This is a genomic window from Nonomuraea sp. NPDC050451, from assembly GCF_044458585.1.
In genome coordinates this window covers 1-54635 of sequence record NZ_JBITHZ010000049.1, presented here as the reverse complement: position 1 = coordinate 54635, position 54635 = coordinate 1, and the positions used below count along the sequence as shown (strand labels likewise).

Sequence of the window (54635 nt, the reverse complement as noted above, 5' to 3'; positions counted from 1 at the left end):
AGCGGATCTGCGCGCTGCTGTGGACGCGCTCGTACAGGACGGTTTCGATGTCACCGCGCAGGATGGTCATGGAACGGGGGCCCGTGGTGGCGGCGATCGTCTCGCGGGTCAGGGAGAACCGACGCCGGCCGTCGGGTCGGTGGTAGACGAGCTCCTCGGTGACGAAGGCCTTCGTCTCCAGGTCGGGCAGGATGCCCATCCGCTCGGCGGCGTCGTAGCCGATGCCGCCGAAAGTGACGGCGTAGCCGCCGCTGCGGCGCTGCGGAGCGCGTTCGACGATGAGACTGTCCCAGCCGATCTGGGACAACCGGAGAGCGGTGGCCAGGCCGGCGATGCCGGCTCCGATGATGACGGCGCGCATGAAGGTTCCTCGCTGAGGCTGGTGGGAGTCAGAGCTGGTCGAGGACGCGCCGCTCGGCGGCGGGGGTCGAGCCAGGTGTCGGGTGAAGGGGCGTCGGGGCGCGACTGTGGGTCGCCTTCGGCCTGCAGCCATGCCCACGTGGCGGCGAGTGTTTCCCGCAGCGGTCGGCAGGTCAGGCCGGCGGTGAAGGCGGCGCCGACGTCAGCGTCGTGGATGCCGGTGGGAGCCCAGTCGTGCGGGTAGCGGAGGCCGAACTCCATCCCCAGCGGGAAGCACTCTTCCTGGAGCAGTTCCGGCGGCGCCCACACGAGCCGGGCGTCGAACCCGGTCACCTCCAGCGCCGTCTGCAGCAGCTCGCCGATCGTGACCGCGCCGGGCCGCCCGGCCACGTTGAACGTGCCGCCCACGCCGTGCTCGGCCGAGGTCAGCATCCAGGCGGCCAGGTCCATGGCATCGATGTACTGCAACGGCGCATCGGCGGGTCCCGGCGCCACCACCGGGCCGCCTTTTTCCAGGCGACGCAGCCACCACGGGATGCGGCCGACGTCTTCGTACGGGCCGAGGATCATGCCGGCCCTGGCCAGCAGGGCACGCTCACCGAACGCCTCGAGGGCGGCCAGTTCCCCGCCTCGCTTGGCGGCCGCGTAGTCGGCGGCGTCCTCGCTCGCCGGGTCGCCGTCCACGAGCGGGGCGCTCTCGTCGGCGGCGGCTGGCCAGGGCCAGCGGTATACGCCGCGGCTGGAGACGTACCCGTAGTGATCGGCTCGGTCGGCCAGCAGGCGGGCGGTATCCCTGACCACGCGCGGTGCCCAGGCCCAGGTGTCGATGACGGCGTCCCATTCCTGCCGGCCCAGCGCGGCCCGGACCGTCTTGGGGTCGGTGCGGTCGGCGATCAACGCCCGGACGCCGGGCGCCGGCGCGCGGCTGAGGCCACGGTTGAGGGTGGTGACCTCGTCGCCGCGCTCCAGCGCGGTCTCCACGACGGCGCGGCCGACGTGGTGGGTTCCGCCGAGGACCAGCAGTTTCATGACGCTCCTGAGAAGACGGGAAGCCAGATGGCGGAGGGGCGGTCCGGGTCGTGGAAGATCTCGTGGCTGGATGGGCGCAGCTCGCGTGATGTGGCGAGGGGGTCGCCGGTGCCGGGGTTGCGGCCGAAGCGGGGATGGGCGCCGCTGGAGACCTGCAACCGGATCCGATGGCCACGTGCGAAGCGGTGGGCCAGCGGCCACAGGTCGATGTCAGCAGTCCGGACATCGCCGGGCCCGCTGAGGCGGACGATGCCGTCGCACAGGTTGGTCGAACGGCCACGCGGTGACACGTCACACAAGCGGGCGAAGTAGTCGACATGCGGGATGGACGAGCGGGTGTACAGGCGGGCTCTGACCGGGCCGATGACCTCGATGTCGTGCGGCAGCGGGTCGGAGGTGAAGGTGAGGACGTCCGGCCTGGCCTCGATGCGGCGGTTGTCCTTGCGGCCTGCGGACAGGCCGACCGCGGTGCCGCCGACCGTGGGAGTCGGGTCGCCGGGGTCGTAGCGATAGCGGCTGGGGTGTACGCCGTCCGCGGCGGGTTCATCGCTGAGCCGTCCGCCGGTGTGCAGGTGCCACGGGGTCGGCTCATGCGGGGGCGGCCATTCGGGCAGGTCGGCCCAGCGGTCCGCGCCCGTGACGAACAACCGCATCCCCGACGGCGGCCGCCCGCCCAGCAGCGCGGCGTCCAGCGCGGCCAGCGCGTCGCCCATGCCGTGACGGGTGTAGAGGCCCCTGCCGTGCCCCCATGGCCCGATCAGCAGCCGGACCTGGCGTCCCGCGGCCCGCAGCGCCGCGTAGTCGGACAGCATGCCGGGCAGGAAGAAGTCGTCCCAGCCGCCTTGCAGGTGCACGGCCGGCGGCATGCGGGCGACGTTCGCGCGGAGTAGCCGCCGGCGAACATCCGGTCCACGAGCTGGACCCAGCCCAGGGCGTTGCCCAGCGCGAAAGCCCCGCCCGGGTACATGAAGCGGTGCCCGAACTCGGCCGGGGCGTCCTGGATGACGGCGATCTTCCACTCGGGAATCTCGCGGGCGGCCAGTTCCCACTGCGTGAAGCCGAGGTAGCTGGCCCCCCAGGTGGCCAGCACGCCGCCGAACCACGGCTGGGCGCGTAGCCAGCTCAGCGTGCCGTCGCCGTCGGCCGGGTCGATGGTGAAGCCGTCGAAGCGGCCGCCGGAGCCGGCCGTGCCGCGCAGGCTCTGGTACAGCACCTGGTAGCCGCGCTCGGCCAGCAGCTTCGGCAGCTGGTCCAGCGCGTTGCCGCAGCCGTACGGGCTACGCAGCAGCACCAGAGGCGGCCGGTCCACATCGGCCGGGTAGTAGTGGCTGGCCAGCAGCCGTACCCCGTCGGCGGCGGGGATCTCGACGTCGCGCCGCAGGCGCACCGGGCGCCGGACGGCGGGACGCACACCGAACAGGCGGCTGAGCAGGGTCATCGCCGGTCATCTCCTCAATGGCGGAGCGGATGTCACATCGCCGACCAGGCTTCCCGGCACACCATCGGCGCTCCACACGGTGGAACCCGATACACGCAACATACCGAAGCTTCAGAAATTTCTGAAGTCCCATGTTGTTCGATATCCTGCCCTCGTGAGCGACAGACAAGACCGGTGGCAGGCCGCCGAACATCTCGCCCTGACCCTGGCCGACGGCGGACTGCAGCGCATGGCCGCGCGCACCCTGGCCGTCTTCCTCTTCGCCGACCAGCAGAGCGTCACCGCGGGCGAGATCGCCGAACGGCTCGACGCCAGCGCGGGCTCGGTCTCGGCGGCGGTGAAATCACTGCTGTCGGTCGGTCTGATCGAACGCCTGCCCGCCCCCGGCAGCCGCCGCGAGCACTACCGCCTCCGTGACGATGCCTGGGCCACCCTGTTCACCAGCCAGAACACCGTCATCCAGGTCATGCTCCAAGCAGCGCAGACCGGCATCGACACCACCCCGGCCGACGACCCTGCCCACCGGCGGCTGACCCAGATGCGCGACTTCTACCACTTCCTGCTGAGCGAGATTCCCGCCCTGCTCGAACGCTGGCAGCAACACCAGCAGAGCTCACCCCACTGATCATGCTCTCCCGCAGCCCGCGGACCGAACTCAGCTCTGACCTGGGAGAAGAGGCCAAGAACCCCAGATAACGATTGTGGCTTGGCCGTACGGCGTGGCCCGCCGGGTGCTGTCCAACCAGCGCTGTGGTGCCTCCCGCCGAGCTGTGCCGGCCGAGCGACTCCGTGAGGAACTGGCAGCCGAGCGGCTCCTGCGGACCTCGATCATGTGGGGGCGTGTTCGACCGCCTATCCCCGCGTGACCGTGAAGTGCTCACGCTGGCCTTCTGGGAAGGTGCTCGTCCGTCAGCTCAGGAATGGCTGGTTGATCCAGGGGAGATCCCGAGGTGATCAGGACCCGGGCAGCTCTGGGGCGGTCGTGGCGTTGTGGCGCTGGTAGTGGCGTGCGGCCCGGGCGCGGTTGCCGCATGACGGCTTGCACCACTCCTGCCGCCCGTGGCTCTTGACGAAGTAGCGTACGCAGCGCGGTGCGTTGCAGGCCCGCAACTGCTCACGCTGCGGACCGCTCAGGAAATCGATGGCGGCCCGCGCCAGGGCTGCGATCAGCCGGACGCTTGCATCGCGCTCGGTCGACAACACTCCCGTACGGGGTGTCCCACCGGTGGGCCAGTCAAGTTGCGGGACGATTGCTTCACGGCCGGCCGCCGCGTTGAGGTGCGCCAGCGCCTGCCCCACCGGCATCAGCCGGTGGGCGTCGGCCCGGCTTGGCGGCGCCGGGCTGACCGCTTGCGCGAACAGTGCCCGCACGGCCCTGCGTAGCCCGACGATCTCGCTCCTGAGCTCCTCGCCCATCGTGAGCTCTGCAACGTCGACGTGGCCGGCCAGCAACTCGGCCTGCTGATGGATCCAGCGGGTTGTGCTCTGCACCGTTGCCAGATCGTCGGCGACGCCGCCGTTGCCGTCGTGGCGGATCGTGCTCGCCAGTTCCAGGGCCGGCCAGCGTTCCACTCGAACCTCCCGGTTGCTTATGTCCTCTTCGTACCCTATGGTCCCTAACGCTAAATCTCATTTAACCATTAGACGAGTGATGGGGATCGCACAATGACGTTGCTGCTGGCCCAGATCAGCGACCTGCACCTTGACGGCACCGACAGGGCAACCCGGCGCGCCACCCACGTCATGGACTACCTGAGGGCACTGCCCCGCCCGGTCGACGCCCTGTTGGTCACCGGCGACATCGCCGACCACGGCGAGGAGGCCGAGTACGAGCAGGCCGCCCAGATCCTGGCCGCACCCTTCCCCGTGCTCACCTGCCCCGGCAATCACGACGCTCGCCCCGCATACCGCAAGGCACTGCTGCGGCAGCCACCCGGCCCCGGCCCTGTCAACCAGGTGCACCACATCGCCGGCACCGCCATCCTGATGTGCGACTCCACCATCCCCGGCCACGACGAGGGCCGCCTCGACTCCGAAACCCTCGCCTGGATGCACGCCACCCTCGACGGGCTCGCCCCGGACACGCCCGCGCTGATCGCCTTCCACCAGCCGCCCGTCGTACTCCACCACCCGTTGCCCGACTCCGGGCGGCTGGAGTCGCCCGGCGACCTGGCCGCGCTGCTCGACGCCCATCCGCAGGTCGTCGCCGTGCTCACCGGCCACGCTCACACCGCGGCCGCTTCCACCTTCGCCGGTCGTCCCTTGATCGTCGCACCGGCCGTCATCTGGACCCTGCGCCTGCCGTGGGAGGGCGACCAGCCCGCCGACCGCGACCAACCGGCCGGCCTCGCCTTCCACATCCTGGGCGACGACCACCGCCTCACCACCCACTACCGCGTCGTGCCCCAGGCATGACTCACACGTACGCGGTCACCGCGTTCCTCCTGGCGATCCTGCCCATCATCGCCACTCCGGGCGCCAGCCTGACCCTGCTCATCCAGCACGTCACGGCCGGCGATCGCCGACAGGCCCTCCCGATCATCCTCGGTACGGTCAGCGGCCTGTACGCCCACGCGACCCTGGCCATCGCCGGTCTGTCGGCCCTGGTCATGCACTCCAGCCAAGCCTTCACCATCGTCAAACTCCTCGGGGCGGCCTACCTCGTCGGCCTCGGCCTGTGGACCTGGCGCTCCACCACCCTGCCCCCGCCTCCCACACTGACGGATCAGCCGAAGCTCACCGGCTCCGTCTACACCCAAGCCCTGCTCGCGAACGTACTCAACCCCAAGGCGGCCTCCATCTACCTGACCCTGGTCCCGCAGTTCATCGTGCCCGGCCGTCCCCTTGGCGGGCAGATCCTCACCCTGGCCACCGCCCATGCCCTACTGATGGCGGTGTGGCTGCTGACCTGGACGGCCCTTATTCACCAAGGGGCGCACATCCTGCACAAGGCCCGCTTCAAGCGTGCAGTCGGCAAGGTGACGGCGGTGGTGCTCGTCGTCCTCGGCGTCCGGGCCGCCACGATGTAGGAGAGGTCGCATGCCCTCCGCCTGGCGCCACTCCTCATGATCGATTGTAGGGTGAGGCGTTCGCTCCCATCCCCTCCGAACCCTCAGGAAGCGTCCCGTGTTACGTCGTCACCGTTCAGCCCTGCTCGCCCTGCTCGTCACCGGTCTGTACGGCGCCGCGCTGACGGTCGCCACCGTCGTCGCCCTGATCTCTGGCGACCTCGGCCCGTTGTGGTGGCTGACGCTGTTCGCGACCGCGACCGAAGGCGTCGCGGCGACAGGGCAGAACCTGCTCCTCCTGGTCCTGGCCGGGCTGTCCTGGGCATGGGGGATCTGGCAGATCTTGCGCGGGCCGCTGGCGGGGCCGCCGTCCCAGCAGGACCGGAACATCCTGTGGTTGCGCGTGGCACTCTACGTCGCGACGGCTACGACGTGGCTGCTCCACGTCACCGCGTCAACCTGGGCAGATGCGACGGTGATCGACTCTGCGGCGATGTGGGTGGTCGTGCTGCTGTTCATGCGGGTGCTGGGCCGCGACCGGCAGTACATGCGGGGCGCGGGGGTGCTGGGGTACGGCGGTTTCACCATCATCGGCGTACTCGACCTCGTCGGCTGGCCCGTCCTGGATGGGGCAGAGCTGATCTGCGGCCTGGCCGGCCTGGCCTGGACGGCGCTGGTCCTGCGGGCCCAGGGGTACGACGACCGCTGGGGGATGGCGACCGTCGCGTACGGTATCGCCGCCCTGGTGGCGCCGATCTTTCTGGTGCTGGCGGCATTGCCGTTCCCAGACGAGGGAAGCGCCGTCGAGGCTCTCGGTGTGGTCTCGAGCGTCCTGATCATGATCTGGCTGGCCCGCTCCGCCCACGACCTTGCCGCCCCGCGCCACCAACCGACCGCCCAGACCACCGAACGCATGCGTAAGGCAGACCCTGGCTGAGAGACGGGATCAGCGGACCGAGCCCAAAAAAGGCAATGGGCTGGCGATTTAGAAGGTGTTCGGCACGGGTGAAGGGTAGGCACCAGCCATCCGGCCCAGGTGGAAGGCGGGAGGCGTCGGATTCTGCGTCCCGCCCACCAGGCCAGGAGCGGCGATCGGGCCGCTGAGTCGCGGCCCGGCCGTCATGCTACGGCGATGAGTGATGGCATGGCACGCAAAGTGATCTACAGGCAGTCCGGAAACCCCGCCGAGGTTCTGTCCGTCACGCAGGTCGACGCCCCTGAACCGCCTGGAGCAGGCCAGGTACTGGTTCGGGTGCACGCCACCCCATCCATATCGGCGACCTCCTCCCGATCCAGGGGTCTTACCCCTCGCAGACCGCGTACCTCACTCCCGGCCTCGAGGCCACCGGCGTCGTCGAGGCGGTAGGACCCGACACGCCGGTATCTCCCGGGGACACCGCCGGAGCGCGCGTGTCCTTCTTCCCTCACGCCGGCGCTTGGAGCGAATACGTTCTCGTCCCGGCGGAGTTCGTCGTCCCGGTGAGTGACGATGTTCCCGACAGCATCGGGTACACGAGCCAAGCAGCAGTTCGGGTGGCGCCCCAGCCAGCCCACCGTACTCGAGGAACTGGCCGCCCTCCCTGGGCTACATGGAGCTTGATCGGCATGGAGCCGCGGACCTCGCTCCGGCGATCGCTCGCACCGCTGGTTACGGCTACACGAAGCACGGGCCCTGGCGGCGCACACAGATCCGCGAGTGCGGCGACGATGCGGCGGCGGCTCGCGCACTGCTGCTGAAACTCGGTCCGATCCGAGACGATCACGGCGTCGGCCCGGCGCAGGCTGAGCGGACCGCCCGCTGATCACGTGAGCGCACGCCGCATCTCCGCCAGTATCCGTGCTCTGGCAGAATCCACAGTGTGAAACGGCCGGTGCAGCAGACGACACGCGACCTGCGTCGCCACAACCGCTCGACGCTGCTGTCGTCTCTGTACGTCCAGGGGCCGCTCAGCCGCCAAGACCTGATCAAGGAGTCGGGACTGAGCTCGGCGACCGTGAGCAACGTCGTCTCGGACCTGATCAACGACGGCGTCGTCGAGGAAGCCGGGCTGGTCGGCTCCGACGGCGGGCGGCCGCGCACGCTGATCCGCGTCCGCGGCGACTTCGGCCGGGTCGTCGGCGTGGACATAGGCGAGACGCACGTTCAGATCGGCCTTTTCGACTACACGCTGGACACGATCACGACGGCGACCTATCCCGTCGCCGGCACCGGCCTGGAGCCGGAGGCGGTGGCCCGGCTGGTCGTGGCCGGGATCGATCAGGTCACCTCCGAGGTGGGGCTGGACCCGGCCGAGCTGCTCGGCGTCGGCGTCGGCGTTCCCGGAGTGGCGGCGGCCGCCCACGAACTGGTCTACGCACCCACTCTCGGCTGGTCCGCCGCGCCACTCGGGGACCTGCTGCGCCGGGACGTCAGCGTCCCCCTCTACGTCGACAACTGCGCCCGCACGTTGGGCAAGGCCGAGATGTGGCGGGGCGCAGGGCGCGGGTCGAGCCGGGCGGTCGTCGCGCTGATCGGCGTGGGAGTGGGGGCCGCGTTCACGACGGCGGCCGATCCCCTCCGCGACGCCACCAGCATGACCAGCGAGTGGGGCCACACGGTCATCAACGTCGACGGCCGCCGGTGCCGGTGCGGCTCGCGGGGGTGCCTGGAGGCGTACGTCGGCGCGGAGGCGATTCTCGAGGACTACCAGACCCTGTCCGGGGCCCGGGCCTTCGAGTCCGCGGACACGGAGACGCGCCTGGCCGAGCTGGTCGCCCGGGCGGCGGCGCCCGGGCCGGAGGCCGAGATCCTCGACCGGATCGCGAAATATCTGGGCATCGGCATCGCGAATCTGGTGAACCTGCTCAGTCCCGATCTCGTGGTGCTGGCCGGCTGGGCGGGCGCGACGCTGGGGCCGGCGATCTTGCCCGCCATCCGCGACACTGCCAGCCGGCACGCACTCCCCTACCTCCGTGGCCAGGTGCGCATCAAGCTCGGTGAGCTCGGCCCGGAGGCGGTGGCCATGGGGGCGGCCACACTGCCGGTGATGCAAGTCCTCGCCAACGGCGGCTTCCCGCTCAAAGGAGCCCGCGACATACAGACCCATTGACCGAACCGCCGTAGGGACTTAACTTAAGTCATGGACTAAGTATCCATGACCGTGGCGCCGTGCGCCACAGGAGATCCCTCGGAGTGCAGATGACGTCTCGTCCAGCCGACAGCCGCCTCTACATCGACGGAGTCTGGCGGCCGTCGGCGTCCGGCAAGGTGGGCGATGTGGAGGAGAAGGCCACCGGCGCCCGCATCGGCGGCTACGCTCTCGGGGACCACCGGGACGTCGAGCAGGCGGTCGTCGCGGCGCGCGCGGCCCAGCCGGGATGGGCCGGCCTCGCCGCCCCCGAACGGGCCGCGTACCTGAAGAAGATGGCCGACTACCTGCGCGCGCACTACGAGGAGCTCGTCACGCTGAGCATGCGGGAGACGGGGGGCGTGCGGGCCAAGGGCGAGGATGAGGTGTCGACGGGCATCCGCCAGCTCGACATCTCCGCCGTCCAGGCGACCGAGAACGCGGGCGAGATCCTTCCGCCGTACAAGGCCGGGAAGCTGTCGCTGTCGCGGGTGGTTCCGCTCGGCGTGATCGGGTTGATCACGCCGTGGAACTACCCCCTCAACCTGGCGATGCGCGCGGTGGCTCCCGGGCTGGCCTTCGGCAACACGATCGTGCTCAAGCCCGCCGAGCTGTCGCCGATCATCGGCGGACAGGTCCTCGCCGAGGCGGCCGACCACGCGGGACTGCCGCCCGGCGTGTTCAACGTGGTGACCGGCGACGGCCCCGAGGCCGGATGGCCACTCGCCACCCACCCGGGTCTCGACCTGGTGGACTTCACCGGCTCGCGTTCGGTGGGCCTGGCCATCGCCGCCGCGGCCGCGCCCAGCCTGCGCCCGATCCGTGTGGAGCTCGGCGGCGACAACGCGTTCCTCGTCCTCGACGACGCCGACGTGGAGCTGGCCGCGTCGCACGCGATGATCGCCTCCCTGGAGTTCCAGGGGCAGACGTGCATCAGCTCCAGCCGCCACATCGTCGTCCGGGACGTCGCCGAGGCGTACGTCGCGGCCGTGACCCAGCGGGTCGAGGCCCTGCGGGTGGGCGACCCGATGAGCGGCGAGGTCGAGCTCGGGCCCCTGATCAGCACCGCGCAGCGGGACCGGGTGCACCGCGAGATCGTGGAACCCTCGGTCGCGATGGGGGCCGAGCTCGTCACGGGCGGCACGTACGAGGGCCTCTTCTACCGGCCGACCGTGCTGACCGGCGTCACACCGGAGATGCCGGCGTTCACCGAGGAGATCTTCGGACCCGTCATCCCCATCACCGTGGTGGACGACGAGGAGGAGGCCGTCGCCCTGACGAACGGCTACCCGATGCTGATGAACTCCGTCTTCACCGCCGACCTCATGCGCGGCATGCGGGTCGCGGAGCGGTTGCGGGCGGGCGAGGTGCATGTGAACGACGCGCACGCCCGGCACGGCGCCGAGAACCAGATGCCCGGCTTCACCCGCCGCCAGTGGATCGGCGTCCAGCGGACGCCGCTCGCCCTCCCTGCGTGGACCGCCGACCCGGCGGGCCGGGCGTGAGCGCCGCCGGGCGCAGGGCGCTCGTCGTCCGCGGCGGCTGGGAAGGGCACGCCCCGGTCGAGACGACCGAGTTGTTCCTGCCGGCGCTGACAGAGGCGGGCTTCGCGATCAGGATCAGCGAGGACCTGGACGTCTACCGGGACCGCGACCTGCTGGCGGCTACCGACCTGATCGTCCAGTGCTGGTCGATGGGCAGCCTGACCGAGGAGCAGTCGGCCGGCCTGGTGTCCGCGGTCCACGCCGGCACCGGATTCGCCGGGTGGCACGGCGGCGTCGTCGGCACGTTCAACGAGAGCCTCGCCTACCTCCGCATGGTCGGCGGCCTGTTCCTGCACCACCCGCCGGACTTCCTCGACTACCGGGTGACCATCGTCCCCGAGCAGGCCGCCCATCCGATCGTCGCGGGGCTGGGGGATTTCGACGTCACCTCCGAGCAGTACTGGATGCTCGCCGACTCCCTGAGCACGGTGCTGGCCCGCACCCGCATCGAGCCGGAGAACGGCGGCCATGGGGGCGAGCCCGTCGACATGCCCGTGGTCTGGACCCGCCGCTGGGGCGCGGGGAAGATTTTCTTCTCCGCCATCGGCCACCGACTCGCCGACCTGGCGGCACCCACCGTACACACACTCACCGAGCGCGGCCTGGTGTGGGCCGCCAGGTGAACGCCGGCCCGGGCGTGGTCCTCGCCATGTCCCCTCGCCTGCCGGCCCGGCTGTTTGCGGGAGAGTGCGGGGACCGGCTCCGCGCGGTGGCCGGGGGTGATCCCGGGCCGCCGCTCACCGGCTTCGCCACGGCCGAGGAGCGCGAACGCCTCGCCCGCGCCCGGGTCCTGCTGACGGGCTGGGGCAGCCCGGTGCTCGACGAGGCGGCACTGGCGGGCGCGCCGCATCTCGTCGCCGTGGTCCACGCCGCCGGCAGCGTCAAGGCCCACGTCACCCCGCCGTGTTCGAACGGGGGGTCGCCGTGAGCTCGGCGGCCGACGCCAACGCGGTGCCTGTCGCGGAGTACACCCTGGCCGTGATCCTGCTGGCGAACAAGGCAGTGCCGGCGCTGGCCAGGGAGTACCGCGCGGGGCGGGCGGCCATGGGCCTGATCGACCTGATCGAGGAGTTCCCCGGCATCGGCAACTACGGCAAGACCGTCGGCCTGGTCGGGGCGTCGAGGATCGGCCGCCGGGTGGCCGAGCTGCTCAGGCCGTTCGACCTGGAGGTGCTGGTCAGCGATCCATACCTGGACGAGACCGGGGCGGCGGCGCTGGGGGCCCGGCGGGTCGCCCTGGACGAGCTGTTCCGCGCGTGCGACGTCGTCTCACTGCACGCGCCCGCCACGCAGCAGACGCTCGGCATGGTGACCGCGGCCCACCTTGCCGCCATGCGCCCGGGGGCGACGCTGGTCAACACAGCACGCGGGTCGCTCGTCGACCAGGACGCGCTCGTGGCCGAGCTTCGTCGGGGGCGGATATGGGCGGTCCTCGACGTCACGGAGCCGGAGATCACTCCCCCGGGCTCGCCCCTGTGGGACCTGCCGAACGTCATCCTCACGCCGCATGTCGCAGGCTCCCTCGGCACCGAACTCGTACGGCTGGGATCACACGCCGTGGACGAGGTGGCCAGGGTCCTCGCCGGCATGCCCCTGCGCCATGCCGTCGACCCTGCGGCCTTGTCGGTCATAGCCTGAGGAAACGTGCACGCATCAGATGTTTCCGATGTATTGACGCGCGACGGATTAGAGACTTACCTTAAGTCTTAGATAAAGTCTCGGCGCTGACCTCGCGCCGCTCAGGGCGAATCCTCTCTTCGAGACGACGGCATCCCCGGTCCTTGTCCCAGGACCTTCAGGGTACTCGGTCCGGAGCACATGCAAGCAAAGGAATGGCGATGAAAGCTAGCCATGCAGGGTTCTCTGGAACGAGGCCCACCCCGACATCCACGTGACGCTCGCCAACCCAGCGGGTGGCGACGAACTCGTCAGCAAGATGATCACGGCGCACCAGGCCAAGAACGGCCCCGACCTCGCCAAGGTCGAGTATCAGTCACGATCCTCGGGGAGGATCGGATCGGATTTTGGCGCTACGCCGAAGGGGGCTGCATTCGGTACCTAGGAGACCCTGTGCTTGCTCGACTGCCTCTCCCTGGCAAAGATCCGGAGGGTGCTGACTGTCGACGCCGACTATCGCCCTGCGCTGCGCTGTCTACGCGGGAGCCGGAACGCGCGGACTCAGCCCGGGTGATGCCTGGCCGCTCGGGATCGAGGGCTCCCACAGTACAGACAGCGACACCGCGTTCTCGTCGAGGAGAGCCATCCGGGGAGCTCCGGGTGTCTCCTGGTGACTATGAGTTGTCCGCCGCCAACGAGCCGATATGCCATAAGCGAGCTCATCATGGATGAGTGCCGCGGATCTCACCGCCCGTGACGGCGACGCGGCAGCCCGACGCAACACCCTCCCTGTGCCCGAAGGAGAGCCATGACCGCCGCCCCGTGGTTGCGGACTTCGATCCGCACCGGCCCTACGACCGCAAGGGCGTCGCCCCGGTCCAGCCCGACAGCGGCGACTGGCTCGAGGCGGACAGCGGGATGGGCGAGGACTGCCTGAACCTGAACGTGTGGGCTCCCGAGCAGCCAGCCGACAAGGCGCTGCCGGTGACCGTGTACATCCACGGCGGCGGATTCGAGTACGGCGCGAACACGCAGATCACCTCGAACGCCGCCGGCCTCGCCGCGACGGGACGCGTGGTGGGCGTGTCGATCAACTACCGGCTCGGCGCCCTGGGCGCGCTCTCGCTCTCACAGTACGGCGGGCGGCTCGCCGAGGCCAGCAACCTCTGCCTGCAGGACGTCATCGCCGCGCTGACCTGGATCAAGCAGAACATCGCCCACTTCGGCGGCGACCCCGACAATGTCACCGTCTACGGCCACAGCGCCGGCGCCTTTTCCACCTTCGGCCTGCTCGGCGCCCCTGCCGCCAACGGCCTGTACCGGCGCCTGGCCGGATTCTCCGGAGGCCCCTCGCGTATCCAGCCGGCCTGGTGGGCCGAGGAACTCGCGCACCGGTTCGTCACCGAACTCGGTGTCGCGGACAACCCGGACAAGCTGCTCGACCTCGACACGGCCGCGCTGGTGACCGCCGTGCACAAGGTCACCCCGACAGACATCGGCGTCCGCGGTGGGATGTTGGGCACGAGCATCGGTGTCGTCCTGGACGCCGGACAGCCCGGAGCGGTGCTGCGTGCCCACCCCATGGACGTCCTGGCCTCCGGTACGCACCGGGACGTGGACGTCCTGCTGAGCGCGGCCAGTGACGAGATGGGCTGGTGGGTGGCGAACGACCTCGACCGGTTCGACCCGCACACCGTCGAGGCCGTCACCGACGAAGTCGCAGGGTGGCGCCTTCCCCGTTCCCGCGCCCAGAAGATCGTCGACGCCTACGACCGGGGAGGCCGCACTCCGGCCGAGGTCCGCGCCGCGTACCTGACGGACTACGCTTTCGCCCTGCCCGCCGCCCGCGGCGCCCTGGCCCACGCCGCTGCCGGCGGAAACGCCCACCTCCTCCTGATCGGGCCTTCCCAGGGCGCACCCGCCGTGCACGGCACCGAGATGTACGCCCTGGTCGGCCAGGAGCAGCCGGGCCGCAGCGCCGAACAGGCCGAGCGTGACACGCGTATCCGCGACATCGTGCTCGATTTCGCCACCGGCGAGCGGACCCGCCTGTGGCCGCCCGTCATCACCCGGCCCACCTCGGGAAGCGTCGGCAACCCGCCGTTCGAGGCCACCGCCCACTACCAGGCGGCCCTCGACCTGTTCGAGGACATCGACCGCCCCTGACGGTCCTCAGGAGATACGGAACCGCGCAAGGCCACCGCTGGCCGATCAAGGACCTTGCCATGAGCCAACCGACAGCAGCCGGTGACGCCGCACCTGCGACGATGCGGGCCGTCGTCGTCACCCGGCCCGGCGACCTCGACGCACTCGAGATCAAGGATGTGCCAGTGCCCGCACTCCGGCCCGGCTGGGTGCGGATCAAGGTGAAGGCGTTCGGCGTCAACGAGTCCGAGGTCACCACCCGAAAGGGCGAGTCGGACCCGGAGGTCACCTATCCGCGCGTCCCCGGCATCGAGTGCGTGGGGATGATCGACCAGGCCCCGGAGGACAGCGGGCTGCGCACCGGACAGCAAGTGGCGACCATGATGGGCAGTATGGGCCGCTCCTTCGACGGCTCGTACGCCCAGTACGTCACCGTCCCCGTAACTCAGGTCATCCCGTTCGAGACCAGCCTGCCGTGGGAGGTGGTCGGCGCGCTGCCGGAGATGTTCCAGACCGCGTACGGCTCTCTCACCACCGGCCTCGGTCTCAGGGCGGGGCAGACGCTGCTGATCCGCGGCGGCACCTCCACGGTCGGGCTGAGTGCGGCCACGATCGCGAAAGACCTCGGCGCCACGGTGCTGTCCAGCACCCGCAGCCCGAAGAGAGTCGCGGAACTGCGGGCTGTGGGTGTCGACCACCCCCTGGTCGACGACGGCACCATCGCCGACCAGGTGCGCGAGCTGATGCCGGACGGCGTCGACTCCGCACTGGAGCTGGTGGGCTGCTCGGTCCTCGCCGACACCCTGCGTACCGTCCGCCGCCACGGCACCGTCTGCTTTACCGGGGCCCTGGCGGGCCAGTGGACGATCCCCGACTTCACTCCGTTCATGATCCCGGGCGGAGTGCGGCTGACCGCCTACGCGGGCGAGGCCGCCGACCTGCCCGCCGAGGTGTTCCGGCACCAGCTGCAGGCCATCGCCGACGGACGGCTCAAGGCCCCGGTCGCGAAGGTCTACCGCGGCCTGGAGCAAGTTCGTGCCGCCCAGGCCGACGTCGAGTCCGGCACCACCCCGGGCAAGCACGTCGTCGTCCTGGACGACTGAGAAGCGAGCACTCGGGGCGCCGCACCCCGCTCACGGACCGGTCGTGGCGTCGCGGGCCGCGAACGCGGCCGGCGTGATGCCAGTGCGGTCGCGGAAGAAGCGGCCGAAGTTCGCGGGATCGGTGAAGCCGAGGTGGGCGGCCACAGTCCGGGCCTCCCACTGCGCATTTCCCAGCAGGCGCCGGGCTTCGAGCAGCCGCCGCTCGTCAATGAGCTCCCGCACCCCCTTGCCGGTGGCGTCCCGGGCGGCGCGGCTGAGGGTCCGGACCGAGCAGCCGAGCAGCTCGGCGTAGTCCGCGGCCCGGTGCAGCTCGCGGAAGTGCAGCTCCAGGGCGTCCACGAACCGTCTGTACGTGTCACCACGACCCGTGCTGGCCGTCGCCGCGCCGGTGGGGGTGATGCCGGGGGCGTTGGCGAGGCGCAGCAGCAGCGATTCGAGCAGGCTGCGCCGCAGGGCGTGGTGGACATCGAGAGAGCGGCGCCCGAGTGCGCGGTGTTCGTCAAGGAGCTGGAGGGCCGTCTGCTGCAGCCAGGCGGCGTCATCGGGGTGCGGGCTCAGCACGGCAGGGGCGTCGTGCGCGGTGAGCGGGGCCAGCAGGCGGGCGACGTCGGATCGCAGTACGTCCGGCTCGAACAGGATGAACGGGCCGCGGGCGGTGCCGGGCGGATGCCAGCACTGCGCGTGCCCTGGACGTACCCACAGCCACTGGCCGGGGGCGACGGTCCGCGTGACGTGGTCGACGTCGTGCCGCAACTCACCCTCGGTGACCAGGATGAGGTAGTGGAAGGTGGCGCGGCCCGGACGAGGCGGATTCCACGGCCAGTCGTCGTGCTGGGCGAAGAAATCCTCAACGGTACTCACCTCAAGCCCGTACGGAGTGCCGACCGGGGGCTGGAAACCGTACAGCGGAACCGCGGCTGGTCCGGCCTGGCCGCTCGGCCTGGAGTGTCGCTCGTCGACCATCACGTGTCCGCAGTCTACCGTCCTTTTTGTCGGCTTCGAGGGAAGGATGGGTTGTGCCGCCACAACGCGCGGCGCGCCCTGCGCGTCCATCGATGCCGCAGCCCGTCACCACCTGAGGAAGTCCACCGCCCATGAACGGATCGACCCTGCACAAGACCGCCGCCGACTGCGCCGAGGAACTTCCCGGAGCCCAGCTGGAGCATCCCTTCGGCCCCGACTGGGAGGTCTTCAAAGTGCGCGGCAAGGTGTTCATGCTGATGACCGAGGTCCCCGGGCGTCCCGTCGTGATCCTTAAGGCGGACCCCGGCGAGGCCCTCGCCCTGCGGGAACACAACAGCCATATCACCCCCGGCTACCACATGAACAAGAAGCACTGGATCACGCTGGAAGGCGGGGAAGGCGTCGACACGTCACTCGTCAGGGAACTCGTCACCGACTCCTACCGGCTCGTCGTCGCCGGCCTGCCCAAGGCCGAGCAGCCCATCGACCCGCGCACCTACGGCAGCGGCACGCGGGCGGCCCGGTGAGCACGGCCGGCGACCGGCTCCAGGACACCGCACGCCAGGCGGCCCTCACCCTCCCCGACGTCAGCCACGGACGCCCCTTCACCCCCGTACTCGACGTGTACAAGGTCGCGGGCAAGGTGTTCCTGATCATCACCGACGACCCGACCCAGAGATCCCGAAGCCACGGCGAGGGGCAAAGTAGCTGGCAGGCGTTCGGTGCTGCCGGTGGCCGACCGCCGGGGGCGGCGTGGGGGTGTTCTCCGGGTGGTGGGGTGGGTTTACCAGTCCTGGCGGGTGGGGTGGATGACGATGTCGTTGACGGTGACGTTGGCGGGCTGGTTGAGGGTGTAGACAACAGCGTCGGCCACGCGGTCGGGGTGGATGGCGCCCTCGTTGAGGTCCTGGGCGATCTGCTTGCCCTCGATGTTGGAGATCTTGTCGGCCCAGCCGGTGTCGATGACGCCGGGGCTGATCATGGAGACCTGGATGCCGTGGGTGATGCCGACTTCCTGGCGGAGGCTGTCGGTGATGCCGCGGATGAAGAACTTGGTGGCGCTGTAGACGCCGCTGGCTTCGCCGACGCGGATGCCGGCCACCGAGCTGAGGTTGAGGATGTGGCCGGACCGGCGGGCGATCATGCCGGACAGGACGGCGCTGATGGCGTGCAGGTAGCCGCGGAGGTTGGTGTCGATCATCTTGTCCCAGTCGTCGACAGCACGGTCGGACCACTTGGAGAAGAGCATCAGACCGGCGTTGTTGACCAGGTGGTCGATGGGGCCGTACTCGCTGGCTGCGAAGTCCATCAGGCCCTCGACGTCGTCCAGGCGGGTGACGTCGGTGATGCGGGCGGTGGCCGCGCCGATGCCGGAGGAGGCGCCGGTGATGACGCTGACGCGGCCCTGCAGGTGGTTGTCGTGGCTGTCTGCCATGGTGGCTGTGTCCTTCTGTAAGCGGTGTTCAGGCGGTGCGTGCGCGGGTGTCGAAGTCGAGGAACACGCGCACGAAGCCCTCCGGGTTCTCCTCGGGCACCCAGTGGCCGGCCCTCTCCACGAGGTGGCCGGTGACGTTGTCGGCGATCTCCTCGCACATGCCCTGATAGTGGGCGGCCAGTGCCTGGGTGGCGCCGCCGGAGGCGAGCACGGGGACGGTGAGCTTGCCGCCGGAGGCGATGGCGTCGCGGTGAATCTGGGCGTCGTGGTCGAGTTCCCGGTAGATCTCGCACAGGGCGCGCATCGCGCCGGGAGCTTGGAAGGCGCGCGTAGACGTCCACATCGGCGTCTGTGATCGCGTCGGGCTGGTAGGTCAGGTCATCGAAGAACCGCGTGATGTACCGGCGTTCCCGGCCGTGGGTGAGGTAGACGGCGATGTCAGGGGTGGCGTGGAAGTCGAAGTGCCAGGCGCTCTTGGCGACCTTGCGCTGCTCGTCGTGGTCCGTGCCAGGCAGCGGCGCTTCCATGGTGGTGAGACTGACGACGTCGTCGCGGTAGCGCAGAGCGTAGCCGAACGCCAGCATCGAGCCGAGGTCGTGGCCGACCACGGAGACGGGCTTCTGGACGCCGAGGTGGTCGTGGACGAGGGTGTACAGGTCTGCGGCCATCGTCCACTTGTCGTAGCCGTCGCGAGGCTTGGTGGACGCGCCGGCGCCGCGGTAGTCGGGGGCGATGACGTGGTAGCCGGCCTGCGCGAGCGGGGCGAGGACCTTGCGCCAGGCATGCCGGGTCTGCGGGGCGCCGTGGATGAGCACCACGGTCTTCGGCTCCTCCGCCTCGGGCAGCGGCGGGGGCTCGGCGAGGGTGTAGCCGATACGGACACCGGCGTCTTGGTTGATCCAGGCACGTCCGTGGTTGATCTGGACACTGCCGTGGTCGGTGCCGGTGGCCGCGGTGGGGTGCGCGTTCATCCTGGAGCGCCTTTCGTTGTACGGGTGCGGGCGGTGGAAGGTCCGGCTGCGGGGTTGCCGGCGGCTCGGGGCCGACCGCTACGGGCGAGCAGCGCGGGTCAGGCTGTGCGACAGTCCAGTACCGGGCGTGCCGCGTCAGAGTGGGGGCCGGTGAGCATCTCCATCTCCTTCACCACCGTGTGGAGGGGCCGGGAGTGCTGGAGAAGGCGCTGGGGGCCGTGGCCCCGCCAGGGTGGTGATCAGCGTGCGGGCCGCGGCCTGTAGCCTCTCGCGAGCGAGGGCGGTGTGCGTGCTCATCCGATCGGCTCGGCTTTCGTGCGGGTGAAGGCCGGACAGCACGGCGCGCCCGACGTGAGGTCAGGCGGCGGGGGCATCGAAGTCGGCCGACTTCGTCAGTGCCTCGTTCGCGCGGATCTCCGCGAGGATCGACTCCAGTTGCTCGATCGCCATGCTGTACGCCGGGGCGCCCAGCAGCAGGCGCTGGGGGTGGGGGTCGGCGGCGAGGGCGGTGATGATCGTCCGGGCGGCGGCGTGGGGGTCGCCGGGCTCCTTGCCGGTGTCCGCGCGGAACGCGGCACGCTGCGCGCCGACCGTGTCGGCGTAGTCGGCGATCTCCCGCTCGGGGAGCGTCTCATGGGCGGAACGCCCGGCCCAGTCGGTGCGGAAGGGGCCGGGCTCGACGAGCAGCGTGGTGATGCCCAGCGGGGTGACCTCCTGGCGCAAGGCGTCGGTCAGGCCCTCGACGGCGAACTTGGTGGCGGCGTAGTAGCCGGCGGCCGGGAAGGCACGCAGTCCTCCGATGGAGGAGAAGTTCACGATCGTTCCCGAGCGGCGCGCGCGCATGCCCGGCAGCACGGCGCGGATCACGTCGGACAGGCCGAAGACGTTGATGTCGAAGATCCGGCGGATCTCCTCGTCGGTGCTCTCCTCGATGGCGGCGAAGTAGCCGATGCCGGCGTTGTTGACCAGGACGTCGATGCCGCCGAACCGCTCCTGGGCCGCGGTGACGGCGGCGCGGACCTGTCCGGGGTCGGTGACGTCCAGCGGCAGGGCCAGGGCCCGGTCGGGTGCCGCCTCGGCAAGGTCCTTGATCTGCTCGACGTTGCGGGCGGTGATCACTGCCTGGTCTCCGTGGGCCAGGACGGCCTGAGCGAGGGAGCGGCCGAAGCCGGTGGAGCAGCCAGTGATGAGCCAGGTCTTCACGATGCGAAGTTCCTTTCGTGCGGCGGCGCGCGAGGCGTCGCCAGGTCGGTCGGGTTCGGGTGCGGTCCGGGTGCCGCGGGGCGATCGGGTGCCGCTCTTCCACGACATCACCGGCCAGGGGCGCGGCAGGGGCCGGTAGCGGGGGCGGATTGTCCTGGTCAACGGCTTCCTAGGATGCGGCGACCCAGGCTCGTGGCGTTCCGCGGCACGGTCGGCGGGGAGCATGGAGGTATGGCACGAAATGTGGACCTGAGTGAGTTTCTGCGCCGCTGCCGTGCCCGGATCAGCCCGGAGTCGGCGGGCCTGCCCGAGCGCGGCGCCTACCGGCGGGTGCCGGGCCTGCGGCGCGAGGAGGTCGCCCAACTGGCCGGGGTGAGCACCGACTACTACACGCGGCTGGAGCAGGGGCGGCAGATCAGCCCCACGCCCGGCGTGCTGGAGGCGATCGCGGGCGCGCTGGGCATGGACGACGCAGAGCGGGCTCACCTGTTCGACCTCGTGCGGCCCCAGCCCGCCGCCCGCCGGAGCCCGCCGCGGGTGCAGAAGGTCCGCTCCGGGCTGCATCGGTTCCTGGACTCCTTCACCGACCAGGCCGCCTTCGTCCTGGGGCGGCGCGGCGACGTCCTGGCCGCCAATCGGCTGGCCAAGGCGCTGCTGGCCGACTTCGACGCCATGCCCTACCGGGAGCGGAACCTCACACGGTGGATCATCCTGGATCCGGCCGCCCGCGACCTGTATGTCGACTGGGAGAAGATCGCCTCGGAGATGACCGCGATCCTCCGCCTGGACGCCGGCCGCCACCCCGACGACACCCGCACCGCCGAGCTGGTGGGTGAGCTGTCGATGAAGAGCGAGCACTTCCGCCGTTGGTGGGCCGACCACAAGGTCCTGGACCGCAGCTTCGGCACCAAACGGTTCCACCACCCCGTCGTCGGGCCGCTGAGCATCGACTACCAGGCATTCACCATGCCCGGCACCGACGACCAGACCCTCTTCGTCTACCTGCCGACCGACGACCAGTCCTCTCAGGACGCCTGGCGCCTTCTGGCCAGCTGGGCCGCAGACCCCCTGCCCCGGCCCGCAGCCGATCAGGCCGCCGCCGACCCGGTCGAGACCGCACACGACCCCAGGAGCACCTCATGAGCACCAACCACCGCCATTCCAGCCGCCCTCTCGCCCTGGTGACCGGCGCGTCCGCGGGTATCGGCTACCAGCTGGCCCTGCTGTTCGCCCGCAACGGCTACGACCTGGTCGCCACCGGCCGCGGCGACAGCATCGACCGCGCCGCCACCGACTTCGAACAGCACGGCGCCCACGTCGTTCCCGTACGGGCCGACCTGTCCAAACGCGACGGCGTCCAAGCAGTGTGGCAGGCCGTACAAGACACCGGCCGACCGCTGGAAGCAGCTGTGCTCAACGCCGGGCGCAGCATCGGCGGCGCGTTCCTCGACACCGATCTGGACGACGAACTCGACCTGCTCGCCCTCAACGTCACCTCCGTCGTCGCGCTCGCCAAACCCGTCGCGCGGCACATGGCCGACCACGGCAACGGCAAGATCCTCATCACCTCGTCCCTCTCGGCGACGCTGCCCACCCCGTACGAGACCGTCTACGGACCCTCCCGCGCGTTCACGTACATGTTCGCCGAGGCACTGCGCCAAGAGATGAAGGACCGCGCGCGCGGCGTCACCGTCACCGCGCTGCTGCCCGGTGCCACCGACAGCGACTTTCACGCCCGCGCCGGAATGGGCAACACCGCCTTCGGCCCCGGCGCCAAGAAGAACAGCCGCATCCAGGTCGCCGCCCAGGGCTACCGCGCCCTCATGGCCGGCAAAGACCACGTCATCGGCGGAGACCTGCGCACGAAACTCACCGCCCTGATCAACCGCCTGCTTCCCGAACCGTTCAAAGCCGCCCGCCACGCCCGCAAGGCCCAGCCCCGCAACACAGCGCCCCGGCAACGCGACACCGCCACGGCCTCCCGCTGACCGGCAGCGGCCCGGGCTCTCCTCGCCGGGCGTCATCTCCAAAAGATCCGGTGCTGGACCTCATGACGCTCCGATACGCGATCGAGAACTGGAGCTGATATCTACCGCTCAACTACTTTGCCCCGCGCCGTGGCTTCGGGAGTACTGGGCCGACCCGGACGAGCAGATCATCACCGTCAAGTGCGAACCCGAACACGCCCGCGCGCAACAACGCGGCTACCCCTCGATCACACCGGGCCGCTACCTCGACAAGCGGCACTGGATCTCGCTGGGACCGGGGCCCGGCATCACCCAGCGGCTGGTCACCGACGTCGAAGTCGAGGTGCTTGAGCAGTTTGGGCAGGAACCGTCGGATGGTGGCGTAGCGATCCAGTAGTTCTTCTTGGAAGTCCTCGTCCGGTTCGCGGGCGATGTCGCCGATGGCATCGGCGGCGGCGTGGATGGCGGGCAGGTCCATCTCATCGAGGGCGGCGCGGATGTCGCCGTCGGGGATTTCGGCGACGGAGCGGATTTTCAGCCACACCTCGCGCAGCACGATCGCTGCGGTGTCGAGGTCTTTGAGGGTGCGCATCCGCTCCTTGTTGGCTTTGAACGCCGAGGTGCGCAGCAGGTCGCCGACCGCCAGGTCGAACACCTCGATCGCGTCGTCGGCCGACTGGGGGGCCATGGTCGCGGCGAAGGCGACCAGGGTGGCGAGTTTGCGGTCGCCGGCCAGTTCGGCGACGGCCTGGGCGCGGGCGGCGTGGGCGAAGCGGGCCAGTGCGGCGATCTTGCCGGGCGGCACCGCGCTCAGGTCCCAGCCGGCAGCGCCCAGGTCGCGCAGTTCGACATGCCGGTCCAGGGCTTTGACCAGGCCGGTGCCGCTGACGTCGGTGGGGCTTTTGCGTAATCGGTCCAGCCGGGAGACGCGCCGGCCCGCCTCGACCTTGACCAGGTTCTCCAGCACGACGGCCTGGTTCGGGCTGGGGGCGGCGGCCAGCAGCGCGTACTGGCGGGCGGCGACGCGTTCGCGCAGCGCGGCGATCAGCCGTTCCAGGGTGGTGACGCCGGGCAGCAGGATCTTGGCCTCCACCAGGCGGTGGGTGGCCAGGTCGAACAGCACGATCGGGCGCTCGCCCGTGGTCCAAGCGCGTTTGTAGAGCCAGCAGGCCAGCGCGAACCACTGCTCGCCGGCGAAGGCGGTGAAGCCGTAGCCGGCGCGGATCTGCGCCTGATGATCCCAACGGGACTCCTTCTCGCCGCACCCCTTCAGGTCGGCTGCCTGCAGGCCGAGCTGCTCGGCGACGTAGTCGGCCACCGCGGCGGGAACGTCCTCGGGATCGTCCAGGAAGCAGTTCAAGAACCGTGCCGTGCCCAGTTGCACGGACCAGCCGAGCTGGTTGCGCGCGCCGTTGGCGGCCATCGCCCGGCGCCGGTCATCGGCATCCAGGTGGAAGAAGGCGCCCAGCTGGGCGATGTCGGGCACGGCCTTGAAGACACCGTATCGGTTGCGTTGCTCGGCGGACAGGAAACTGACCGGCAAGGGGGCCTCCGCCTCCAGGCATGCCAGGACGCCCCCACCTCGCACAGCGCGGCAGGGGCGCCCTCGGCTATCAGCAGCGGTCAGGCCAGATGATCAACATGACCGATTAGGTGGTGAATTGTGCCAGTCCCACGCCAGTCATGATCACATGCCGTGGGGGGTCGCTTCGCTTGACAGCCGACGAGAGCGCCAGTCCTCGGGTTGGAAAGCGATGTCACTCGGTTTCGGCGCCAGCGCCGTGCGGCTGGTGAGATGGGCGAGGCATCCCGTTGTCAAGGGACACCTGATGGCGAACAGCAAGGTGCAGGCCGTGGACGTGTTCGCGGTCATCCGGCGCGATGCCCGGCAGGTGGCGGGCGGTGGAACACGAAGGTGCGGCCAGCCCTCGTAAGGTGGCCGGCCTGATCGGATGCCGGTCAGGTGGTGTTCATGGGTGGGGCGCCACGCATGGCCTCCTGCGTGGTCTTGATCAGAGCGTCCAGGGTCTGTCGTGTACGGGCGAGTTCGTCGGACTGGGCGTCGATGCGGTCGCGCTCCGCGGTGAGCTGGCGCAGTACCGCCGGAGGGCAGCGTTCCCCGGGATCCTTGATGTGCGGCAGCAGGGCGGCGATGACCTTTCCGGCCATTCCGACGGCGAAGAGCTGTCTGATCAGGAGCACACGGCTCACGGCGTCCTCGCCGTAGTGGCGCTGCCCGCTCGCGCTGCGCTCGCTGGAGAGCATGCCCTGTTCCTCGTAGTAGCGCAGGGAGCGCACGCTGGCCCCGGTCCGCTGTGCGAGATCACCGATCCGCACGGCCCGCCTCCATCCCTGAGTACCCCTCACGCCGATGTCAGGTCTCAGTGTAGCGGCGCGCCCCACGAGCCACTGGAGGCGGTTTCGCGTTGCCCGCATGACCCGGCGGCTTCGCCGAGGCGCGCCAGACAGGCGAGGCGTCCGCCGCTTCTCCGGCGGAGGCCTCGCGTGCGAGCTTTTAGAAGACGCGCTCGGAGACCTTCACCCGCTGGCCCGCCTCCAACGCGGTGCGCAACGTGTCGGCCGGCAGCGGCGCGGCGGCGGCCTGCAGCATGCGCTCGACCGGCACGTCGGGGTCGGCGAGGTAGATCTGGGTGTAGGCACCGGACTCGGGCTCGAAGCGCCAGCTCTCGGCCAGGGCTCCGGCGTCGACGGTGTCGAAGCCGAGCCGCTCGATCAGCTCCGCTGCCCGAGCCTTCGCGCCGGGGTCATCGCCGGCGATGGGCAGGGCGCTGCGGTCCGGGGCCCCGGCGGGCCGGGCGAGCTGGGGGATGTGGTGGGCCAGGATGTTGTTGAAGGCCTTGACCAGCAGGGCGCCGGGCAGCAGCTGCTGGGCCAGCTCGGTCGTGGTCACCTTCTCGGCGTCGAGTTCGGCGATCCGGCCATCACGGGAGGGGTAGTAGTTGCCGGTGTCCAGCACGGACCGGCCCCGCAACAGCTCGGCAGGCACGGAACCGTAGGCGGCAAGCGGGATACTGAGCAGGGTTGCCTCACCAGCGCGGGCAGCCTGCTCCACGGTGCCTGCCGCAGCTCGCGACCCCAGCTCCTCGACCAGACCTGCCAGACTCTGCGGGCCGCGCGAGTTGGCGATCACCACGTTGATGTCCGCCGCCACCGCCAGCCGCGCGACCGCGGTCCCGATGTTTCCGCTTCCGATGATTCCCAGAGTCGACATCGCGATTCCTCCCTCGACGCTGTGGCCGCCCCGAGCCCACACCCGTGAACGCATAGGCCACCCTGGCCACGTTAAGACCTCACATCAATGTCAGAGGCAAATCAGCGGCGCCTGAGGCGTGGCCATAAGGCCCGGACTCTGAAGCGCCTGGCTGCACGGCGACAACCATTACTTGAGGATTGTTGAACGATGCTACAATCGTCTTGAACTTGCCAATGCGCCCGCAGTAGGACGCCCCTTGATCAGCGACGCCAACCGTCAGACCCCCTCCACCGAAGAGGCGGTGCGTGCCTGCGCGATCCGGGCCAAGCAGAGCTGCGCGGCCCTCGAACGCGCGGCGGACACGGACATCGACGCCGCGCTGCGCGGCATGGCGGAGCGGTTGCCGGTGGCCCGGCACGCCCTCGTGTCCGCGAACGAGGAAGACCTCGCGGCGGCCGTGTCCGCCGGGATGTCTCCCGCTCTTCAGGACCGGCTGCGGTTGACCGGTCCGCGGCTGGAGGCCATGGCCGCAGAGCTGCGCACGCTGGCGGATGTGGCGCACGAGCCTCGGAACAAGGTCCTGGAGGAGCGTTCGGACGGCCTCACCCTGCTGGAACGCCGCAGGCCGGTCGGCGTCATCGGCGCGAACTTCGAGGCACGTCCGAACGTCACCCTCGACATCGCCTCCCAGTTCCTGAAGTCGCGCAACGCAGGCGTGCTCCGCACCGGTTCGGCCGCGCTCCGCTCGTCCCGGGCCGTGGTGGAGCAGGTGATCGCACCGGCCCTCCGCGAGGCCGGCCTGGATCCGGACGCCATCCAGCTGGTTCCCAGCGAAAATCGCTCGGCGGCGTACGCGCTGGTGTCCCTGCCGGAGCTGATTCCACTGGTCATCCTGCGCGGCAGCGGCGAGAGCACCCGCGACCTCGGCCGTGAGGCCGCTCGGCATGGCGTGCGTACCCTCGCTCATGCCGACGGCGGCGGGGTCCTCTATGTGGATTCGGCGGCTGACGACAAAGCCGTGCACCAGCTGATCGCCGACAGCCTGGACCGGCTGGGCGTGTGCAACCGGCTCAATCTGCTGCTCATCGACCAGTCCGTGTACGACGAGCGGCTGCCCGGCATTCTGCAGGTCCTGAACCGCCTGGGCATCACCGCTTCCCTGCCCCCGCACACCCACCCGCGCGGATATGAGTGGTCGCTCGACCCGAAGCGTGCCGCCACCGCGCAGTTCATCGACGCCTACACCGGCTCCGGCGTCTTCTGGAACTCCACCACACGGCTCCTCGACGGCTTCAAGCTGCTGCGGCTGCCGGAGATCGGCATCAACATCGACCGGGTGCCCGGCCCACGCGGCCCGGTGAGCTTCCGCGACCTGCATCTGCGGCAGTACATGGTCGTGCCGAGCGAACGTCTCACGTCCTGACAGGACCGTCGTTGCCCCACCGAGCAGAGCAAGAGTTTTGGAGACAGGCACAGAGGCATCTGCGTGCTCTGGAGCGCTCAGCGGCTCAGGCAGTCGCTAGTTTCTGGATACGCGGATGGTTCTCCAGCGCCCACCGCACGGTCTTCGGCGGGCGCCCGAGCAGGGTTTCCAGCTGGTCGGTGACACCGCGATACCCCCCGCCGCCAATCAGCCGGGTCAGGGTCTTCAGATGCTCCGCGATATGCGGGAACTGGCCCATAGCGGGGTCCGCATAGGTCTCATTCCAGGTTTCGACGTCCTCGGGAACGTATGTGATCTTGCGTCCCAGCACGGCTCCGAAGTCCTCCGCGATCTCGTGCATGTCCTTCAGCTCTGGGCCGGTGAGCGCGTAGGACTTCGACAGGTGCGGCGCCGGGTCGACCAGGATCGTCGCGCACAACTCCGCCACGTCGTAAGCCGCGATGGGCGCGAGCCGGTGGTGGCCGAAGGGCAGGCGCAGTTCATCGTCGGCCAGCGAGCCCAGTGCCAGCCAGGTCAGGATCGGGTTCTCGACGAAGAAGGCCGCCCGGACGTTGACGGTCGGGAGGCCGGACCAGTCCAGCACCTGCTCGGCGACCCAGTGGGCCCGCTGCTGCGGTGACCAGTCCGCGACGAGTCCGCCGAGTCGCGAACGCCGTTCGTCCTCCGGTGCGATCATGTTCTCGAACGTCATGAACGACTGCTCGTACTCGGAGATGTTGACGAAGACCTCGATGTCGCCCTGGGCACGCGCCGCCGCGGCCATCAGGCTGACGGCGTCGGTGTAGTAGGGCGACAAGCTCATGCTGAAGTAGATGCGGCGGCAGCCTTTCAGCGCGGCGGTCACGTCGGCGATGTTGAGCAGGTCACCGACGAAGACCTCGGCCCCGGCCTGGCGGAGCGAGTGGGCGCGTTCGTCGTCCTGGCGCACGAACGCGCGCACCGGGTGCCCTTGTTCAAGCAGCATGTCGACCATTGTTCGGCTCACACCACCGATTTCGCCGGCGGCGCCGGTGATCAGGATGGGATTGCGCTGTGGCATCGATCTGTCCTCTGTCTGGTTGGGGTGGGTCAGCGTTACTACAAGCGGGGCGTCGAGCTGTCGATGCGGGTGAGGAAGCCGAGGAGTGCGGCGTTGACCTCGACGGGACGCTCCTGTTGCGTCCAATGCCCGCAGCCCGGCAACACCACCGGGTCGTGCATGTGGGGCGCGAGGGCGCTGAGCGGGTTGCCCGGCCTGCCCTTGCCACGCAGGAGATCGCTCAGCGAGCTGCCCTCGTCCGGGCCGCGCAATGAGGTGACCATGTCGCGGTCTCCCACCACGTACAGGGCGGGGACGTCGATCCCGCGCCCCTTGAAAGGCGCGAGCAGTTCGTTGTTGCGTTCGATGTTGCGGTACCAGTTGAAGGCTCCAGTGAAGGCCTGCTCGCCGTGCAGGGCGAAGTCCTCGGCGTAGACCTGGATGTCCTGCTCCGTCAGCCAGGCGGGGAGAGCGGGCGAGGCCGGCATGGTGTCCAGCAGGCCCAGACCCTCGGGTATGACCAACGGGCGGGGCTGCCTGCCGAGCGGGTTGTCGCCCGAGGCGCCGACCAGCAGGCGGCGGAAGGAGTCCGGGATGTCCTTGGCGAACTCCGCGTCAGCGACTCCCGGCTGCTGGAAGTAGACCTGATAGAAGCCCTCGCCGTACTGGGTGCGGGTGATCGAGGGCGGGACCATCCCGCCGGGCAGAATGGGCGGAATGCTGAGGCCGGCCACCGCGCGAACCTTGTCCGGGCGCAGCATCGCCGCGGTCCAGGCAACGGGTGCACCCCAGTCGTGACCCACGACGACCGCCTGCTCCTCCCCGAGCTCCTCGATCAGGGCGATCACGTCGCCGACGAGGTGGAGCAGGGTGTAGGAGCTGACGTCCGGCGGTTGCTCGCTGCGGGCGTAGCCGCGCTGATCAGGGGCGACGACCCGGTACCCGGCCGCCGCCAGCGCCCCGAACTGGTGACGCCAGGAGTACCAGCTCTCCGGCCAGCCGTGCAGCAGCAGGACCAGCGGCCCCTGCCCCTGCTCGGCGATGTGCAGCCTGACCCCGTTCACGTCGACGAAGCGGTGGGTGAGCGAACTTTCCACGAGGATCTCCTTGAGATCGGTGAGCGCGTGCTACTTCTTCAGCTGCGCGTACATGGCTTCCAGGTCAGCCGACAACTGTGACTTGACCCTGCGGGTGATGTCGTCGGCCAGCACTTCGTGTGCCCCCGCCTCGATGCCGTCGAGCGCTGCCACGGCGACGTCGCGAGGGTCGGCCTTGGGCGCGTCCAGGCCCGCCGTCATGTCGGTGTCCACGTAGGCCACGTGGAGCCCGGTCACCGCGATGCCGCGCGGCGGCAACTCCAGGCGCAAAGAGTTGGTCTGCGACCACAGGGCGGCCTTGGAGGCGCTGTAGGGCGTGCCGTCGGCCAGCCAGGACAGGGCGGAGTGGACGTTGAGGATGTGACCCCCGCCGTTGCGCTCGATGATCGGCGCGAAAGCCCGGGTGACCAGCAGCGGCCCGTAGAAGTTGGTCTCCAGATCCCGGCGCACGTCCTGCATCGGGGAGTCGAGATACGAAGCGCGAACCGAGGCGCCGGCGTTGTTGATCAGGATGGTGACGTCCTGGGCCTGATCGGCGGCGGCCGCCACGGATGCCGGGTCGGTGACCTCGAGCGCCAGCGGGACGGCATCGGGGTGCGTCACCGACCGCGGGTCACGGGCCGTGGCGTACACCTTGCCGGCACCGCGCGCGTAGAGCTCATCGACCAGCACCTTGCCGATACCCCGGCCGCCTCCGGTGACGAAGACGTTGGCGCCCTTGATTGCTGTCACGACATGCCTCCACGTGAGAAACCGATCGGTTTCCGCCACCATAAACCGATCGGTTTCCTCATGCAAACGCAGGCCTGTGATGGCGGCCGGGTCGGAGAGCAGGACGCGTGCGGCGGGCGGTTTCGCCTGCTGGGCGGGTCTGCACGGTCAGTTCCTTGCCCGCCTGGAGCGAGGCCGGAAATTCCGCCGGAGAAACGGCGTCCTATACGTCGAGCCCACAGGTACCTTCTCACGGTCAACTGTCGAGAACCGGACACCCGGGCGCTTGCTGCTTTGAAACCGATCGGTGTACCGTGGTGGAAACCGATCGGTTTCAAGGGGCTCGTGACCCACGGGCATCGGCGCAGCGTCAGTCGGTCAGTGCCGTTGATCGCCAAGCCGATGCAGAGATCAGTCCCGAACGCGCCGCGCCCGGCGCGTGCTGATCGCGTGCGTACTCAACCTCGGAGTCAAAACCATGTCTGCTCATGCCACCTCCACCATCTTCGTCATCGGCGGCACAGGGGCTCAAGGAATACCCATCGTTCGCGCCCTCGTCGCCGACAAGAAGTACTCCGTCCGGGTCCTCACCCGGGATGCCACCTCCCCCCGGGCCCAGACTCTCCTCGCGCTCGGCAACGTCTCCATCCTCGAAGGGTCATTCGCCGACGAGGACGTGCTGCGCGAAGGATTTCGCGGCTGTGACGGGGCGTTCATTAACATCGACGGGTTCAACACGGGCGAGAAGACCGAGACTTACTGGGCCATCCGCAGTTATGAGATAGCGATCGAAGAAGGAATCAAGTTCTTCGTCTATGGAAACCTCGACTACGTCCTGAAGAAATCAGGCTACGACTCCAGGTTCCGCACCGGCCACTATGACGGCAAGGGCCGCATGGCCGAATGGGTGCTGTTCCAGAACGAAAAGAACAGGGATCGGATGGGAGCAGCGGTCTTCACGTCAGGTCCCTACATCGAGATGGTCATCTCACCGCTCACGCCCATGACGCCCACCATCGAGGACGGTGTCGTCACGTGGCGAGTCCCGCTCGGCGAGGGAGCTGTTCCGCATGTGGCTCTCGAAGACTGCGGATTCTATGTCCGCTGGCTCTTCGACCATCCGGAACGGGCCAATGGCATGGACCTCGAAGTCGCCATCGAGCACATGACCTACACCGATATGGCTGCAGCATTCGAGAAGGTCACCGGGCATCCGGCCCAGTACATCGACACTGATCTGGACACATATTGGAACAGTCCGGACCTGAGGGGGATTGCTGATCACCCTGCCGGATACAACGCCGATCCCAACGACAAGAGCACCATGAGCTTCCGCGACAATTTCACGGGCTTCTGGAATGTGTGGAAGCACGGAATCATCACCAGGGACTACGCTCTGCTCGACGAAATTCACCCCGACAGGATCAGAAACGCCGAGGAGTGGTTCCTTCGCGAAGACAAGTTGGGAAGGGAGCTCGGCAAGGGAAGTCTCTGGGAGAGAGTCCAGCCGGAGAACTGGAGCATAGACTCCGCGGTCCTCAAGAGCAGCGCGGATTTCAGGACGGGCAAGTTGTAGGCGGGCGCGATCAGCGCCGCCCATGGCGGGTCTTCGAACTTGAGCGGGGCGTGAGGTCCGGCCTGGCCTGGACTTGAGAGGGCTCGCGGCTCTCGGTAATGCTTCTTGTTGTCGAAGCAAGAACATCACAGTGAGAAGCCACGAGCATGGTCAACGATACGACGGGCACTCTCGGGGCGGTCACGCCACCGCGTTCAACAGGTCGGCCAGCACGTCGGGCCGTTCCAGAGCGATGAAGTGACCGGTCTTCGGCACCTGCGTGAAGTCGGCGGCCGGCAGCAGCTGCTTGTTGGCTTGCCGGTCCGAGCGCCGGGACCAGTCGTTCTCCCCATAGACGAGGTGGACGGGCGCCTTGACCTCGGTGTAGCGCGAGCGGGCCGCGATGAGGCTGGGCAGGCTCTGGTACACGGCACGGGCGACGGTCGGGTAGCCGGGGCGGCCGCCCACCTGGAGGAGCTCGTCCACATAGTCCTCCCGCAGCGCGCTCTTGTCGCCGAGGCCGCCCTGAAGGATCTTGCGGAGGGCGGCCTTGGGCTCCACCCCCGCGATCACCGGGCCCACTCCCGGCGTCAGGACACCGCTGACCACCACACGGGCCAGGAGACTGGACCGGGCGATCCCACCGCGGAAGTCGTAGGTGTTGACCGCGACGACGCGCCGTACCCGCTCCGGCAGATCGGCCGCGGTGGTCAGGGCGAGCACCGCACCCATGGACTCCCCGACCAGCGTCACGTCATGCAGGTCGAGTTCGGTGAGGAGCCGCTTGACGCCCGCGCGCATGGCCGGCTCGTCGTACGCCGCGCCGGGCACGATCTCGGAGTAGCCCATCCCCGGCAGATCGAGGGCGTACACGGTGTACTGGTCGGAGATCATGGGGATGAGGGCGCGGAAGTGCTCGGCCTGCGTTCGCACGGTGTGCAGCAGCACCAGGGGAGCACCCGTGCCAGCCTTGAGGTAACGCAGCGTTCCCTCATGGCTGTGGAGCCTTCGGCGCGGGGCGATGGTGTGGCTGGTGGACCCTGGAATGTGAATCGTGGGACGCGCCTCTTGGTTGGGCATATCGTCAACTCCCTGTGGCGGGCAGGCGTCAGCCGGCGAGCTGGTTGAGCTTGCGGATCTGCTTGTCGAAGACCCGGGCAGGAGCGATGCGGCGCAGTGTGCTTGCGCGTCCGGCCAGGGATCCGGCGGTGTAGCGCAGCTTCGGCTTCGGGTCGGTCGCTGCCTCGACGATCACCTTGGCGACGATGGCGGGGTCGTCGCCGTCCTTGATCGCTGTCTCCATCATGCGGTCGAAGGCGCGCCGCTGGTCCGCGTAGACCTGCAGGGGCGTGTCGGGCCGCGGGCTGTTGGCCTCGAATCCGGTGCTGGTGTAGGCGGGCTCGACGAGAAGCGCCCGGACGCCGTACTCGCGGACCTCGTGGTCCAGGGACTCGGAGTACCCCTCGATCGCATGCTTGGAGGCGGCGTAGGCGGCCATGTAAGGCGAGGGGAGGAAGCCGACCACGGAGGAGAGGTTGATGATGCGCCCGCGTCCTTGAGCGCGCATATGGGGCAGAACAGCCTTCGTCATCCGCATCACGCCGAAGACGTTGACGTTGAAGATGTCCTGGGCCTGCGCGACGGAGCTTTCCTCAACGGCACCGATTGCGCCCATGCCAGCGTTGTTGACCAGCACGTCAATCCGCCCGAACCGCTCGAACACCTGCTGGACCGCGGCGGTGACCGACTTGTCACCGGCCACGTCGAGGTCGAGGAAGGTCACACCGTCGAGCGGGGTGACGCGCGAGGTGTCACGGCTGGTGCCGACCACGTCGAAACCTGCTTCGACCAGCGCGAGCGCGGCCGCTTTTCCGATGCCGGATGACGCACCCGTCACGAGTGCAACCGGCCGATTTGTCGCCATCCTGGACTCCCTAGCTCAGTGAGAAAACCGATCGGTTTCCCCTTACTGTAAACCGACCGGTTTCCTCGTGCAAGCTCAAGCAGGAAACAGATCCAGGCGCCTCACCCTTCGTTCACGTTGCCCGCGAGCAGAGGGTCAGCGTTCGACCGTCGCCGGGGCCAGACGCACAAGCTTTGCGCCGTACCGCGCGGGACTTCGCGGCCGCCTATGGGATCTCGGCGTAGGCCGGGCGGAGCGCTGTGTCATGCCCGCGCGCCGTGGCGGTCGGTCAGCCGCCCGGCCAGCGGCGTGACGGCGGCCATCGCCGCGGCGTAGGCAGCGAACAGCGCGCCGCCGGCCGCGGCCACAGGGTCACGGTTCCTCCTCATCCTGCATCAGGCCGGCCACGATGGCGCGGGCGATGCTCGCGGAGGCTTCGGGCTCGGGCAGGTCCTGAGGGGCGGTGGCGGCGGTGACGGTGACGCCGCGCAGGAAGGCCATCACGGCGAACAGGACGTCTGGCGGCCGCAACCCCGCCCGTACGCCGGTACCGGACTCAAGCAGGGGGATGATCAGGGCCGCCCATTGGTCGGTCTCCCGCGTATTCTCCCGCATCCCCTCGCCGACGTCGACGACCTGGGGAGCGACGAGGACCGAGACAACCGCAAGCGCCCGGAAGGATTCATCCTGCGAAAGCAGACGCAGGTAGCGGGAGAGGAACCCGGCCAGCCGCCGGGCCGGCCGGTCCTCGCAGCTCGGTTCGCTCAGGGCAGGTGCGGCGTGGCGGCGCCACGCGGCGGAGATCGCCTCCTCCAGCAGCCGGGTCTTGTCCCGGAAGTGGTGGTGGACGGCGCCGCGCGTGACGCCCGCGCGGGCGCCGATAGCGTCGTATGTGGCCTCTTTCCAGCCCGTGCCGGCGAACACCAGGATGGCGGCTTCCAACACTCGGGCACGGGTGACCGCCGCCTCTTCAGCAGTGCGTTTCATTGATACATCGCGCGACTTCCGGGTTCTGGCCCTGCTGCCCTACCTGGAAAAGGTGATGCATCAGCGCACGCCCGCCGCATCGAGCAGGGTGACCACGGTGGGCGCGATGAGCCCTGTCAGGGTGTCGGCTCCGATCCCCGCACGGGCGCTGGCGCCGTCGAAGACCACGCTGAGCTGCCGGGCCAGCAGGTCCGGGTCGCTCGCCCCGCCCTGTTCGGCCTCGGCACGGAAAAAGGCCATCAGGTTCCCCTTGACCCGGTGCGCCACCTGGCTCGCAGGGTGGCTCTGGTCCTTGAGCTCGATCTGCACAGCCAGGTACTGACAGCCTCGGAACTCGGGCGCACCCGCCTGCAACTCCACCTGCTCGAAGACGTGCAGGATCCGCTCGCGGGGTGAACGCCCATCGTCCGCCCCAGGCAGGAGCTTCGCCACGAAGGCGGACGAGCGCTCCTCCAGGCTCGCTGCCAGCAGTTCGTCCTTGCTCTCGAACAGCTGGTACATGGAGCGCTTCGACACCCCCGCCGCCTTGCACAGTGCCTCAATGCCGATGCCGACACCGTTTCGGTAGGTGAGCGTGGCCGCCGCCTCCAGCAGCCGCTCTCGGGGACTTAGCCTCACTTCGGTGGTCATACTGCGAGGTTAACTCCATTCCGGCGAAATGAAAACCGATCGGTTTCCGGCGTGTGCCGCGGCGATATCCGACGCCGCGCACAGCCGAGCGGACGCCCGAAGTCCGCGCAGACCATGGCGTCGTCCGGGGTGAGTTGCGTTCTGCTACGCCGGCACGGCGGTCTTCTCGGGCTTCGGCTCGGCGGGGATGCGGTGCAGCCTCTTGCGGTCGTACCAGCCCAGTACGCCGAAGCCGAACAGCGCGGCCACCAGGAGATCGAAGGTCATCATGACCCATCCCCGGGTCAGCCCCGCGTCGCCCTGGGCGTCGTAGTAGAGGATCGAGCGGACACCGCCGGTGATCTGCCGCAGCGGCTCGAACTCCGCGAGGAAGCGGTAGAAGCCGGGCAACGCCTCGATGGGGGGTGGTGGCACCGGCCGTCGGCACCGCCATCACGATATAGGCCAACGCGACCACCAACATGCCGGGCGTGCCGAACGCGGCAAGAAGGGCGAGCGCGCCGATCCCGCAGACCGCGATGGCGTACACCGAGTACAGCCACAGCAGCGGCAGGTGGGAGGCGTCCATGCCCATGATGCCGACCGCGCCCACCATGACCATGGTGCCCATCAGCAGAGACAGGCCGATCATCAGCGCGCAACTGATGGCCAGGGTCTGTCTGCACCCGGGTCGCCCGGATCAGCGGGCGGTGCAGGCGCAGCGGGCCCATGTCGTTGTGGGTGTAGCCGAGGGCGTGGTCCACCTGGCCGCTGATGACATTGGCGGAGAGCAGGGCGCAGACGACCAGAACGAGCGCGTAGTAGAACGCCGTCAGGCCCAGGCCGCTGTGCGAGTCGAGCGGATGGCCGTCCTGCACCGTGACAGCGGCCGGGTCGGCCAGCAGGATGCGTGCCGCGGCGGGCAGCTTCGCCTGCTCGGCCCCCATCTGCGCGGCCCCCATCTGCGCGGCCAGTTCCCTGCCCACCTGGAGCGAGGCGCTCTGGGCCGCCGCCGTCGAAGCCGCCCGAGCCAGGCTGGAGCCCATGCTGCCGGCGGACTGGTTGGTCAGCACCCTCAGCGTCGGGCGAACCGGGCTTTCGGCGCCTGCGGCGCTGGTCAGTGCGGTGATGGAGGAGGTGAAGTTGCCGGGCACGACGAGCGCGCCGTACAGCTTGCCCTCGCCGAGTTGCTCCTTCACCTCCTTCTCGTCCATCGACTTCCAGTCGATCATGTCTCCGCTCGCAGTGGACTTCCTGATCGACTCGGTGATCTGCGCTCCCAGGTTGACCTGCTCGCCGCCGATAGCGGCCCCGTGTCGGCGTTGACCAGACCGACGGGCAGCTTCTCCATGTGACCGGCGGGATCGATGTTGGCACCGACGTAGAACACAGTGAACAGCAGCGCGAGGACGCCCGTGATGACGCTGTTGGCGATCCACAGCGGTTTGGCGCGCAGGACGCGGAAGGGGTGAATTGCATTCATGACTTACTCCGGTCTGGACAACACAGCTACATCAGGAGGAGACGGTGTCCTTCCAGGCCGACGACCCTCGAAACGTTCAACCCTCAGCGCACACGGCCGCCGCAGCACGGTGAAGCTCCTGACCCGGTGAGAGCCCCCCGGCGACCGCTCGCAGCTCCATGGCTCGTAGCACCATCGGATAAGTCGGGTACCAGGCCGGCTGACGTGAGGAGTGCTTCGCGAGCGCGAGCACAGAGCCCTTGGAAGCGTCGTACACCGAAGAACACCTCATGCAGTACGAGCAAGCTCCGTGTTCGCCGACAATAGCGCGGGCGCTCGCGACCGAGTACGGGCGCGGGCGAGAGTGCATCGAGTTAGGAGGCTGCGGGACCTTTGGCCGGGGGCTGCCAGCCGCCGGTGACTTCTTTGACGGGCTTGTGGGGGAAGCGGCGCTGGGCGTATTCCTGCGCGTGTGAGCCCGGCAGCACGTAGAGGGTCTCCTCCTTGTCCTGGAGCGGCCGCAGCACGGTGTCCATGAAGGCCTTGCGATCCTCCAGGTACGGGCCCAGGACGTCCTCGCCGCCGGGGCAGACAGCCATGCAGTAGCCGGACTTGTAGCCGGGGGGAGAGGTCAGGCTCTGCCACATCGAGGCACTCTCGGAATCGGTGATCCGAGAGCGGTAGTCGGCGGCGTCCTGGCTGTCGGCCACGGTCTGCGCCCAGTCGGTGAACCCGCTCATGAACTCACGGTAGTTATGCGTGGTGCAGGCGAAGAAGTCGAAGTCTCCGTCCTTGCTGATGGCGCCGACCGGGCAGGCGGCGACGCACAACTTGCAGTCGATGCACGGGTTGTAGTCCAGCGCCTGCCCGTACTCGCTCACCGGGGCGTCCACCAGGACGGTGGCCAGCAGCACGAAGTTGCCGAACTTCGGGTGGATGACGTTGCGGTGCAGGCCCATCACGCCGAGCCCCGCGGCCACCGCGACCGTCTTGTGCGCCACCACCCAGATCCGCTCACTGGGGTAGCGGTCCATCTCCTGAGGGAAGCCGACCGACGGATTGAGCGCGCGATAGCCGGCGTCCTGCAGTGCCCGGGTGACGCTGCGGGCGGCGTGGTTGGCCTGCTCGTCGGTCTGGTGGAACTCCTGGTTGGCCACGCTGCGGGCCGGGGAGCGGCAGTTGTCGCGGTTCATGCGGAACACCATCGCGATCAGGGTGCGGGTGCCGGGCAACGCGGCCAGCGCGTGCTCACGCTCGCCGGCCAGGCCGGGGTGGTCCAGGCGGACCGCGGCCGCGTCGTCCGCACCGGCCGCCAGGCATAGCTCGCGTAGCCAGGCCGCGTCGATCACCGCTGGCGCGCTCGCGACGTCACCGGCCCTGCGCCGGGCGAGTACGGCCTGCACCGACGGGTGCGCAGCCAGCTTCGCTGGCAGCTTCGGATCCGGCGGTTGCCGCTCGGCGTCGCGCGCGGTGGTCATCGGATTCCCCCTAAGTGGGTCTCGTTGTCGGATTCACCTCCACGGCGAGAAACCGACCAGTTTCCACCACCGTAAACCGATCGGTTTCGACATGCAAGCCCAAGGGATGGGCAGCCCGGCCCACGCGGCGACGGCCGGGACGGGCCGCCCGGCGTTCGGCTCCCCGGCAGGCGGGAGTCGACCCTCGAAGGACTCGACGCAGCAGCCCGCAAAGGCAAGCATGGCGGCCGGCCACCCGTCATCACCGACGACATGCTGCACACCGTGCTCCGGCGCCGCGCGAACGGCGAGTCTGTCGAGCAGATCCAGCTCGACCTGATCATCCCCACCGGCAAGCGCAAGGGCCAGGCCCCCAGCGTCGCGAGCATCTACCGCGCACTCGCCGAGCACGAGAAGCAGAATGCCTACCCCGAGGCCGTCGCCCAGGCGCACGCCGACTTCGCCGGCCTCCACGACGCAGACGACAGCCCCCGCCCCCGCCAAACCCCCATTCGACGCCCGGACGATCCGCTCACACCCGAGCAAGCCGAGCTTCGACAGCGTCTGCAGGACCAGGTCCTGCATCCTGCCCATCGGGCCGACCCGGGCGGAGTATCAGGAACTACCCCGCAAACGCTATGAGCAGCCGCTCGCGCTGCGCCTCCTCAAGTCCGCCGACGCGTCGCTCCACCTCGACCCCGCACGTCGCCATCAACGCGGCGACCTTCGCTGGCCCATAACCAGGCACCGCTCGCAGCACCTGAACGACCCTCGTCTTCTTGACAACGGTCTCTTCCTCCGCCCTGGCGAACACTTGCGCCACCGTGACCGTCCCGGCCCCGGACCCCAGCCAACAGCTCGCTACGCGCCTTCCGCGCCTCAGCGGCCTTAGCCACGGCCACAGCCCGCTGCTCAGGGGGCAACGTCGGTACCGCCATGGAGGGCTCCTCGCACATCAGCTTTCCCTTGCCACGCCATAAGCCCAGCGAGGGTGTCGGCGTCCATCATGGAGCACTGTCAACAGATGTGACACTAAACCCGGTTCGCAGTTCCACTCCTACTGGCAGGCCATGACCCCGCTCGAACGCACCCTCGCCAAAGCCCTCAACGAGGTCGTCATCAGGCTGGATCTCAGCGACGACGACGCCATCACGCCCGAGGCCACGATGGAGGTGATGGAGCCGGTGGCCGTCCTCCTGCAGGATCTATCCGAGCAGGACCGGCAAGCCCTCGCCGACCTGATCAACCAGTTCGCGCACCAGGAAACCGACCCCGACCGGCATCTGACCGCCTGGGAAACGCCCGAAACCCTAGGTCTCCTGGCCCGAGGCTGAGGGCATCACGGCACACCAAGACCCCGCCCGGCACGTCCGGCGGGGTCTTTTCACGCGGCTGATGGACACCTCTCGACGATCCACCAGTATCGATGGCTTCCCGGACCTCGGCGGGGAGATCGGTCACCTTGGCTGTCGAGATGTGACTCGGGAGGACGTGCCTGGCCGGCGGCGTGCGCCCCGCAGCGACCTCGGCTATGTGAAGCTTGCCGTGGGCGTGGATAGAGCGGACCAGATTCTTGAACTCCGCACCGGTGAGGCCCGAGGACATGTGTCTCCTTTGGCTTGGAGGCCAGCCGTCGTCAGCGCTCGGCTCTGGGTTTTGTTCTCACAGGATGTTCCGCATTCACCCAAGCAGCCCAGGAATGATCTGTCCATCCAGTGATCAGGCCGTGACGGGATGCCCTCCGGCTTACTGACGCCTTCGCGGCGAACTCAACTGACATCCGGGTGGCATAACCGGCTCTTCACGATCGAGGGTGTGGCCGCGGTCTGGAGCTTCCTTCTCCCGCGGCGCTACTGGCCCGGGTGCCGGCCTCGGTGTCGGCGACGCGGAGGCCGTCGATTATGAAAGCCGCGAAACGGCGTACTGCTGCGTCGCGCGTAGAGGCGGGTGCGGCGGTGAGTCCGCGGCCGGCGAGGAGGATGACGGCGAAGTCATCGACCACGAAGTCCGGACGTAGCCGACCTGCAGCCTGCGCGCGGTGGATGATGGTCGAGACGACACGGCCCAGCTCCTCGCGGTGTGCCGCGAAGTCGACGACGTCGGGGTGCGCCGACATGAACGCGTCCGTGAAGCCCTGGTTGCGCGCGTTGAGGAGCAGGGTGCGCTCGACGACGTCGCAGAACCCGCGCCACGGATCCGGGTCGGCGGTGCCGTCGTAGACGATTGAGCTGCACTCAGCGAGCTCGTCCTCGAACGCCTCGAGCACCAGGTCCTGCTTCGTCGGGAACCGGCGGTACAGGGTCGCGGGCCCGACGTCCGCACGCCGGGCGATCTGTCGCATCGTCACCTCCAGCCCGGACTCCGCGAACAGCTCCCGGGCCGCGGCGAGGACACGGTCGCGATTTTCCCTCGCGTCGACACGCAGCAGGTGAGTCATCTTTCAGGCAATCTCTCTCACAACAGCAAGTGGACGCACGCGTCCGTTACGTTCGATCGTACGGGAGCCAACCGGCTCGAACCAGCCAGGAGCGATGCATGCGAGCAGTCTCAATCCGTACCTTCGGCAGCCCGGACGGCATGGAGGTCGTCGATGTCCCGGTCCCCAGCCCAAGCGCAGGCGAGGTCGTCATCCAAACCGCGGCGATCGGGGTCGGCGGAGTCGACGCGGTGATCCGGCGCGGCACGCTGGGCGCGCTCGGCCCGGCCATGTCTCGCGACGGTCTGGTGCCGGGAAGCGAGGTGGCTGGGACGATCACGGGCGTGGGAGCGGGCGTCGAGGCGTCGTGGCTCAACCGACGCGTCTGGGCGTTCACCGGCGTCTCTGGCGGCTACGCCGAGCACGCGGTCGCGCGGATCGAGAACGTCACGCCCCTTCCCGCCGACCTGACGCCCGTCGACGCGGTGACACTCGGCAGCGCGGCCCCGGTGGCGCACTTCGCCCTGCAGCAGGCGCACTTCGCCAAGGACGAGACCGTGCTGGTACGTGGCGCGGCCGGCAGCATCGGCATCGCAGCCGTCGAGATCGCAGCCCGAGCCGGCGCACGGGCAGTCGCGGTGACTACGTCGTCAGCCGAGCGGGGCGAGCGGCTGATGGAGTACGGCGCGACACACGTGCTCGACCGTGATGGGAACAGTACGCGCGGTCTCGAGCCAGCCAGCTTCGATGTGATCGTCGACATCGTCGCCGGGCCAGCGCTGCCCTCGTTCCTCGCGCGGCTCGCACCCAATGGTCGACTAGTGCTGGTCGGCCTCGTCGCCGGGCCTCCCCCGGCGGACTTTGGATCGGCGCTGCTGAGCCGGTTCCGGCAGTCGGTGTCGGTCGCGACCTTCAGTCTGGACACGGTGCCGCGAGCTGACCTGGCCCGGGTACGCGCCGACCAGTTCGAAACCGCGGCGCGGGGCGACCTCAGCGCCGTCGTCCACGCCGTCCTCCCGCTCGAAGCCGCAGCAGACGCCCACCGGCGGATGGATGCTGGCGAGGTCTTCGGGCGTGTCGTCCTGACACCGTGACCTACTGCCGCCCGGTCTCAGTCTGGTGCACAGCCGATCGACACAGCGGTGCCGCCGGGCGCTGTGTGAGCACCGAAGTTGTCTACCGGGCACATGCGCGCGAGCTCCTGGAGCGTGTAGCGGCTGGGCAGGACACGCGGTCGGCTACCGCTGTCGAGATCGTGATCGGGCTCCTCGATGCCGCCAGCCACGCGCCGCTTAGGCCGCACATCCAGAAGACCTCGACTTGTCTGACGCTACCTTCGCCTGTCCCGACCTGACGAAGTTCGCCCGGCTCGACGAGCTCCGTCTGGAAGTCACCGGGCAGCGAGTTGAACCCGATCGTGCTGTTCTCGCCTGCCGGGTCGTCGGGGCCGATCAGTGGTGCCGCCGCTGCGGCTGCGAGGGCGTACCGCGCGACACGGTCACTCGCCGTTTGGCGCATGAGCCGCTCGGCTGGCGGCCGACGACGCTGCTGGTCACGATCCGCCGCTACCGGTGCACCGGATGTGGGCACGTGTGGCGCCAGGACACCAGCAGCCTCGCCGAGCCTCGTGCGAAGTTGTCGCGCCGGGGCCTGCGGTGGGCCTTGGAGGCGATCGTCGTTCAGCACCTGACCGTCGCCCGGGTTGCCGAGGGCCTCGGGGTCGCCTGGAACACCGCCAACGACGCGGTCTTGGCCGAGGGCAAGCGAGTCTTGATCGATGACGACAAGCGGTTCGACGCCGTCACCGCGGTCGGGGTCGACGAGCATGTGTGGCGCCACACCCGCAAGGGTGACAAGTACGTCACCGTGATCAACGATCTGACCGGCATCCGCGACGGAACCGGTCCCGCGCGGCTGCTGGACATGGTCGAAGGGCGCTCCAAGCAGGTCTTCAAGACCTGGCTCGCCGACCGTGACGACGCGTGGCGGGAGAAGGTGGAGGTCGTCGCGATGGACGGGTTCACCGGGTTCAAGACCGCGGCTGCCGAGGAGCTGCCCGACGCCGTGACGGTGATGGATCCCTTCCACGTGGTGCGGCTGGCCGGCGACGCACTGGACCGGTGCCGTCGCCGGGTCCAGCAAGCCGTCCACAGCCGTCGCGGACACAAGAACGACCCCCTCTACAAGGCCCGCCGGACCCTTCACACCGGAGCCGGGCTGCTCACCGACAATCAGACCGACAGGCTGCACGCGCTGTTCGCCGACGACGTCCACGTCGAGGTCGAGGCCACCTGGGGGCATCTACCAGCGGATGATCGCGGACGGCCAGCGTTTCCCGGTCCGCGGCAAGAGCACGACCGTCCGGGACATGACCATCCACGGCGGGCAGGTGCTGTCCAGCTACACGCACGTGTCCGATCAGCATTCCACGTTCGGCACGAAAATCATCGTGCCGAACGCCCGCGAGGCGCACTTCGTGCTGGACGACTTCTTGGGCAACGCCACCGACCTACCCCTGTTCGAACACGCGACCGATACCCACGGCGTCACCTTGATCAACTTTGCCCTGTTCGACCTGGTGGGCAAGCTACTCCCCCCGCGCATCCGCGACCTGGGCAAGATCACCATGATCCGGGATCACACTCCCACCGAAACGGTCAAGCGCTACCCGCACGCCGGCCCCCTGTTGAGCGCCCGCTGGAATGAAGACCTCATCACCGAGTGCTGGGCCGACCTGCTACGCATGGCCGGGTCGCTGAAATACGGCCAGGCCACCGCCTCGCTGGTGGTGGGCAAATGGTCGGCCGCCTCCCGGCAGAACACCCTGGCCGTGGCGTTGAAGGAGTGGGGCATGCTGCGCCGAACGCTGCATGCGGCGAAGTATCTGTCGGACCCGGCCTACCGCCGCAAGATCGCCCGCCAGCTGAACAAAGGCGAGAGCCTGCACGCGCTGCACCGAGACCTGCACTACGCGCAGCAGGGCGCCGTCACCAAGCCGGCCTTGGCTGACCAGACGGACCAGGCATGGTGTTTGACCGTTTTGACCAACTCCGTCATCGCGTGGACGACCGAGTTCTACTCCCTGGCCGTGCGCCAGTTGCGGGCAGCGGGCCGGGACGTTCCCGACGAACTCCTGGCCCACATCTCCCCGGCGCACAGCGAGAACGTCAACTTCTTCGGTGTGATCACCGTGGACGTCGAGGCGGAGCTGGCCAAGCTGGACGGCGGCGGCTGGCGGCCGCTGCGGCCGGCCGTCACGGACGTTGCGGACGTTGCGGTGACGTGATCGGGAGAACGTCTCCTCCTGACCACATCGGCTGGGGTTCTACACGCGCGAGTGTCGAGGTCAGCGGTCGTCTTCGTGGTCAGCGGGCCTGGTCGTCACAGGCCTCGTTCTTGTCCCCGGCCGACGCCGTCTTCGTCGGTGCCGCAGTCTCGGAGAGCTTGCTGGGGAACGAAACGGTTGGCGCCGCAGTCAGTGGCGACACGGGAACCAAGACCGCCACGGGGCGCACGACCTTGCTCTACAGGAGCCCGTGATCACGACAGCGCGTCGCGGATGGTTCCGTCGGGGCGTTGGGGACGTGCCGGTCCAAGACGGCCCACTCCAGGGGGTGGTAGCCGACCGGCACACTGCGGACCGCGATGTCTGAATTCCGCCAGTCCAACGCGCTGATCAGGCATAGCGTGGAATTGTGGATGACGTTAGTAAGTATGAGGCGGTGTGCAGCCGCGATGCCCGCTTTGATGGTGAGTTCTTCTTCGCAGTCGCGACCACGGGCATCTACTGTCGGCCGAGTTGTCCCGCGACGACGGCCAAGCGCAAGAATGTGCGGTTCTTTCCGACGTCGGCGGCGGCTCAGCGGTCGGGTTTTCGGGCGTGTAAGCGGTGCCGGCCGGATGCCGTGCCGGGGTCGGCGGTGTGGAACGCGCGTGCGGACACGGTCGGGCGGGCGATGCGGTTGATCGCTGACGGTGTGGTGGATCGTGAGGGAGTGGGCGGGCTGGCGGGCCGGCTGGGTTACAGCGCCCGGCAGTTGCAGCGCCTGCTGACCGGGGAGTTGGGCGCGGGTCCGATCGCGTTGGCCCGGGCGCAGCGTGCGCAGGTGGCGCGGGTGTTGTTGCAGACCACGTCGCTGCAGGCGGCTGAGATCGCGTTCGCGGCGGGGTTCAACAGCGTCCGTCAGTTCAACGAGACCATCAGGGAGATCTACGCGGTCTCGCCGCTGGAGTTGCGTGAGGCGATGCCCGGCGGGCAGGTTCGCCGGGGCGCGGCGGGGGTTGGGTTGCGTCTGGCCTACCGCGGCCCGTACGCGAGCGCCGAGATCTTCGACTATCTGGAGCGGCGGGCGATCGCGGGCGTCGAGGAGGTGCTCGGCGAGCGCGGGGATCGGGTGTATCGGCGGACGTTGCGGTTGCCGTCCGGTACCGGCGTCGCCGAGGTGGCCGAGCGGACGGGCGGCAGCTGGCTGGAGTGCCGCCTGCACCTGTCGGATCTGCGGGATCTGACCACCGCCACGCAGCGGATGCGCCGGCTGTTCGATCTGGACGCCGATCCGTTCGCCATCGCCGACCTGCTGGGGGGCGACCCGCTGCTCGGCGCGGCCGTCGCGCGCAGGCCCGGCTTGCGCGCTCCCGGCGCGGCCGATCCGCATGAGCTGGCCATTCGCGCTGTCTTGGGCCAGCAGGACACGGTGGCCGCCGGACGCGAGCGGGGCAACGCTCTGGTCGCTGCCTACGGTGAGGCGCTGCCCGCGCCGTGCGGCGGGCTGACCCATCTGTTCCCGGCAGTGGAGGTCCTGGCGCAGGCGTCCTTGGCGGAGGTCGCGATGCCCGCCACGCGGCGGCAGACCCTGCGTGGCCTGGCCGCCGCACTCGCCGAAGGCAAGGTGGTCCTCGATCCGGGCGCGGACCGGGACGAGGCGGAGCGAGCGCTGCTGGCGCTGCCGGGGATCGAGCCGTGGGCCGCCGGATATGTCCGCATGCGCGCGCTGGGCGACCCGGATGTGCTCCTGGCCGATGATGCGGTCCTGCAGAACGCGCTCCAGGAGCAGGCAGGCGCGCCGGACCCCCAGGCGTGGCGGCCCTGGCGTTCCTATGCCATGCACCAGGTGTGGGCGAACCCCGCGTGGGCGCGCCACGTGTGGGCCAGCACCGCGGCCTGACGCCCTGCCTGAACGCAATGTCCGAATACCGCCGGGGTTGGCGGCGCTCACCGCGTTATACCTGATGAACCCGAAAGGAACGAGATGATGACCGTTTACACGACCATGGACAGCCCGCTGGGTGAGCTGCTGCTGGTGGGCGAGGCGTCCACCACGGGCATCACGCTGACCTCGCTGGCCTTTCCCGGGCAGAAGAACCGCCTGCAGGTCCAGCCGGGCTGGCGGCGCGACGACACGGCCTTCACCGAGGTCGCCCGGCAGTTGACGGCCTACTTCGTCGGTGAGCTGCACGAGTTCGAGGTGGACTACGCCAGTGGCGGTACCCCGTTCCAGCAGCAGGTCTGGGCCGCGCTGGAGACCATCCCCTACGGCACCACCGTCAGCTATGGCCAGCTCGCCGAGAAGGCCGGTCTGGCCCGCAGCGCGGTGCGCGCGGTAGCCGCGGCGATCGGTGCCAACCCGCTGCTCATCCTGCGACCCTGCCACCGCGTGATCGGCGCGGACGGCTCGCTGACCGGCTATGCCGCCGGCGTGGAGCGCAAGCAGCACCTGCTGGCCCGCGAGGGCGCACTGCAGCACATCTGAGCGGCCCCTATACGAGGTCCCAGACCCCGGGAGGAGATCCCATGATGACCGTTTACACCGTGATCGACAGCCCGATCGATGCCCTGCTGCTGGTTGGCGAACGGCGTCCAAGCGGATTCGTGCTCACAGCGGTGCGCGTCGGCGAGGACCATGTGCAGGCCGGCTGGCGGCGTGTCCCGGAGGCGTTCGCGGCGGTGGAGCGGCAACTGCGCGAGTACTTCGCAGGCGAGCGCACCACCTTCGACCTGACCATCAGCGGCGGTGGCACGCCGTTCCAGGAGCGGGTGTGGGCGGCAATCGACGCCGTGCCCTATGGGAGCACCACCACGTACGGCAAGCTTGCCGAGGAGGTTGACGCGCCTCGTGACCGCATCCGCGCGGTCGCGGCCGCGGTGGGCGCCAACCCGCTGCTCGTCATCCGGCCGTGTCACCGCGTCATCGGCGCGGACGGCTCGCTGACCGGTTATGCGGGCGGCGTGGAGCGCAAGCACCTCCTGCTCGCACACGAGGGTGCGCTCCAGCCCTTGTTCCTGTAACGAACGATCCCACCGTCACCACCCCAGCCGGCTGGCCCCGCACGAGCCGCCCGGCTCGGCCCGGCTTGGCCAGCCCACCCCCGACGATGTGCCTGAGCTCGCATCGGATCTGGATCGCCGGGTTGTGTGCGTGCGGCCTCGCCTGCCGGCAACCGGCATCACCGCACCTGCTCGGTGAACCACCACTCTCACGCAAGGAATCTTTCGCCATGACGGCAACGCTGTTCGACGCGTCCTGCGACAGGCCGGCGCCGACCATCCCCCATGACCAGGAACTGCCCGCGCTGGCCGGCCTGGATTGGGCGAATCTGTACCGGCAGCTGAGCGAGGGCGGCGTGGCGCTGACGCCGCCGCTGCTGACCCGAGACCAATGCCGCGAGCTCATCGCGACCTTCGATGAGCCGGGCCTGTTCCGCTCGACCGTGGTGATGCAGCGCTACCAGTTCGGCCGCGGCACCTACAAGTACTACGCCGATCCGGCGACGGTCCCGCTGGTGCAGGCGCTGCGCGAGCGCCTGTATCCGCCGATGGCGTGGATGGCCAACCAGTGGGCGCCGATGCTCGGCGAGCGCACCTTCCCCGCCACGCACGCCGACCTGGTCGCCGAGTGCGCCGCGGCCGGTCAGCGGCGGCCCACCCCGCTGATCCTGCAGTACGGCCCGGGCGACTACGCCTGTCTGCACCAGGACATCTACGGCGACATCGTCTTCCCCCTGCAGATCGCGATCATGCTCAACCAGCCGGGTGTGGACTTCACCGGCGGTGAGAACGTGTTCGTCGAGCAGCGCCCCCGCTTCCAGTCCAAGGCGATCGTCGTCAAGCCGGAACTCGGCCAAGGGATGATCTTCCCGGTCCGGCACCGCCCGATCCGGGGCAAGAACGGCTACCGCCGGCACCCGATGCGGCACGGCACCGGCGCTGTGGAGTCCGGCAGCCGCACCGTGCTGGGCGTCATCTTCCACAACGCTCGCTGACCTTGCTGACTTTGGAGAACGCTCATGATCACCGCGACGCATCTGTCCGGCAAGCCGCGTGAACGCGTGGCGCAGGGCGACTGGCCAGGGCTGGCCGAGGAGGTGAACGAGTTCGGCTGCGCGCTGACCCATCAGATCCTGACCCCGGCCGAGTGCCGGAGCATCGCCGAGCTGTACGACGAAGCCGGGCTGTTCCGCTTGACCATCGACATGGCCCGCTACCGGTTCGGGTCCGGGCAGTACCGCTACTTCGACAGCCCCTTCCCCGAGCTCGTGCAGCAGTTGCGGGAGGCGTTCTACCCGCACCTGCTGCCGATCGCCCGGGACTGGGCCGCCAAGCTCGGCCGGCCCGCGCCGTGGCCGGACACGCTGGCCGAGTGGCTGCAGATGTGCCACGAGGCCGGGCAGACCAAGCCGACCCCGATCCTGCTGCGCTACAGCAGCGGTGACTGGAACGCCCTGCACCGCGACCTGTACGGGGACCTGGTCTTCCCGCTGCAGGTCGTGATCGGCCTGGACGAGCCGGGCGGCGACTACCGCGGCGGCGAGTTCCTGCTCATCGAACAGCGTCCTCGCGCCCAGTCCAGGGGCACGGTCGCCCTGCTGGAGCAGGGCCGAGGTCTGATCTTCACCACCCGGGATCGGCCCGTCCGCTCGGCTCGGGGCTGGTCGGCCTCGCCGGTACGGCACGGCGTCAGCGCGGTCCGCTCCGGGCGCAGGCACACCCTGGGCCTGGTCTTCCACGACGCCGCCTGACCCGCGAAGGACACGCTCTGATGTACACGCTGACCGGCCCGGACGGCCTGCCCTACCAGAGCTGTGCCCCAGGGGCTCTGGGCGGGCATCGGCGGGGACGCCTGTACGGGCGGCTGGACTGGCCGTCGGCGCTGCGCGCCATCGCCCGCGGCGCTACGTCAGATACCGGGTCTTCTTCGCTGACGAGGCCACCGCGATCGCCGCCGGATACCGGCCGTGCGCGGTGTGCCTGCCGAAAGAGTACGCCCGCTGGAAGAACGACACCGCACATGACACAGCAAACGACACAGCTCATGACACCGCACCCGAAAGGGGGAGGCAAAGCATGCGAACCCCATCACGCTCGCCGCTGATCCGCGCCCCGCAGGTCGCCGCTGCCGCGCCGGCCGGGCACACCGCCGCCGAACTGGCCACGCTGATCGATCTGCTCGCCGCGCAGCGGCCACGGATCGACACGGTCACGCTCGGCCACGGTCGCGACGCCGCCTCCAGCGCGGCCGTCCAGGCCTTCGCCCGCGCCTGGCGGGCGCGCGGCGGCCAGGTCCTGACCGTCGTCGCCTGGCCGGAGAGCGCGGCGTCCTGGCTGCGCCCGGCCCGACGGTTCGCCGCGGGCGACCCGGACGCCTGGGTGGTCGCCGGCGCCGCGCTGGGGTGGGCGCAGATGAGCCGCCGGCTGCGCCACAGCACCTCCTGGGACCCGGCGCGGACCTTCGCCTTCGCCTCGATCGGCAGCACCGACATCGTGCGGCTGGCCGGCCCCGGCACCCTGGACGGGCTGCGCGGCGCCGCGGCCGACGGCGGCACCTGGCAGATCGGCCGCCACTCGATCACCCACGCCGGACCGCAGACGTGATGGCGCCCACACAGATCGCGCCCGGCGCGGTCCACGTCCCCGGCTGGCTGAGCCTGGCCCAGCAGCGCGACCTGGTCGAGGCGTGCCGCGGCTGGGCGGCCGGGCCGGTGCCGATCCGGCACACGGTCCTGCCGCGAGGAGGAGTGATGTCGGTGCAGACGGTGTGCATCGGCTGGCACTGGCAGCCGTACACGTACACGCGCACCGCGGGCGACGTCAACGGCGCCCGGGTCGCCGACTTCCCCTGCTGGATGGTGGAGCTGGGCCGCGACGCCCTGCACGCCGCCTACGGCCAGGCGGGCGACTACACACCGGACACCGCTTTGATCAACTTCTACGACGGCGACGCCCGCCTGGGCATGCACCAGGACAAGGACGAGAAGTCCGGCGCCCTGGTCGTGTCGCTGAGCATCGGCGACACCTGCCTGTTCCGCTTCGGCAACACGCAGACCCGTACCAGGCCCTACACCGACATCGAACTGGCCTCCGGTGACCTGTTCGTCTTCGGCGGCCCCTCACGCCTGGCCTACCACGGCGTCCCGAAGGTCTACCCCGGCACCGGCGATGCGGCCACCGGCCTGCCCTCCGGCCGCTTGAACATCACCATGCGGGTGACCGGCCTTGACTGAGACGACGCCCGAGACGCCCGAGACAGCGCCCAAGACGGCTGGAACACTCGCTGCCGCGGTCCGGGGCGAGGACGGCCTGGCCCGCTGCCCGTGGGCGACCACCCACCCGCTCACCACCCACTATCACGACACCGAATGGGGGTTGCCGGTCCGCGGGGAGCGGGCGCTGTATGAGCGGATCACGCTGGAGGCCTTCCAAGCCGGGCTGAGCTGGCGGACCGTCCTGGCCAAACGGCCCGCCTTCCGGGCCGCCTTCGACGGCTTCGATCCCGACATCGTCGCCGCCTACACCGGCGACGACATCGAGCGGCTACTGGCCGATCCGGGCATCATCCGCAACCGGCGCAAAATCGAGGCCGCGATCGGCAACGCCCAAGCCGTCCTGCGGCTGCGCGCCCGCGGCGGGCTGGACGCGCTGATCTGGTCCCACCAACCAGACCAGACTCCGATGCCGCGGTATGCCGACGAGGTGCCGACCAGCACACCCGGCTCCCAGGCGCTGGCCGCCGAGTTGTCCGCGCACGGGTTCCGGTTCGTGGGCCCGACCGGCTGCTACGCGCTGATGGAGGCGACCGGCATGGTCGACACCCATCTGCTGGGCTGCCACCGCCGCGGCTCCTCAGGCCGGTACCCGGCCACCAGCCCGGTAAGGCGAACATCATGACCGTTTCCCGCCGGACATCACCAGGCCGGCAGCCGCACACTTGCAAGAAGAGCAGGTCAGGAGGTTCGACCGGCATGACATCGCAGCGCAGTATCGGATATGCCCGCATCCACGACGAGCCCGGAGACTTCCACGGCCAGGTCGCCGGCCTGGCCGAACTCGGCGTGCGCGCGGAGGAGATGTTCTGGGACCGGTGCGCGAGCGCCCGCGAAGGGCTCATCGGCGCCGTGCTGCGGTGCGAGCCGGGAGACACGCTGACGGTCACCGCGCTGGACCGGCTGGCCACCTCGCTGGAAGATCTGGAAGACCTGACCCCGATGTTGATCGACCGGGAGATCCGGCTCAACATCGGCGGCGTCGTCTTCGACCCGGTCAACGAGGTCGGCCGCTCGGTTTTCGACACCTTCCGCCTGGCCGCCCGCTTCCAGGCCGGCGTCGAGCGCCGCCGCGAGCGCGACACCATCGCCACCTACATGCGCGTCCGCGCTGCCTTCAGCTCGGCCCACACCGACTAGATCCACACCGACCCGCCCGCCGATCGACACAGATCAGACGGCGCTCACGGGCGACTACGTAAGGAGATCGAGGAGACACGCATGGTCAGCAAGAGTGTTGAGACGCCGCCTGGGCGGATCGCCTATGCCGAGGCCGGGCAGGGGCCGGTGGCCCTGTTCGTGCACGGCGTCATCGTCAACAGCCACCTGTGGCGCCACCAGCTCGACGAGTTGTCGACCCTGCGGCGGTGCGTCGCCGTCGACCTGATGGGTCACGGTCACACCCAGATCGCTCCCGGCCAGCCGGTCTCCTTCGAAGCCCAAGCCCGTCATGCTGGCCCAGTTCCTGGACGCGCTCGGCCTCGACCAGGTCGACCTGGTGGCCAACGACAGCGGCGTCGGCATCGCGCAGATCTTCGCCGTCCGGCACCCGGAGCGGCTGCGCACGCTGACACTGACCAACGGCGACGTGCACGACAACTGGCCCCGGCAGGTTTCCAGGGCTTCCTGGACATGGTGGCCGCCGGCGGGCTGCCCGAGCGGATCGCCGCGATGGCCGCCGACCCCGACGTCTACCGCGGCCCAGACGGCTTCGAAGGCGCCTACCAGAACCCGCACGCCGTCAGCGACGCCACCGTCAACGCCTACATCCAGCCCTACACCGCCAATCCACAGCAGGTGGCGAACCTGGCCAGGTTCATCCTGGCCTTCGACCACGCCCAAACCGTCCGCATCGCAGAGCAGCTGCGCGCCTTGCAGGTGCCGACCCTGGTCGTCTGGGGCACCGGCGACATCTTCTTCCCAGCCAGCTGGGCGCACTGGCTGGCCAAGGTCATCCCCGGCGTGCGCCGGGTCGTCGAACTTGACGGGGCACGCCTGCTCCTGCCGGAAGAACGCGCCGGCGAACTCAACGCCGCGCTGCGCGAGCACTGGTCCGGCCCGGCCTGATCGACAGCCGACCTTCAGCCGCCCCGGAAAGCCGCGGGTGGTCACACGGCGCAGCGGCTGGCGCGAGACCTCGATGCCGTCCGGCCGGCGGTCAGGCCCCCGTGGGTACATCGATTCCGGGCGCCAGCTCCTTGCCGAGTTCGTCGATCGCGGCGAAGCGGTCATCATCGAGGGTGATCGCCGCGGCCTCGATGTTCTGCTCCAGATGCTCCACCGAGCTGGTGCCCGGGATGGGCAGCATCACCGGGGAACGGCGCAGCAGCCACGCCAGCGACAACTGCGCGGGGCTGACCCCCAACTCGCGTGCGCTGTCGGAGAACGGGTTGCCCGATTCGGCCAGAATGCCCTGCGCGATGGGAAACCACGGGATGAGTCCGATCCCCAGTTCGGCACAGCGGTCGACGAGGGCTTCCGCGTCGCGCACGACGACGTTGTAGCGGTTCTGCACGGTGGCGACGTCCAAGCCGAAGCTGCGAGCGCGCTCCAGGGTGTCGACATCGATCTCCGACAGGCCCACATGGCGGACCTTCCCCTCCTCCTGCAGGGCCTTCAACGTCTCGAACTGCGCCTCTTCCGGGATGCCGGGGTCAATGCGGTGCAGCTGCCACAGGTCGATCACATCGACCTTCAGCCGCCGCAGCGAGGCCTCCGCCTGCTGACGCAGGTAGTCCGGGCGGGCGAAGTGATGCCACTGGCTGGGCCCCCTCCGCAGGAAACCGGCCTTGGTGGCGATCACCAGGTCCTCCGGATACGGGTACAGAGCCTCGGCGATCAGTTCCTCGTTGAGATTGGGGCCATAGCTATCGGCCGTGTCGATCAGGGTGACACCGAGCTCGACGGCACGCCGAAGGACGGCCCGAGCCCGATCTGGATCGGCCGGCGGCCCCCAGACACCGGGACCGGTCAAGCGCATCGCCCCATATCCCAGCCGGCGGACGGGGAGATCACCTCCGATGGAGAACGTGCCCGACTGGGCGATCGTGGTATGGGCGGACATCATCGCACTCCTCCTTGGACTTCTCGGTCGACCTCGTGTTGGTCGACACACCTCGCGGACTGGCTCAAGCCAGATTCGCCACGACGACCGGGGCCGGCCCTCGGCAAAGGGCGGCCCCGGCTCGTCACGGTGGGACTGGAACCGGCGCTACCGCGCGGGGACCAGTTCGAGCTGCTGCAGCGCGGTCAACGCGCCTTCCTGGCCGACCTCTTCGGCGACCTTGCCGTTCTCGATGCGGTAGACGGTCGTTCCCGAGAAGTGGATCTTGCGGCCGGTCGCGGCCGGCAGGGAACCGACCGGCAGATCGGCGAAGGCGGGCCCGGTGTGCGTGCCACCGCCCTCCCAGCGGCCCACCACGTACTCGCCGTCGGCGATCAGGTCCCCGACCACGTCGAAGCTGAGGTCCGGGAACGCCTCGCGGAACTCGACGATCATCTTCTTCGGGGCCTCACGGCCATGCATCTCCCCGTGCATGGGGTAGTGGAACAGCAGATCGTCGGAGCCGAGCTCGTCGACGATGTCGGGGTTGCCCTTACCCCAATACTCCTCGAACCAGCGGGTGACGATTTCCTTGTTCCGCTGCTCTCTGGCGTCTTGCGACATGAGAATCTTCCTCCCCGTATGAGTCGCTCGCGAGGTGGCAGGCGATTACGCCACCGGGCAAGGCATGCGGCCCCTTGCCACATACCAGCCATCCCTCGCATGTCCCTCCCACCACCATGTCCGCATCGCCCAACCGGACGCTGGCGGAAATTGGACGTCGCGTTGGGGCCCAGGGAGTGCGGGTGTTCCGTCTCGTTCAATCTGAGGCATGGAGCGCCTCTGGCCTGCGGTGCCTCAAGTTCGATGAGACGGTCCACAAGGTGCGCGTCTCACCGATCATGAGGCATCTCCGCGCTCTCTCGGCGTGGTCGATCCGTCGTATCTGGCCATGCTGCGGACTGTCTTATCGATGTGGGGCTTCTACATGGATGCCTCAGCGCCTGCGTCTGAACTGATCCCCATAGGGAAGAGTGAATCGAGTTGATTGTCCGGATTGCACGCTGGTAGAACTCGGCGATGCTGACTGGAAAGCTTGCCCGCCTACGCGCCGTCGAACCCACGGATTTCGAGAGCATATGGCGCTGCTCACGACCCCGAGGTGATGCGCTGGATGAGCAGCGGCTATCCCGAGTCGTTCGTGCAGGCGCAGGAGCGGCTGGCAGCGGCGCCGCGCAACAGCTACGAGAACTGCCGGTTCATCATCGAGTCGCTCCACGATCAGCGTGCCGTCGGGTTCGTCCGGCTCAGGGACGCCAAGCCGGAGGTCGGGAATGCTGAGCTGGATATCCAGCTTGGCGAAAAGGATGTCTGGGGTCGTGGCTACGCCACTGAGGCGATGCGCCTGATGTGCAGGTACGGCTTCAATGAAATGCGCCTGCACCGGATCACTCTGGACTTCGCAGCAGAGAACACTGCCGCGCGCCGCGTTTACGAGAAGGTGGGCTTCGTCGAGGAGGGCCGCGTCCGCGAGTGCTTCCGTCGTGATGGAAAGTGGCACGACATGATCCTTATGGGCCTCCTTGAAGGCGAACTCCGCGACTGATCGGTGGGATGCCTCATGATCGATGAGACTGCCTCGAGTCAGGTGAGACAGGACAGCGGGCCGTGCGCCATGCCCAGCGGCCGACGGACCCGCCTGGCGGTGTGACACAGAATTTCCATTACCTGTCACACGTAGCGCGGCTGGCCTGCATCTGCCCAGCTCATTACTCCGCACCAAGAGTCCGACTCGGTAGTGTTATGTGTCACTCGTCATGCCAGCCGCCGCCTCCCCCAGCGCGCCCGGGCCCGAAGAACCCTCCGGCGACCGCTCCACCGTGGGCGAGGCCGTCGAGCGTTTCCTCGCCTCCCTGCAGAGCGCCACCACCCGCACCAGCTACGCCCGTACCCTGGCCCGCCTGACCACCGTCGCCAGCCCGCACCACCCGGTCGCCGACCTCGAGCCCGACCACTACGCCACCGTCATGGCTACCTGGGACACCGCGGCCGCGGCCACCGGGAACCGGCACCTGTCCGCCCTGGTTTCCTTCACCACCTGGGCCCAGCGCCAAGACCTGCTGGCCACCAACCCCGCCCGCCGCCTGACCCGGCGCATCACCGCACGCCGCGGCGACCGCGCCATCCCCGCCGCCCGGCTGTAGAACGACACTCCGTTTGAGCACGTAGATGACGTGCGGCGACATGGCCGTTGTCCATGATCTTGAGTGTGATTGAGTCAATCGTCGCTGT

The 54635-nt window shown here is 69.1% G+C and carries 61 protein-coding genes and 3 pseudogenes (1 of these 64 running past the window's edge); 34 read left to right on the top strand and 30 right to left on the bottom strand.

The window, feature by feature from the left end; all coding sequences use genetic code 11:
- From ACIBI9_RS60740 to ACIBI9_RS60725, 4 genes and pseudogenes are all read right to left on the bottom strand, one after another.
- On the bottom strand, positions 1–361 hold the beginning of the coding sequence (locus tag ACIBI9_RS60740; RefSeq protein ID WP_397237077.1) for an FAD-dependent oxidoreductase. The gene continues 785 nt to the left of window position 1, outside the view; only the first 361 of its 1146 coding nucleotides appear in the window; its start codon is at positions 359–361; its stop codon lies beyond the left edge, outside the window.
- A 443-nt stretch (positions 362–804) separates the two neighbouring features.
- Positions 805–1389: pseudogene (locus ACIBI9_RS60735) on the bottom strand (NAD-dependent epimerase/dehydratase family protein); the annotation flags it as partial.
- Positions 1386–2255, bottom strand: a complete 870-nt coding sequence (locus ACIBI9_RS60730) for a CocE/NonD family hydrolase (protein ID WP_397237075.1) — start codon at positions 2253–2255, stop codon at positions 1386–1388. The gene ACIBI9_RS60730 and the pseudogene ACIBI9_RS60735, both read right to left, overlap by 4 nt.
- A complete protein-coding gene (locus ACIBI9_RS60725) occupies positions 2147–2827 on the bottom strand; it encodes a CocE/NonD family hydrolase (protein WP_397237073.1) in 681 nt (226 codons plus the stop codon). The genes ACIBI9_RS60730 and ACIBI9_RS60725 overlap by 109 nt, the downstream gene beginning before the upstream one ends.
- Before the next feature lie 154 nt (positions 2828–2981).
- On the opposite strand from ACIBI9_RS60725, the gene ACIBI9_RS60720 reads away from it, so the two are divergent.
- Positions 2982–3452, top strand: coding sequence for a GbsR/MarR family transcriptional regulator (locus ACIBI9_RS60720; protein WP_397237071.1), 471 nt, complete (start codon positions 2982–2984; stop codon positions 3450–3452).
- Positions 3453–3781: 329 nt separating this feature from the next.
- Here ACIBI9_RS60720 and ACIBI9_RS60715 read toward each other — a convergent pair whose 3' ends face one another.
- Positions 3782–4399: a CGNR zinc finger domain-containing protein gene (locus tag ACIBI9_RS60715; RefSeq protein ID WP_397237069.1), complete on the bottom strand. Its 618-nt coding sequence runs from the start codon at positions 4397–4399 to the stop codon at positions 3782–3784.
- Between the two features lie 93 nt (positions 4400–4492).
- On the opposite strand from ACIBI9_RS60715, the gene ACIBI9_RS60710 reads away from it, so the two are divergent.
- From ACIBI9_RS60710 to ACIBI9_RS60660, 11 genes are all read left to right on the top strand, one after another.
- Entirely contained in the window at positions 4493–5242 is a 750-nt protein-coding gene (locus ACIBI9_RS60710; protein ID WP_397237067.1) for a metallophosphoesterase, read from the top strand.
- On the top strand, positions 5239–5856 hold the full coding sequence (locus ACIBI9_RS60705) for a LysE family translocator (protein WP_397237065.1): 618 nt from the start codon (positions 5239–5241) through the stop codon (positions 5854–5856). Before ACIBI9_RS60710 ends, ACIBI9_RS60705 begins: the two co-directional genes overlap by 4 nt.
- A gap of 97 nt (positions 5857–5953) precedes the next feature.
- Positions 5954–6772 (top strand): hypothetical protein, encoded by an 819-nt coding sequence (locus tag ACIBI9_RS60700; protein WP_397237063.1) that lies wholly within the window; start codon positions 5954–5956, stop codon positions 6770–6772.
- A 329-nt stretch (positions 6773–7101) separates the two neighbouring features.
- The gene (locus ACIBI9_RS60695) at positions 7102–7572 is read left to right on the top strand and encodes an alcohol dehydrogenase catalytic domain-containing protein (protein ID WP_397237128.1); all 471 of its coding nucleotides are present in this window, start codon (positions 7102–7104) and stop codon (positions 7570–7572) included.
- Between the two features lie 122 nt (positions 7573–7694).
- A complete protein-coding gene (locus tag ACIBI9_RS60690; protein WP_397237061.1) occupies positions 7695–8924 on the top strand; it encodes an ROK family protein in 1230 nt (409 codons plus the stop codon).
- Positions 8925–9013: 89 nt separating this feature from the next.
- Positions 9014–10447, top strand: coding sequence for an aldehyde dehydrogenase family protein (locus tag ACIBI9_RS60685; protein WP_397237059.1), 1434 nt, complete (start codon positions 9014–9016; stop codon positions 10445–10447).
- Complete coding sequence (locus tag ACIBI9_RS60680; RefSeq protein ID WP_397237057.1) at positions 10417–11109, top strand: ThuA domain-containing protein; 693 nt, start codon at positions 10417–10419, stop codon at positions 11107–11109. Before ACIBI9_RS60685 ends, ACIBI9_RS60680 begins: the two co-directional genes overlap by 31 nt.
- A gap of 26 nt (positions 11110–11135) precedes the next feature.
- Positions 11136–11414: a hypothetical protein gene (locus ACIBI9_RS60675; RefSeq protein ID WP_397237055.1), complete on the top strand. Its 279-nt coding sequence runs from the start codon at positions 11136–11138 to the stop codon at positions 11412–11414.
- Positions 11411–12124, top strand: a complete 714-nt coding sequence (locus ACIBI9_RS60670; RefSeq protein WP_397237053.1) for a hydroxyacid dehydrogenase — start codon at positions 11411–11413, stop codon at positions 12122–12124. The genes ACIBI9_RS60675 and ACIBI9_RS60670 overlap by 4 nt, the downstream gene beginning before the upstream one ends.
- Before the next feature lie 801 nt (positions 12125–12925).
- Entirely contained in the window at positions 12926–14269 is a 1344-nt protein-coding gene (locus tag ACIBI9_RS60665; protein ID WP_397237051.1) for a carboxylesterase family protein, read from the top strand.
- A 59-nt stretch (positions 14270–14328) separates the two neighbouring features.
- A complete protein-coding gene (locus tag ACIBI9_RS60660; RefSeq protein WP_397237049.1) occupies positions 14329–15351 on the top strand; it encodes an alcohol dehydrogenase catalytic domain-containing protein in 1023 nt (340 codons plus the stop codon).
- A gap of 30 nt (positions 15352–15381) precedes the next feature.
- Here the strand turns inward: ACIBI9_RS60660 and ACIBI9_RS60655 are convergent, their stop codons facing one another.
- Entirely contained in the window at positions 15382–16212 is an 831-nt protein-coding gene (locus ACIBI9_RS60655) for a helix-turn-helix domain-containing protein (RefSeq protein ID WP_397237047.1), read from the bottom strand.
- 233 nt (positions 16213–16445) lie between these two features.
- Here ACIBI9_RS60655 and ACIBI9_RS60650 point away from each other — a divergent pair, with 233 nt between their 5' ends.
- Positions 16446–16841 (top strand): MmcQ/YjbR family DNA-binding protein, encoded by a 396-nt coding sequence (locus ACIBI9_RS60650; RefSeq protein ID WP_397237045.1) that lies wholly within the window; start codon positions 16446–16448, stop codon positions 16839–16841.
- Between the two features lie 257 nt (positions 16842–17098).
- Here the strand turns inward: ACIBI9_RS60650 and ACIBI9_RS60645 are convergent, their stop codons facing one another.
- The 4 genes and pseudogenes from ACIBI9_RS60645 to ACIBI9_RS60630 all read right to left on the bottom strand — a co-directional run bounded on the left by ACIBI9_RS60645 (position 17099) and on the right by ACIBI9_RS60630 (position 19923).
- The gene (locus ACIBI9_RS60645) at positions 17099–17749 is read right to left on the bottom strand and encodes an SDR family oxidoreductase (RefSeq protein ID WP_397237043.1); all 651 of its coding nucleotides are present in this window, start codon (positions 17747–17749) and stop codon (positions 17099–17101) included.
- Positions 17750–17777: 28 nt separating this feature from the next.
- The gene (locus ACIBI9_RS60640; protein WP_397237138.1) at positions 17778–18092 is read right to left on the bottom strand and encodes an alpha/beta fold hydrolase; all 315 of its coding nucleotides are present in this window, start codon (positions 18090–18092) and stop codon (positions 17778–17780) included.
- Positions 18073–18720 (bottom strand): annotated as a pseudogene (locus tag ACIBI9_RS60635) (alpha/beta fold hydrolase); the annotation flags it as partial. The pseudogene ACIBI9_RS60635 and the gene ACIBI9_RS60640, both read right to left, overlap by 20 nt.
- A 357-nt stretch (positions 18721–19077) precedes the next feature.
- Positions 19078–19923 carry an oxidoreductase gene (locus tag ACIBI9_RS60630; protein WP_397237041.1) on the bottom strand — a complete coding sequence of 282 codons (846 nt, stop codon included), beginning with the start codon at positions 19921–19923 and terminating at the stop codon, positions 19078–19080.
- Positions 19924–20154: 231 nt separating this feature from the next.
- On the opposite strand from ACIBI9_RS60630, the gene ACIBI9_RS60625 reads away from it, so the two are divergent.
- Together ACIBI9_RS60625 and ACIBI9_RS60620 are read left to right on the top strand one after the other, a co-directional pair.
- On the top strand, positions 20155–21066 hold the full coding sequence (locus ACIBI9_RS60625; protein ID WP_397237039.1) for a helix-turn-helix transcriptional regulator: 912 nt from the start codon (positions 20155–20157) through the stop codon (positions 21064–21066).
- Entirely contained in the window at positions 21063–21911 is an 849-nt protein-coding gene (locus tag ACIBI9_RS60620; protein ID WP_397237037.1) for an SDR family NAD(P)-dependent oxidoreductase, read from the top strand. The genes ACIBI9_RS60625 and ACIBI9_RS60620 overlap by 4 nt, the downstream gene beginning before the upstream one ends.
- A gap of 112 nt (positions 21912–22023) precedes the next feature.
- Here ACIBI9_RS60620 and ACIBI9_RS60615 read toward each other — a convergent pair whose 3' ends face one another.
- The 3 genes from ACIBI9_RS60615 to ACIBI9_RS60605 form a co-directional block, all read right to left on the bottom strand.
- On the bottom strand, positions 22024–23433 hold the full coding sequence (locus tag ACIBI9_RS60615; protein ID WP_397237035.1) for a DUF4158 domain-containing protein: 1410 nt from the start codon (positions 23431–23433) through the stop codon (positions 22024–22026).
- 416 nt (positions 23434–23849) lie between these two features.
- Positions 23850–24227 carry a MerR family transcriptional regulator gene (locus ACIBI9_RS60610; RefSeq protein ID WP_397237033.1) on the bottom strand — a complete coding sequence of 126 codons (378 nt, stop codon included), beginning with the start codon at positions 24225–24227 and terminating at the stop codon, positions 23850–23852.
- 178 nt (positions 24228–24405) lie between these two features.
- Positions 24406–25176: an NADPH-dependent F420 reductase gene (locus tag ACIBI9_RS60605; RefSeq protein ID WP_397237031.1), complete on the bottom strand. Its 771-nt coding sequence runs from the start codon at positions 25174–25176 to the stop codon at positions 24406–24408.
- 184 nt (positions 25177–25360) lie between these two features.
- Here ACIBI9_RS60605 and ACIBI9_RS60600 point away from each other — a divergent pair, with 184 nt between their 5' ends.
- Positions 25361–26527 carry an aldehyde dehydrogenase family protein gene (locus tag ACIBI9_RS60600; RefSeq protein ID WP_397237029.1) on the top strand — a complete coding sequence of 389 codons (1167 nt, stop codon included), beginning with the start codon at positions 25361–25363 and terminating at the stop codon, positions 26525–26527.
- An 85-nt stretch (positions 26528–26612) separates the two neighbouring features.
- Here ACIBI9_RS60600 and ACIBI9_RS60595 read toward each other — a convergent pair whose 3' ends face one another.
- Genes ACIBI9_RS60595 through ACIBI9_RS60585 form a run of 3 tightly spaced genes read right to left on the bottom strand, consistent with a single transcriptional unit; the run spans position 26613 to position 29395 of the window.
- Positions 26613–27587 carry an NmrA family NAD(P)-binding protein gene (locus tag ACIBI9_RS60595; protein ID WP_397237027.1) on the bottom strand — a complete coding sequence of 325 codons (975 nt, stop codon included), beginning with the start codon at positions 27585–27587 and terminating at the stop codon, positions 26613–26615.
- Between the two features lie 38 nt (positions 27588–27625).
- Positions 27626–28663 carry an alpha/beta fold hydrolase gene (locus tag ACIBI9_RS60590; protein WP_397237026.1) on the bottom strand — a complete coding sequence of 346 codons (1038 nt, stop codon included), beginning with the start codon at positions 28661–28663 and terminating at the stop codon, positions 27626–27628.
- A gap of 30 nt (positions 28664–28693) precedes the next feature.
- Positions 28694–29395, bottom strand: a complete 702-nt coding sequence (locus ACIBI9_RS60585; protein ID WP_397237024.1) for an SDR family oxidoreductase — start codon at positions 29393–29395, stop codon at positions 28694–28696.
- A gap of 457 nt (positions 29396–29852) precedes the next feature.
- On the opposite strand from ACIBI9_RS60585, the gene ACIBI9_RS60580 reads away from it, so the two are divergent.
- Entirely contained in the window at positions 29853–30950 is a 1098-nt protein-coding gene (locus ACIBI9_RS60580) for an NmrA family NAD(P)-binding protein (protein ID WP_397237022.1), read from the top strand.
- A gap of 180 nt (positions 30951–31130) precedes the next feature.
- Here the strand turns inward: ACIBI9_RS60580 and ACIBI9_RS60575 are convergent, their stop codons facing one another.
- The 9 genes from ACIBI9_RS60575 to ACIBI9_RS60535 form a co-directional block, all read right to left on the bottom strand.
- Positions 31131–31877, bottom strand: a complete 747-nt coding sequence (locus ACIBI9_RS60575) for an alpha/beta fold hydrolase (protein WP_397237020.1) — start codon at positions 31875–31877, stop codon at positions 31131–31133.
- Positions 31878–32037: 160 nt separating this feature from the next.
- Positions 32038–32853 (bottom strand): oxidoreductase, encoded by an 816-nt coding sequence (locus tag ACIBI9_RS60570; protein ID WP_397237018.1) that lies wholly within the window; start codon positions 32851–32853, stop codon positions 32038–32040.
- Positions 32854–33095: 242 nt separating this feature from the next.
- A complete protein-coding gene (locus ACIBI9_RS60565) occupies positions 33096–33221 on the bottom strand; it encodes a hypothetical protein (protein WP_397237016.1) in 126 nt (41 codons plus the stop codon).
- Positions 33205–33777, bottom strand: a complete 573-nt coding sequence (locus ACIBI9_RS60560; RefSeq protein WP_397237014.1) for a TetR/AcrR family transcriptional regulator — start codon at positions 33775–33777, stop codon at positions 33205–33207. Before ACIBI9_RS60560 ends, ACIBI9_RS60565 begins: the two co-directional genes overlap by 17 nt.
- Before the next feature lie 102 nt (positions 33778–33879).
- Positions 33880–34449, bottom strand: coding sequence for a TetR/AcrR family transcriptional regulator (locus tag ACIBI9_RS60555; RefSeq protein WP_397237012.1), 570 nt, complete (start codon positions 34447–34449; stop codon positions 33880–33882).
- Between the two features lie 144 nt (positions 34450–34593).
- Entirely contained in the window at positions 34594–34719 is a 126-nt protein-coding gene (locus tag ACIBI9_RS60550; protein ID WP_397237010.1) for a hypothetical protein, read from the bottom strand.
- Between the two features lie 14 nt (positions 34720–34733).
- A complete protein-coding gene (locus tag ACIBI9_RS60545) occupies positions 34734–35687 on the bottom strand; it encodes a DUF3533 domain-containing protein (protein WP_397237126.1) in 954 nt (317 codons plus the stop codon).
- Positions 35657–35911, bottom strand: a complete 255-nt coding sequence (locus tag ACIBI9_RS60540) for a hypothetical protein (RefSeq protein ID WP_397237136.1) — start codon at positions 35909–35911, stop codon at positions 35657–35659. Before ACIBI9_RS60540 ends, ACIBI9_RS60545 begins: the two co-directional genes overlap by 31 nt.
- Positions 35912–36264: 353 nt before the next feature.
- The gene (locus ACIBI9_RS60535) at positions 36265–37368 is read right to left on the bottom strand and encodes a 4Fe-4S binding protein (RefSeq protein WP_397237008.1); all 1104 of its coding nucleotides are present in this window, start codon (positions 37366–37368) and stop codon (positions 36265–36267) included.
- 252 nt (positions 37369–37620) lie between these two features.
- Here ACIBI9_RS60535 and ACIBI9_RS60530 point away from each other — a divergent pair, with 252 nt between their 5' ends.
- Positions 37621–37989 (top strand): hypothetical protein, encoded by a 369-nt coding sequence (locus tag ACIBI9_RS60530; protein ID WP_397237006.1) that lies wholly within the window; start codon positions 37621–37623, stop codon positions 37987–37989.
- Here ACIBI9_RS60530 and ACIBI9_RS60525 read toward each other — a convergent pair.
- Positions 37970–38161 carry a hypothetical protein gene (locus ACIBI9_RS60525; protein WP_397237124.1) on the bottom strand — a complete coding sequence of 64 codons (192 nt, stop codon included), beginning with the start codon at positions 38159–38161 and terminating at the stop codon, positions 37970–37972. The two genes, ACIBI9_RS60530 and ACIBI9_RS60525, sit on opposite strands and share 20 nt — an antisense overlap.
- Before the next feature lie 256 nt (positions 38162–38417).
- Here ACIBI9_RS60525 and ACIBI9_RS60520 point away from each other — a divergent pair, with 256 nt between their 5' ends.
- Positions 38418–38681 carry a hypothetical protein gene (locus tag ACIBI9_RS60520; RefSeq protein WP_397237004.1) on the top strand — a complete coding sequence of 88 codons (264 nt, stop codon included), beginning with the start codon at positions 38418–38420 and terminating at the stop codon, positions 38679–38681.
- A 467-nt stretch (positions 38682–39148) separates the two neighbouring features.
- Here the strand turns inward: ACIBI9_RS60520 and ACIBI9_RS60515 are convergent, their stop codons facing one another.
- Complete coding sequence (locus tag ACIBI9_RS60515) at positions 39149–39784, bottom strand: TetR/AcrR family transcriptional regulator (protein WP_397237002.1); 636 nt, start codon at positions 39782–39784, stop codon at positions 39149–39151.
- A 98-nt stretch (positions 39785–39882) separates the two neighbouring features.
- On the opposite strand from ACIBI9_RS60515, the gene ACIBI9_RS60510 reads away from it, so the two are divergent.
- From ACIBI9_RS60510 to ACIBI9_RS60455, 12 genes and pseudogenes are all read left to right on the top strand, one after another.
- Positions 39883–40857: a zinc-binding dehydrogenase gene (locus ACIBI9_RS60510; protein ID WP_397237000.1), complete on the top strand. Its 975-nt coding sequence runs from the start codon at positions 39883–39885 to the stop codon at positions 40855–40857.
- A gap of 226 nt (positions 40858–41083) precedes the next feature.
- Positions 41084–42083: pseudogene (locus tag ACIBI9_RS60505) on the top strand (ISL3 family transposase); the annotation flags it as partial.
- Positions 42075–43049 (top strand): Tn3 family transposase, encoded by a 975-nt coding sequence (locus ACIBI9_RS60500; RefSeq protein ID WP_397237122.1) that lies wholly within the window; start codon positions 42075–42077, stop codon positions 43047–43049. The pseudogene ACIBI9_RS60505 and the gene ACIBI9_RS60500, both read left to right, overlap by 9 nt.
- Before the next feature lie 409 nt (positions 43050–43458).
- Positions 43459–44928, top strand: a complete 1470-nt coding sequence (locus ACIBI9_RS60495; RefSeq protein WP_397236998.1) for an AlkA N-terminal domain-containing protein — start codon at positions 43459–43461, stop codon at positions 44926–44928.
- A gap of 84 nt (positions 44929–45012) precedes the next feature.
- Complete coding sequence (locus ACIBI9_RS60490; protein WP_397236996.1) at positions 45013–45513, top strand: methylated-DNA--[protein]-cysteine S-methyltransferase; 501 nt, start codon at positions 45013–45015, stop codon at positions 45511–45513.
- Between the two features lie 41 nt (positions 45514–45554).
- On the top strand, positions 45555–46049 hold the full coding sequence (locus ACIBI9_RS60485) for a methylated-DNA--[protein]-cysteine S-methyltransferase (protein ID WP_397236994.1): 495 nt from the start codon (positions 45555–45557) through the stop codon (positions 46047–46049).
- Between the two features lie 209 nt (positions 46050–46258).
- Positions 46259–47023, top strand: a complete 765-nt coding sequence (locus ACIBI9_RS60480) for a 2OG-Fe(II) oxygenase (protein ID WP_397236992.1) — start codon at positions 46259–46261, stop codon at positions 47021–47023.
- Positions 47024–47047: 24 nt separating this feature from the next.
- A complete protein-coding gene (locus ACIBI9_RS60475) occupies positions 47048–47779 on the top strand; it encodes a 2OG-Fe(II) oxygenase (RefSeq protein WP_397236990.1) in 732 nt (243 codons plus the stop codon).
- A gap of 325 nt (positions 47780–48104) precedes the next feature.
- A complete protein-coding gene (locus tag ACIBI9_RS60470; protein WP_397236988.1) occupies positions 48105–48632 on the top strand; it encodes a hypothetical protein in 528 nt (175 codons plus the stop codon).
- On the top strand, positions 48632–49261 hold the full coding sequence (locus ACIBI9_RS60465; protein ID WP_397236986.1) for an alpha-ketoglutarate-dependent dioxygenase AlkB family protein: 630 nt from the start codon (positions 48632–48634) through the stop codon (positions 49259–49261). Before ACIBI9_RS60470 ends, ACIBI9_RS60465 begins: the two co-directional genes overlap by 1 nt.
- Positions 49254–49925 (top strand): DNA-3-methyladenine glycosylase I, encoded by a 672-nt coding sequence (locus ACIBI9_RS60460; RefSeq protein WP_397236984.1) that lies wholly within the window; start codon positions 49254–49256, stop codon positions 49923–49925. Before ACIBI9_RS60465 ends, ACIBI9_RS60460 begins: the two co-directional genes overlap by 8 nt.
- Before the next feature lie 74 nt (positions 49926–49999).
- Positions 50000–50440 (top strand): recombinase family protein, encoded by a 441-nt coding sequence (locus ACIBI9_RS60455; protein ID WP_397236982.1) that lies wholly within the window; start codon positions 50000–50002, stop codon positions 50438–50440.
- A 54-nt stretch (positions 50441–50494) separates the two neighbouring features.
- On the opposite strand, the gene ACIBI9_RS60450 is transcribed toward ACIBI9_RS60455, so the two are convergent.
- The gene (locus tag ACIBI9_RS60450) at positions 50495–50743 is read right to left on the bottom strand and encodes a hypothetical protein (protein WP_397236980.1); all 249 of its coding nucleotides are present in this window, start codon (positions 50741–50743) and stop codon (positions 50495–50497) included.
- Between the two features lie 189 nt (positions 50744–50932).
- On the opposite strand from ACIBI9_RS60450, the gene ACIBI9_RS60445 reads away from it, so the two are divergent.
- On the top strand, positions 50933–51367 hold the full coding sequence (locus tag ACIBI9_RS60445; protein WP_397236978.1) for an alpha/beta fold hydrolase: 435 nt from the start codon (positions 50933–50935) through the stop codon (positions 51365–51367).
- Between the two features lie 91 nt (positions 51368–51458).
- Here ACIBI9_RS60445 and ACIBI9_RS60440 read toward each other — a convergent pair whose 3' ends face one another.
- Positions 51459–52367 (bottom strand): aldo/keto reductase, encoded by a 909-nt coding sequence (locus tag ACIBI9_RS60440; protein ID WP_397236976.1) that lies wholly within the window; start codon positions 52365–52367, stop codon positions 51459–51461.
- Positions 52368–52511: 144 nt separating this feature from the next.
- Positions 52512–52967: an ester cyclase gene (locus ACIBI9_RS60435; protein WP_397236974.1), complete on the bottom strand. Its 456-nt coding sequence runs from the start codon at positions 52965–52967 to the stop codon at positions 52512–52514.
- A gap of 550 nt (positions 52968–53517) precedes the next feature.
- Between ACIBI9_RS60435 and ACIBI9_RS60430 the strand changes: the two genes are divergently transcribed.
- Positions 53518–53949 (top strand): GNAT family N-acetyltransferase, encoded by a 432-nt coding sequence (locus ACIBI9_RS60430; RefSeq protein ID WP_397236972.1) that lies wholly within the window; start codon positions 53518–53520, stop codon positions 53947–53949.
- Positions 53950–54160: 211 nt separating this feature from the next.
- A complete protein-coding gene (locus ACIBI9_RS60425) occupies positions 54161–54547 on the top strand; it encodes a site-specific integrase (protein WP_397236970.1) in 387 nt (128 codons plus the stop codon).
- The last annotated feature ends 88 nt before the right edge of the window (positions 54548–54635 follow it).

Coding starts and splice junctions, on each gene's coding strand:
- ACIBI9_RS60730 (WP_397237075.1), bottom strand. CDS start 2,255: ATGCCGCCGGCCGTGCACCTGCAAGGCGGCTGGGACGACTTCTTCCTG.
- ACIBI9_RS60725 (WP_397237073.1), bottom strand. CDS start 2,827: ATGACCCTGCTCAGCCGCCTGTTCGGTGTGCGTCCCGCCGTCCGGCGC.
- ACIBI9_RS60710 (WP_397237067.1), top strand. CDS start 4,493: ATGACGTTGCTGCTGGCCCAGATCAGCGACCTGCACCTTGACGGCACC.
- ACIBI9_RS60705 (WP_397237065.1), top strand. CDS start 5,239: ATGACTCACACGTACGCGGTCACCGCGTTCCTCCTGGCGATCCTGCCC.
- ACIBI9_RS60685 (WP_397237059.1), top strand. CDS start 9,014: ATGACGTCTCGTCCAGCCGACAGCCGCCTCTACATCGACGGAGTCTGG.
- ACIBI9_RS60675 (WP_397237055.1), top strand. CDS start 11,136: ATGTCCCCTCGCCTGCCGGCCCGGCTGTTTGCGGGAGAGTGCGGGGAC.
- ACIBI9_RS60660 (WP_397237049.1), top strand. CDS start 14,329: ATGAGCCAACCGACAGCAGCCGGTGACGCCGCACCTGCGACGATGCGG.
- ACIBI9_RS60650 (WP_397237045.1), top strand. CDS start 16,446: ATGAACGGATCGACCCTGCACAAGACCGCCGCCGACTGCGCCGAGGAA.
- ACIBI9_RS60645 (WP_397237043.1), bottom strand. CDS start 17,749: ATGGCAGACAGCCACGACAACCACCTGCAGGGCCGCGTCAGCGTCATC.
- ACIBI9_RS60640 (WP_397237138.1), bottom strand. CDS start 18,092: ATGTGGACGTCTACGCGCGCCTTCCAAGCTCCCGGCGCGATGCGCGCC.
- ACIBI9_RS60625 (WP_397237039.1), top strand. CDS start 20,155: ATGGCACGAAATGTGGACCTGAGTGAGTTTCTGCGCCGCTGCCGTGCC.
- ACIBI9_RS60620 (WP_397237037.1), top strand. CDS start 21,063: ATGAGCACCAACCACCGCCATTCCAGCCGCCCTCTCGCCCTGGTGACC.
- ACIBI9_RS60605 (WP_397237031.1), bottom strand. CDS start 25,176: ATGCGTTCACGGGTGTGGGCTCGGGGCGGCCACAGCGTCGAGGGAGGA.
- ACIBI9_RS60595 (WP_397237027.1), bottom strand. CDS start 27,587: ATGCCACAGCGCAATCCCATCCTGATCACCGGCGCCGCCGGCGAAATC.
- ACIBI9_RS60580 (WP_397237022.1), top strand. CDS start 29,853: ATGTCTGCTCATGCCACCTCCACCATCTTCGTCATCGGCGGCACAGGG.
- ACIBI9_RS60570 (WP_397237018.1), bottom strand. CDS start 32,853: ATGGCGACAAATCGGCCGGTTGCACTCGTGACGGGTGCGTCATCCGGC.
- ACIBI9_RS60565 (WP_397237016.1), bottom strand. CDS start 33,221: ATGAGGAGGAACCGTGACCCTGTGGCCGCGGCCGGCGGCGCGCTGTTC.
- ACIBI9_RS60555 (WP_397237012.1), bottom strand. CDS start 34,449: ATGACCACCGAAGTGAGGCTAAGTCCCCGAGAGCGGCTGCTGGAGGCG.
- ACIBI9_RS60550 (WP_397237010.1), bottom strand. CDS start 34,719: ATGATGACCTTCGATCTCCTGGTGGCCGCGCTGTTCGGCTTCGGCGTA.
- ACIBI9_RS60540 (WP_397237136.1), bottom strand. CDS start 35,911: ATGAATGCAATTCACCCCTTCCGCGTCCTGCGCGCCAAACCGCTGTGG.
- ACIBI9_RS60535 (WP_397237008.1), bottom strand. CDS start 37,368: ATGACCACCGCGCGCGACGCCGAGCGGCAACCGCCGGATCCGAAGCTG.
- ACIBI9_RS60530 (WP_397237006.1), top strand. CDS start 37,621: ATGCTGCACACCGTGCTCCGGCGCCGCGCGAACGGCGAGTCTGTCGAG.
- ACIBI9_RS60520 (WP_397237004.1), top strand. CDS start 38,418: ATGACCCCGCTCGAACGCACCCTCGCCAAAGCCCTCAACGAGGTCGTC.
- ACIBI9_RS60515 (WP_397237002.1), bottom strand. CDS start 39,784: ATGACTCACCTGCTGCGTGTCGACGCGAGGGAAAATCGCGACCGTGTC.
- ACIBI9_RS60510 (WP_397237000.1), top strand. CDS start 39,883: ATGCGAGCAGTCTCAATCCGTACCTTCGGCAGCCCGGACGGCATGGAG.
- ACIBI9_RS60500 (WP_397237122.1), top strand. CDS start 42,075: ATGATCGCGGACGGCCAGCGTTTCCCGGTCCGCGGCAAGAGCACGACC.
- ACIBI9_RS60490 (WP_397236996.1), top strand. CDS start 45,013: ATGATGACCGTTTACACGACCATGGACAGCCCGCTGGGTGAGCTGCTG.
- ACIBI9_RS60485 (WP_397236994.1), top strand. CDS start 45,555: ATGATGACCGTTTACACCGTGATCGACAGCCCGATCGATGCCCTGCTG.
- ACIBI9_RS60480 (WP_397236992.1), top strand. CDS start 46,259: ATGACGGCAACGCTGTTCGACGCGTCCTGCGACAGGCCGGCGCCGACC.
- ACIBI9_RS60475 (WP_397236990.1), top strand. CDS start 47,048: ATGATCACCGCGACGCATCTGTCCGGCAAGCCGCGTGAACGCGTGGCG.
- ACIBI9_RS60470 (WP_397236988.1), top strand. CDS start 48,105: ATGCGAACCCCATCACGCTCGCCGCTGATCCGCGCCCCGCAGGTCGCC.
- ACIBI9_RS60465 (WP_397236986.1), top strand. CDS start 48,632: ATGGCGCCCACACAGATCGCGCCCGGCGCGGTCCACGTCCCCGGCTGG.
- ACIBI9_RS60455 (WP_397236982.1), top strand. CDS start 50,000: ATGACATCGCAGCGCAGTATCGGATATGCCCGCATCCACGACGAGCCC.
- ACIBI9_RS60445 (WP_397236978.1), top strand. CDS start 50,933: ATGGTGGCCGCCGGCGGGCTGCCCGAGCGGATCGCCGCGATGGCCGCC.
- ACIBI9_RS60440 (WP_397236976.1), bottom strand. CDS start 52,367: ATGATGTCCGCCCATACCACGATCGCCCAGTCGGGCACGTTCTCCATC.
- ACIBI9_RS60435 (WP_397236974.1), bottom strand. CDS start 52,967: ATGTCGCAAGACGCCAGAGAGCAGCGGAACAAGGAAATCGTCACCCGC.
- ACIBI9_RS60430 (WP_397236972.1), top strand. CDS start 53,518: ATGAGCAGCGGCTATCCCGAGTCGTTCGTGCAGGCGCAGGAGCGGCTG.
- ACIBI9_RS60425 (WP_397236970.1), top strand. CDS start 54,161: ATGCCAGCCGCCGCCTCCCCCAGCGCGCCCGGGCCCGAAGAACCCTCC.